Annotated in this window: 57 protein-coding genes and 1 riboswitch (1 of these 58 only partly in view); of the genes, 48 read left to right on the plus strand and 9 right to left on the minus strand. The window is 70.7% G+C overall.

Going from position 1 to position 56,739, the window contains the following annotated elements:
- The 8 genes from CCL05_RS09290 to mutM form a co-directional block, all read left to right on the plus strand.
- Positions 1–1,220 (plus strand): ATP-dependent DNA helicase RecG (locus tag CCL05_RS09290; protein WP_279629927.1); only part of this gene is annotated, 1,220 nt, incomplete at its 5' end.
- A gap of 82 nt (positions 1,221–1,302) precedes the next feature.
- Positions 1,303–1,890 carry a 16S rRNA (guanine(966)-N(2))-methyltransferase RsmD gene (rsmD, locus tag CCL05_RS09295; RefSeq protein WP_086560031.1) on the plus strand — a complete coding sequence of 196 codons (588 nt, stop codon included), beginning with the start codon at positions 1,303–1,305 and terminating at the stop codon, positions 1,888–1,890.
- Between the two features lie 26 nt (positions 1,891–1,916).
- Positions 1,917–2,396, plus strand: coding sequence for a pantetheine-phosphate adenylyltransferase (coaD, locus tag CCL05_RS09300; RefSeq protein ID WP_086560032.1), 480 nt, complete (start codon positions 1,917–1,919; stop codon positions 2,394–2,396).
- A gap of 121 nt (positions 2,397–2,517) precedes the next feature.
- Positions 2,518–3,579 carry an ATP synthase F0 subunit B gene (locus CCL05_RS09305; protein ID WP_086560033.1) on the plus strand — a complete coding sequence of 354 codons (1,062 nt, stop codon included), beginning with the start codon at positions 2,518–2,520 and terminating at the stop codon, positions 3,577–3,579.
- Positions 3,580–3,708: 129 nt separating this feature from the next.
- Positions 3,709–4,353 carry a YceD family protein gene (locus tag CCL05_RS09310; protein WP_086560034.1) on the plus strand — a complete coding sequence of 215 codons (645 nt, stop codon included), beginning with the start codon at positions 3,709–3,711 and terminating at the stop codon, positions 4,351–4,353.
- Between the two features lie 2 nt (positions 4,354–4,355).
- Positions 4,356–4,529, plus strand: coding sequence for a 50S ribosomal protein L32 (gene rpmF, locus CCL05_RS09315; RefSeq protein WP_003951102.1), 174 nt, complete (start codon positions 4,356–4,358; stop codon positions 4,527–4,529).
- Positions 4,530–4,536: 7 nt separating this feature from the next.
- Complete coding sequence (rnc, locus tag CCL05_RS09320) at positions 4,537–5,388, plus strand: ribonuclease III (RefSeq protein WP_208641431.1); 852 nt, start codon at positions 4,537–4,539, stop codon at positions 5,386–5,388.
- A 110-nt stretch (positions 5,389–5,498) separates the two neighbouring features.
- Positions 5,499–6,359, plus strand: coding sequence for a bifunctional DNA-formamidopyrimidine glycosylase/DNA-(apurinic or apyrimidinic site) lyase (mutM, locus tag CCL05_RS09325; RefSeq protein ID WP_086560036.1), 861 nt, complete (start codon positions 5,499–5,501; stop codon positions 6,357–6,359).
- On the opposite strand, the gene CCL05_RS09330 is transcribed toward mutM, so the two are convergent.
- Entirely contained in the window at positions 6,349–6,747 is a 399-nt protein-coding gene (locus CCL05_RS09330) for a winged helix-turn-helix transcriptional regulator (RefSeq protein WP_086560037.1), read from the minus strand. The genes mutM and CCL05_RS09330 overlap by 11 nt on opposite strands.
- A 78-nt stretch (positions 6,748–6,825) precedes the next feature.
- A complete protein-coding gene (locus CCL05_RS09335; protein ID WP_086560038.1) occupies positions 6,826–7,953 on the minus strand; it encodes a CAP domain-containing protein in 1,128 nt (375 codons plus the stop codon).
- Between the two features lie 162 nt (positions 7,954–8,115).
- Between CCL05_RS09335 and CCL05_RS09340 the strand changes: the two genes are divergently transcribed.
- The 4 genes from CCL05_RS09340 to CCL05_RS09355 all read left to right on the plus strand — a co-directional run bounded on the left by CCL05_RS09340 (position 8,116) and on the right by CCL05_RS09355 (position 14,438).
- Positions 8,116–8,397 carry an acylphosphatase gene (locus tag CCL05_RS09340; RefSeq protein ID WP_010044525.1) on the plus strand — a complete coding sequence of 94 codons (282 nt, stop codon included), beginning with the start codon at positions 8,116–8,118 and terminating at the stop codon, positions 8,395–8,397.
- A gap of 381 nt (positions 8,398–8,778) precedes the next feature.
- A complete protein-coding gene (locus tag CCL05_RS09345) occupies positions 8,779–8,982 on the plus strand; it encodes a hypothetical protein (protein WP_003993245.1) in 204 nt (67 codons plus the stop codon).
- A 209-nt stretch (positions 8,983–9,191) separates the two neighbouring features.
- Positions 9,192–12,797, plus strand: coding sequence for a chromosome segregation protein SMC (gene smc, locus CCL05_RS09350; RefSeq protein ID WP_086560039.1), 3,606 nt, complete (start codon positions 9,192–9,194; stop codon positions 12,795–12,797).
- A 222-nt stretch (positions 12,798–13,019) separates the two neighbouring features.
- Positions 13,020–14,438 carry a sugar porter family MFS transporter gene (locus CCL05_RS09355; RefSeq protein WP_086560040.1) on the plus strand — a complete coding sequence of 473 codons (1,419 nt, stop codon included), beginning with the start codon at positions 13,020–13,022 and terminating at the stop codon, positions 14,436–14,438.
- 430 nt (positions 14,439–14,868) lie between these two features.
- Here CCL05_RS09355 and CCL05_RS09360 read toward each other — a convergent pair whose 3' ends face one another.
- Positions 14,869–15,840 carry an LLM class flavin-dependent oxidoreductase gene (locus CCL05_RS09360; RefSeq protein ID WP_086560041.1) on the minus strand — a complete coding sequence of 324 codons (972 nt, stop codon included), beginning with the start codon at positions 15,838–15,840 and terminating at the stop codon, positions 14,869–14,871.
- 150 nt (positions 15,841–15,990) lie between these two features.
- Here CCL05_RS09360 and ftsY point away from each other — a divergent pair, with 150 nt between their 5' ends.
- A complete protein-coding gene (gene ftsY, locus CCL05_RS09365) occupies positions 15,991–17,190 on the plus strand; it encodes a signal recognition particle-docking protein FtsY (RefSeq protein ID WP_086560042.1) in 1,200 nt (399 codons plus the stop codon).
- Positions 17,191–17,299: 109 nt separating this feature from the next.
- Here ftsY and CCL05_RS09370 read toward each other — a convergent pair whose 3' ends face one another.
- Complete coding sequence (locus CCL05_RS09370; RefSeq protein WP_086560043.1) at positions 17,300–17,965, minus strand: bifunctional DNA primase/polymerase; 666 nt, start codon at positions 17,963–17,965, stop codon at positions 17,300–17,302.
- A gap of 444 nt (positions 17,966–18,409) precedes the next feature.
- Here CCL05_RS09370 and nsdA point away from each other — a divergent pair, with 444 nt between their 5' ends.
- The 5 genes from nsdA to ffh all read left to right on the plus strand — a co-directional run bounded on the left by nsdA (position 18,410) and on the right by ffh (position 26,028).
- The gene (nsdA, locus tag CCL05_RS09375) at positions 18,410–19,900 is read left to right on the plus strand and encodes a transcriptional repressor NsdA (RefSeq protein WP_086560044.1); all 1,491 of its coding nucleotides are present in this window, start codon (positions 18,410–18,412) and stop codon (positions 19,898–19,900) included.
- Between the two features lie 339 nt (positions 19,901–20,239).
- Positions 20,240–21,583, plus strand: coding sequence for an ammonium transporter (locus CCL05_RS09380; RefSeq protein ID WP_086560045.1), 1,344 nt, complete (start codon positions 20,240–20,242; stop codon positions 21,581–21,583).
- The gene (locus tag CCL05_RS09385) at positions 21,580–21,918 is read left to right on the plus strand and encodes a P-II family nitrogen regulator (protein WP_086560046.1); all 339 of its coding nucleotides are present in this window, start codon (positions 21,580–21,582) and stop codon (positions 21,916–21,918) included. Before CCL05_RS09380 ends, CCL05_RS09385 begins: the two co-directional genes overlap by 4 nt.
- Before the next feature lie 28 nt (positions 21,919–21,946).
- The gene (locus CCL05_RS09390) at positions 21,947–24,394 is read left to right on the plus strand and encodes a [protein-PII] uridylyltransferase (protein WP_086560047.1); all 2,448 of its coding nucleotides are present in this window, start codon (positions 21,947–21,949) and stop codon (positions 24,392–24,394) included.
- 83 nt (positions 24,395–24,477) lie between these two features.
- Entirely contained in the window at positions 24,478–26,028 is a 1,551-nt protein-coding gene (gene ffh / locus CCL05_RS09395) for a signal recognition particle protein (RefSeq protein ID WP_086560048.1), read from the plus strand.
- Between the two features lie 58 nt (positions 26,029–26,086).
- On the opposite strand, the gene CCL05_RS09400 is transcribed toward ffh, so the two are convergent.
- A complete protein-coding gene (locus CCL05_RS09400) occupies positions 26,087–26,941 on the minus strand; it encodes a methyltransferase domain-containing protein (RefSeq protein WP_086560049.1) in 855 nt (284 codons plus the stop codon).
- Positions 26,942–27,140: 199 nt separating this feature from the next.
- Between CCL05_RS09400 and proS the strand changes: the two genes are divergently transcribed.
- From proS to CCL05_RS09490, 18 genes are all read left to right on the plus strand, one after another.
- Entirely contained in the window at positions 27,141–28,556 is a 1,416-nt protein-coding gene (gene proS, locus CCL05_RS09405) for a proline--tRNA ligase (protein WP_086560050.1), read from the plus strand.
- 272 nt (positions 28,557–28,828) lie between these two features.
- The gene (locus CCL05_RS09410; RefSeq protein ID WP_086560051.1) at positions 28,829–29,431 is read left to right on the plus strand and encodes a hypothetical protein; all 603 of its coding nucleotides are present in this window, start codon (positions 28,829–28,831) and stop codon (positions 29,429–29,431) included.
- 295 nt (positions 29,432–29,726) lie between these two features.
- Positions 29,727–30,146 (plus strand): 30S ribosomal protein S16, encoded by a 420-nt coding sequence (gene rpsP, locus CCL05_RS09415; protein WP_010044494.1) that lies wholly within the window; start codon positions 29,727–29,729, stop codon positions 30,144–30,146.
- Positions 30,147–30,148: 2 nt separating this feature from the next.
- Positions 30,149–30,388: an RNA-binding protein gene (locus CCL05_RS09420; protein ID WP_003973401.1), complete on the plus strand. Its 240-nt coding sequence runs from the start codon at positions 30,149–30,151 to the stop codon at positions 30,386–30,388.
- 81 nt (positions 30,389–30,469) lie between these two features.
- A complete protein-coding gene (gene rimM / locus CCL05_RS09425) occupies positions 30,470–31,048 on the plus strand; it encodes a ribosome maturation factor RimM (protein ID WP_086560052.1) in 579 nt (192 codons plus the stop codon).
- Entirely contained in the window at positions 31,048–31,881 is an 834-nt protein-coding gene (trmD, locus tag CCL05_RS09430; protein WP_086560053.1) for a tRNA (guanosine(37)-N1)-methyltransferase TrmD, read from the plus strand. The genes rimM and trmD overlap by 1 nt, the downstream gene beginning before the upstream one ends.
- 135 nt (positions 31,882–32,016) lie before the next feature.
- Entirely contained in the window at positions 32,017–32,367 is a 351-nt protein-coding gene (gene rplS / locus CCL05_RS09435; RefSeq protein ID WP_010044485.1) for a 50S ribosomal protein L19, read from the plus strand.
- A gap of 45 nt (positions 32,368–32,412) precedes the next feature.
- The gene (lepB, locus tag CCL05_RS09440) at positions 32,413–33,138 is read left to right on the plus strand and encodes a signal peptidase I (protein ID WP_086560054.1); all 726 of its coding nucleotides are present in this window, start codon (positions 32,413–32,415) and stop codon (positions 33,136–33,138) included.
- Complete coding sequence (gene lepB, locus CCL05_RS09445; protein WP_086560055.1) at positions 33,131–34,222, plus strand: signal peptidase I; 1,092 nt, start codon at positions 33,131–33,133, stop codon at positions 34,220–34,222. The genes lepB (CCL05_RS09440) and lepB (CCL05_RS09445) overlap by 8 nt, the downstream gene beginning before the upstream one ends.
- On the plus strand, positions 34,110–35,072 hold the full coding sequence (gene lepB / locus CCL05_RS09450; protein WP_086560056.1) for a signal peptidase I: 963 nt from the start codon (positions 34,110–34,112) through the stop codon (positions 35,070–35,072). The genes lepB (CCL05_RS09445) and lepB (CCL05_RS09450) overlap by 113 nt, the downstream gene beginning before the upstream one ends.
- Before the next feature lie 51 nt (positions 35,073–35,123).
- On the plus strand, positions 35,124–35,903 hold the full coding sequence (gene lepB / locus CCL05_RS09455; RefSeq protein WP_086560057.1) for a signal peptidase I: 780 nt from the start codon (positions 35,124–35,126) through the stop codon (positions 35,901–35,903).
- Positions 35,893–36,417 (plus strand): NUDIX hydrolase, encoded by a 525-nt coding sequence (locus tag CCL05_RS09460; protein WP_086560058.1) that lies wholly within the window; start codon positions 35,893–35,895, stop codon positions 36,415–36,417. The genes lepB (CCL05_RS09455) and CCL05_RS09460 overlap by 11 nt, the downstream gene beginning before the upstream one ends.
- A gap of 56 nt (positions 36,418–36,473) precedes the next feature.
- On the plus strand, positions 36,474–36,782 hold the full coding sequence (locus CCL05_RS09465; RefSeq protein ID WP_003993268.1) for a DUF2469 domain-containing protein: 309 nt from the start codon (positions 36,474–36,476) through the stop codon (positions 36,780–36,782).
- Between the two features lie 96 nt (positions 36,783–36,878).
- The gene (locus tag CCL05_RS09470) at positions 36,879–37,271 is read left to right on the plus strand and encodes a YraN family protein (RefSeq protein ID WP_086560059.1); all 393 of its coding nucleotides are present in this window, start codon (positions 36,879–36,881) and stop codon (positions 37,269–37,271) included.
- Positions 37,271–38,896, plus strand: a complete 1,626-nt coding sequence (locus CCL05_RS09475; RefSeq protein WP_086560060.1) for a YifB family Mg chelatase-like AAA ATPase — start codon at positions 37,271–37,273, stop codon at positions 38,894–38,896. Before CCL05_RS09470 ends, CCL05_RS09475 begins: the two co-directional genes overlap by 1 nt.
- Complete coding sequence (gene dprA / locus CCL05_RS09480; protein WP_086560061.1) at positions 38,893–40,050, plus strand: DNA-processing protein DprA; 1,158 nt, start codon at positions 38,893–38,895, stop codon at positions 40,048–40,050. The genes CCL05_RS09475 and dprA overlap by 4 nt, the downstream gene beginning before the upstream one ends.
- A gap of 275 nt (positions 40,051–40,325) precedes the next feature.
- A complete protein-coding gene (gene whiG / locus CCL05_RS09485) occupies positions 40,326–41,168 on the plus strand; it encodes an RNA polymerase sigma factor WhiG (RefSeq protein ID WP_086560062.1) in 843 nt (280 codons plus the stop codon).
- Between the two features lie 94 nt (positions 41,169–41,262).
- Entirely contained in the window at positions 41,263–41,820 is a 558-nt protein-coding gene (locus CCL05_RS09490; protein ID WP_086560063.1) for a TetR/AcrR family transcriptional regulator, read from the plus strand.
- 175 nt (positions 41,821–41,995) lie between these two features.
- On the opposite strand, the gene CCL05_RS45545 is transcribed toward CCL05_RS09490, so the two are convergent.
- Positions 41,996–42,319 (minus strand): hypothetical protein, encoded by a 324-nt coding sequence (locus CCL05_RS45545; protein WP_208641434.1) that lies wholly within the window; start codon positions 42,317–42,319, stop codon positions 41,996–41,998.
- Positions 42,320–42,565: 246 nt separating this feature from the next.
- Here CCL05_RS45545 and CCL05_RS09500 point away from each other — a divergent pair, with 246 nt between their 5' ends.
- Positions 42,566–43,168 carry a TetR/AcrR family transcriptional regulator gene (locus tag CCL05_RS09500; protein WP_086560077.1) on the plus strand — a complete coding sequence of 201 codons (603 nt, stop codon included), beginning with the start codon at positions 42,566–42,568 and terminating at the stop codon, positions 43,166–43,168.
- A gap of 28 nt (positions 43,169–43,196) precedes the next feature.
- Here the strand turns inward: CCL05_RS09500 and CCL05_RS09505 are convergent, their stop codons facing one another.
- A complete protein-coding gene (locus CCL05_RS09505) occupies positions 43,197–43,781 on the minus strand; it encodes a M23 family metallopeptidase (protein WP_086560064.1) in 585 nt (194 codons plus the stop codon).
- A 274-nt stretch (positions 43,782–44,055) separates the two neighbouring features.
- Here CCL05_RS09505 and rpsB point away from each other — a divergent pair, with 274 nt between their 5' ends.
- The 11 genes from rpsB (at position 44,056) to CCL05_RS09560 (ending at position 55,320) form a co-directional block, all read left to right on the plus strand.
- Positions 44,056–44,961: a 30S ribosomal protein S2 gene (rpsB, locus tag CCL05_RS09510; protein WP_086560065.1), complete on the plus strand. Its 906-nt coding sequence runs from the start codon at positions 44,056–44,058 to the stop codon at positions 44,959–44,961.
- A gap of 175 nt (positions 44,962–45,136) precedes the next feature.
- Positions 45,137–45,973, plus strand: coding sequence for a translation elongation factor Ts (tsf, locus tag CCL05_RS09515; protein ID WP_086560066.1), 837 nt, complete (start codon positions 45,137–45,139; stop codon positions 45,971–45,973).
- Positions 45,974–46,157: 184 nt separating this feature from the next.
- Complete coding sequence (gene pyrH, locus CCL05_RS09520; RefSeq protein ID WP_010044452.1) at positions 46,158–46,916, plus strand: UMP kinase; 759 nt, start codon at positions 46,158–46,160, stop codon at positions 46,914–46,916.
- A gap of 165 nt (positions 46,917–47,081) precedes the next feature.
- Positions 47,082–47,639: a ribosome recycling factor gene (frr, locus tag CCL05_RS09525; protein WP_086560067.1), complete on the plus strand. Its 558-nt coding sequence runs from the start codon at positions 47,082–47,084 to the stop codon at positions 47,637–47,639.
- Complete coding sequence (locus CCL05_RS09530) at positions 47,639–48,766, plus strand: phosphatidate cytidylyltransferase (RefSeq protein ID WP_086560068.1); 1,128 nt, start codon at positions 47,639–47,641, stop codon at positions 48,764–48,766. Before frr ends, CCL05_RS09530 begins: the two co-directional genes overlap by 1 nt.
- Positions 48,767–48,900: 134 nt before the next feature.
- Positions 48,901–49,350, plus strand: coding sequence for an SRPBCC family protein (locus CCL05_RS09535; RefSeq protein WP_086560078.1), 450 nt, complete (start codon positions 48,901–48,903; stop codon positions 49,348–49,350).
- A 57-nt stretch (positions 49,351–49,407) separates the two neighbouring features.
- Positions 49,408–50,514, plus strand: a complete 1,107-nt coding sequence (gene rlmN, locus CCL05_RS09540; RefSeq protein WP_086560069.1) for a dual-specificity RNA methyltransferase RlmN — start codon at positions 49,408–49,410, stop codon at positions 50,512–50,514.
- A gap of 40 nt (positions 50,515–50,554) precedes the next feature.
- Positions 50,555–50,661: riboswitch (TPP riboswitch) on the plus strand.
- Positions 50,662–50,785: 124 nt separating this feature from the next.
- Positions 50,786–51,823, plus strand: a complete 1,038-nt coding sequence (locus tag CCL05_RS09545; RefSeq protein ID WP_244204220.1) for a thiamine ABC transporter substrate-binding protein — start codon at positions 50,786–50,788, stop codon at positions 51,821–51,823.
- Complete coding sequence (locus CCL05_RS09550; RefSeq protein WP_086560071.1) at positions 51,799–53,478, plus strand: ABC transporter permease; 1,680 nt, start codon at positions 51,799–51,801, stop codon at positions 53,476–53,478. The genes CCL05_RS09545 and CCL05_RS09550 overlap by 25 nt, the downstream gene beginning before the upstream one ends.
- The gene (locus tag CCL05_RS09555; RefSeq protein ID WP_086560072.1) at positions 53,478–54,497 is read left to right on the plus strand and encodes an ABC transporter ATP-binding protein; all 1,020 of its coding nucleotides are present in this window, start codon (positions 53,478–53,480) and stop codon (positions 54,495–54,497) included. Before CCL05_RS09550 ends, CCL05_RS09555 begins: the two co-directional genes overlap by 1 nt.
- A 25-nt stretch (positions 54,498–54,522) precedes the next feature.
- Positions 54,523–55,320 (plus strand): maleylpyruvate isomerase family mycothiol-dependent enzyme, encoded by a 798-nt coding sequence (locus CCL05_RS09560; protein WP_086560073.1) that lies wholly within the window; start codon positions 54,523–54,525, stop codon positions 55,318–55,320.
- A 68-nt stretch (positions 55,321–55,388) separates the two neighbouring features.
- On the opposite strand, the gene CCL05_RS09565 is transcribed toward CCL05_RS09560, so the two are convergent.
- Together CCL05_RS09565 and CCL05_RS09570 are read right to left on the minus strand one after the other, a co-directional pair.
- Positions 55,389–56,045 (minus strand): LAETG motif-containing sortase-dependent surface protein, encoded by a 657-nt coding sequence (locus CCL05_RS09565; RefSeq protein ID WP_244204219.1) that lies wholly within the window; start codon positions 56,043–56,045, stop codon positions 55,389–55,391.
- A gap of 204 nt (positions 56,046–56,249) precedes the next feature.
- On the minus strand, positions 56,250–56,739 hold the 3' end of the coding sequence (locus tag CCL05_RS09570; protein WP_086560075.1) for an LOG family protein. It continues 632 nt past the right edge of the window; only the last 490 of its 1,122 coding nucleotides appear in the window; its start codon lies off the right edge, out of view — the gene reads right to left on this strand; the stop codon is at positions 56,250–56,252.

Below are 56,739 nucleotides of genomic sequence, written 5' to 3' on the forward strand. Positions count from 1 at the left end.
AGCAGCACCACCGGTCGATCGTCGAGATGATGGGCGAGCTGGCCGAGGGCGGCATGCTGGGCGGGGCTGACCAGGCCACCAAGGTGGTGCTGCTCACCGGCTCCATGGGCGCGGCCGCCCGCCGACGGGCGCTGCTCGACCTCACCACTGGCGAGGCCGGCATCGTCATCGGCACGCATGCGCTGATCGAGGACAAGGTGCAGTTCCACGACCTGGGCCTGGTCGTGGTCGACGAACAGCACCGCTTCGGCGTCGAGCAGCGCGACGCCCTGCGCGGCAAGGGCAAACAGCCCCCGCACCTCCTGGTCATGACGGCCACGCCGATTCCGCGCACGGTCGCGATGACGGTCTTCGGCGACCTGGAGACCTCCGTCCTGGACCAGCTCCCGGCCGGCCGCTCGCCGATCGCCAGCCATGTCGTCCCGGCCGCCGACAAGCCCCACTTCCTGTCCCGCGCCTGGGAACGGGTCCGCGAGGAGGTGGGCAACGGCCATCAGGCGTACGTGGTCTGCCCCCGCATCGGCGACGAGGAGGACGACCCGAAGAAGGCCGGCAAGAAGAAGTCCTCCGGAGCCCCCGGGCCCCCCGAGGACGCCGCGGAGAAGCGCCCGCCCCTCGCGGTCCTCGACGTCGCCGACCAGCTCTCCAAGGGCCCCCTCCAGGGCCTCCGGGTCGAGGTGCTGCACGGCCGTATGCAGCCCGACGACAAGGACGCGGTCATGCGCCGCTTCGCCGCCGGGGAGACGGACGTGCTGGTCGCCACGACGGTCATCGAGGTCGGCGTCAACGTCCCCAACGCCACGGTCATGGTGATCATGGACGCCGACCGCTTCGGCGTCTCCCAGCTCCACCAGCTTCGCGGTCGCGTGGGCCGTGGCTCGGCCCCCGGCCTGTGCCTCCTGGTCAGCGAGATGCCCGAGGCGAGCCCGGCCCGCCAGCGCCTGAACGCCGTCGCCGCGACCCTCGACGGCTTCGAACTCTCCCGCATCGACCTGGAACAACGCCGCGAGGGCGACGTCCTCGGCCAGGCCCAGTCGGGCGCCCGCACCAGCCTGCGGATGCTCGCGGTCATCGAGGACGAGGAGATCATCGCGGAGGCGAGAGAAGAGGCAGTGGCGGTCGTGGCCGCCGACCCGGAGCTGACCCACCTCCCGGCCCTGCGGACGGCATTGGACGCCCTCCTGGACGAGGAGCGGGAACAGTACCTGGAAAAGGGGTGACGGGTATTGCCCCCAAGGGGCGCGGGGAACTGCGCGACCAGCCACACTGATACCTGAAGCCGCCCACACCCAAGGACCACAGATGACCCGCGTGATCGCCGGCACAGCCGGCGGACGTCGCCTGGCAGTACCCCCAGGCACCGGCACCCGCCCGACCTCGGACCGCGCACGCGAAGGTCTCTTCTCCACCTGGCAATCCCTCCTCGGCGGCCCCCTGGAAGGCGAACGCGTCCTCGACCTCTACGCCGGCTCCGGCGCAGTAGGCCTGGAAGCCCTCTCCCGAGGCGCAGGCCACGCCCTCCTGGTCGAGGCCGACTCGAAGGCCGTCCGGACGGTTCGCGGCAACGTGAAGTCCCTCGGCCTCCCCGGGGCCGAGGTCAGATCAGGCAAAGCCGAACAGATCATCCGCACACCACCCCCCGGCGAGCCCTACGACCTCGTCTTCCTCGACCCGCCGTACGCGGTCACGGACGACGATCTTCGCGAGATCCTGCTCACACTCCGCACGGAAGGCTGGCTCACCGGAGAAGCCCTCGTCACCGTGGAGCGCAGCACCAGAGGCGGTGAATTCCGGTGGCCCGAGGGTTTCGAAGCCCTCCGGGCCCGTCGCTACGGCGAGGGAACGTTTTGGTACGGTCGCGCCGCCTCTACGTGCGAAGACGCACGATGACCGGACCGGAGAGCGAGGGATCACAAGTGCGCCGCGCCGTATGTCCCGGGTCGTTCGACCCGATCACCAACGGACACCTCGACATCATCTCCCGCGCCTCCAGGCTGTACGACGAGGTCTACGTCGCGGTGATGATCAACCAGTCGAAGAAGGGCCTGTTCGAGATCGACGAGCGGATCGACCTGATCCGCCGGGTCACCGCCGAGTACGGCAACGTCCGCGTCGAGGCCTTCCACGGCCTGCTCGTCGACTTCTGCAAGCAGCGCGACATCCCCGCCATCGTCAAGGGTCTGCGCGCGGTCAGCGACTTCGACTACGAGCTCCAGATGGCCCAGATGAACAACGGCCTCTCGGGCGTGGAGACCCTCTTCATCCCCACCAACCCCACCTACAGCTTCCTGTCATCCTCCCTGGTCAAGGAGGTCGCGACCTGGGGCGGCGACGTATCGCACCTGGTTCCGGCGGAGGTCCTCCAGGCCCTCACCGAGCGCCTGCGGCAGGACTGAACCCGCCCCGGGCGCCCCACCGGACCCTGACAGGCCGTCACCCGGTGTTCCACGGCATCCCCCTGGCCGTACAGTCGTCCCGTCCGTCTCCAACGCATCTGTAGAGAGTGGCGAGCACACGGTGGACGTGCAGAAGAAGCTCGACGAGATCGTCGCCGCGGTCTCCGGCGCCCGGTCCATGCCCATGTCGGCCTCGTGCGTGGTCAACCGCGCCGAACTGCTCTCCATGCTGGAAGAGCTGCGCGCGGAGCTGCCCGGCTCCCTCGCCCAGGCCCAGGAGCTGATCGGCGACCGCGAGCAGATGGTCGAGCAGGCCCGCCAGGAGGCCGAGCGGATCATCCAGGCCGCGCACGCCGAGCGCGGATCGCTGATCTCCGACACCGAGGTGGCCCGCCGTTCCCAGGCCGAGGCCGACCGGATCCTCGCCGAGGCCCGCCAGGAGGCCGAGGAGATCCGCGCCGAGGCCGACGAGTACGTCGACTCCAAGCTCGCCAACTTCGAGGTCGTCCTCACCAAGACTCTCGGGTCCGTCGGCCGCGGCCGCGAGAAACTCCTCGGCACCGGCCCCGGCACCGACGAGCATGGCTACGAGGACGAGGACGCCCCCGAGCGCAGCCACGACCCGGAGACCCAGCGCCGCAGCGCCGACGAGTACGTCGACGTCAAGCTCGGCGCCTTCGAGGCGGTCCTCGCCAAGACCCTGGACGCCGTCGGCCGCGGCCGGCAGAAGCTGCACGGCCGGATCGCCACCGACGACCTCGGCTCACTCGCCGACGACACCAGCACCGTCCAGCACTCCAGCGACGCCGACTACCTCGCCGACCTGGCCGCCCTCTCGGACCAGAAGCCCCCGGCCGAGCAGCCCGCCCAGCAGCAGGACTACGGCCGGCCGCAGCCGGCCTACGCCTATCAGCAGCAGCCCGACCCCTACGGCGGTTATCCGCAGCAGCCGTACGCCGCTCAGCAGGACCAGTACGGCTACCAGGCCGATCCCTACGCCTACCAGGGCTACGACCCTCAGCAGGCCGCCTACGACCCGCACCAGGCCCAGCAGGCGCAGCAGCCACAGCAGGGGCAGCAGAGCCACCAGCCGTACGCCCTGGACGAGACCAGCCTCTTCGACACCGGCATGATCAGCGCCGAGCAGCTCCGGGCCTACGAGCAGGGCCGCGGCAACGGCTGAGCACCGGATTGGGCCGACAGGCAAAGGTCCAGTATCCTGGCTCTTCGGTCGCGCGTACGTCCGCGATCAACGCTGCCCGGGAACACCGAAGGGCGGCGTCGCCCTCAGCTCAGCAGACCGAAAGCAGGAATGGCCCTGAACGCCCGCCTCGACCACCGCAACCCCCTCGTGTTCGACACGCACGAGCTGGGCCGGCGGCCCGGTGCGCTCCAGCGCCTGACCCGCACGGTCGACGCTCCCAAGGACCTCGGTATCAAGGGAGTCATCGGAGTGCCGGAAGGCGCCCCGGTGGAGCTCGAACTCCGCCTGGAGTCGGTCATGGAAGGGGTGCTCGTCACAGGCACCGCCCGTGCCGCCGCCGAGGGGGAGTGCGTAAGGTGTCTGGAGCCGCTTCAGCTCGACGTCGAAGCGGAGTTCCAGGAGATGTTCTCGTACCCTGACGCCGACGACCGGGGCCGCGTGATCGCGGAACCGGGCGACGACGCCGAGGACGACGAGGACAGGCTCTTCCTCGAGGACGGCCTGTTCGACCTCGAGCCCGTGCTGCGTGATGCGGTGGTGCTCGCACTGCCGATGCAGCCGGTGTGCCAGGAAGACTGCCCTGGTCTGTGTGCCGAGTGCGGCGCACGGCTGGCGGACGACCCGGACCACCACCACGACGCCGTCGACATCCGTTGGGCGGCATTGCAGGGACTCGCCGGCACCATGAAGGACGGCGAGAAGGACGAGATGAGCGGCGCCGAACCTGGCGTCGACGAGAAGCAGGAGAAGTAGCCGTGGCTGTTCCGAAGCGGAAGATGTCGCGCAGCAACACGCGCCACCGCCGGTCGCAGTGGAAGGCTGCGGTCCCCACCCTGGTTGCGTGCGAGCGCTGCCACGAGCCCAAGCAGCAGCACATCGCGTGCCCCTCTTGCGGCACTTACAACAAGCGCCAGGTCCTCGAGGTCTGAGCGGCTGGTGAGAGGCACTGTGTCCACGCCTAAGAACAAGTCTTCCCGCGTGAGCGGAAGCGCAACGGCGGACAACCAGGCCTCGTCCCACACGCTTCTGGAAGGGCGGCTCGGCTACAAGGTCGAGTCCGCCCTTCTGGTGCGAGCACTGACCCACCGGTCGTACGCATACGAGAACGGCGGTCTGCCGACCAACGAGCGTCTGGAGTTCCTCGGGGACTCCGTGCTCGGCCTGGTCGTCACGGACACGCTGTACCGCACCCACCCCGACCTGCCCGAAGGCCAGCTGGCCAAGCTGCGGGCCGCGGTGGTGAACTCGCGTGCGCTCGCCGAGGTGGGCCGCGGGCTCGACCTGGGCTCCTTCATCCGGCTCGGCCGGGGTGAAGAGGGCACGGGCGGCCGGGACAAGGCGTCCATCCTCGCCGACACCCTCGAAGCGGTGATCGGCGCGGTCTATCTCGACCAGGGCCTGGACTCGGCGGCGGAGCTGGTGCACCGCCTGTTCGACCCCCTGATCGAGAAGTCCTCGAACCTCGGAGCCGGCCTGGACTGGAAGACCAGCCTCCAGGAGCTCACCGCGACCGAAGGGCTCGGCGTACCCGAGTACCTGGTCACGGAGACCGGCCCCGACCACGAGAAGACCTTCACTGCTGCCGCCCGCGTCGGAGGCGTCTCGTACGGCACCGGCACCGGCCGCAGCAAGAAGGAGGCGGAGCAGCAGGCCGCCGAGTCCGCGTGGCGGTCCATCCGGGCCGCGGCGGACGAGCGCGCCAAGGCGGCGAAGGACGCCGAGGCGACGCAGACGGCGGCGGCTCAGGCCGCCCAGACGGTCGTCGACGGCAGCAGCGTCGACGGCTGACGAGCCGGCCGCCCTCACCCGGCGGCCGGCACAGCACAGCGCACCCGAGCGCCCGCCCCTGCCCGGGGCGGGCGCTCGGGTCATCCGCAGGTTTGTGACGGGGGACCCCCATGCCCGAGTTGCCCGAGGTCGAGGTCGTCCGGCGCGGTCTGGAGCGGTGGGTCGCCAACCGGACCGTCGCCGAGGCCGAGGTGCTGCACCCGCGCGCGGTGCGCCGCCACCTCGCGGGCGCCGACGACTTCGCGCACCGTCTGAAGGGCCACCGCATCGGCATCCCGAGCCGCCGCGGCAAGTACCTGTGGCTGCCCCTGGAGGACACGGACCAGTCGATCCTGGCCCACCTCGGCATGAGCGGCCAGCTGCTGGTCCAGCCGCAGACGGCGCCGGACGAGAAGCACCTGCGCATCCGCGTCCGCTTCACCGACGCCCTGGACACCGAGCTCCGCTTCGTCGACCAGCGCACCTTCGGCGGCCTGTCGCTGCACGACAACACCCCCGACGGCCTGCCCGACGTCATCGCCCACATCGCCCGCGACCCGCTCGATCCGCTCTTCGACGACGAGGCCTTCCACCGGGCGCTGCGCCGCAAGCGGTCCACGATCAAGCGCGCCCTGCTCGACCAGTCGCTGATCAGCGGCGTCGGCAACATCTACGCGGACGAGGCCCTGTGGCGCGCCCGCATCCACTACGAGCGCCCGACCGCGACCTTCACCCGCCCGCGCAGCCTGCTGCTCCTGGGCCATGTGCGGGACGTGATGAACGCGGCCCTCGCCGTGGGCGGCACCAGCTTCGACAGCCTGTACGTCAACGTCAACGGCGAGTCGGGCTACTTCGACCGGTCCCTCGACGCGTACGGCCGCGCGGGCCTGCCCTGCCGGCGCTGCGCCACCCCGATACGCCGGCGGCCCTGGATGAACCGGTCGAGCTACTACTGCCCCAGGTGCCAGCGACCGCCGCGGATCACGCCCTAGCGGAGTCGTACCGCTCGCGCGCGGCCAGGACGCCGTCCATGCTGCCCTCCACGAAGTGGATCAGGGCGAGCAGCCGCTCGGCCACGCCGCGTCCCAGCGGCGTCAGCTCGTAGTCCACGCGGGGCGGGTTGGTCGGCTGCGCCTCGCGGTGCACCAGGCCGTCGCGCTCCAGCGCGTGCAGCGTCTGGGAGAGCATCTTCTCGCTGACGCCGTCGACGCGGCGACGCAGCTCGTTGAAGCGGAGCGAACCCTCGTACAGGGCGCCCAGCGTCAGTGCGCCCCAGCGGCCCGTCACGTGCTCCAGCGTGCCGCGCGAGGGACAGGCCTTGGCGAACACGTTGTACGGGAGCTCGTCCAGGCCCGCGCTGGGCTCCTGGGTGGTGGTCATATGCCCAGCGTACGCCAGCGCAGCGCTATCCAAAAGGTTGCGCTAACTATTGGTTAGCGCAGTGTTCGGGCGGAGGCGTCAGTATCCGAAGTCCTGAGTCCACCACGGCCCGCCCGACCCGAACTCGACACCGACGCCCAGCGTCTTGAAGTCGCAGTTCAGGATGTTGGCGCGGTGGCCGGGGCTGTTCATCCAGGCATCCATCACGGCCGCGGCGTCGGCCTGGCCGCGGGCTATGTTCTCCCCGCCGAGGTTGGATATCCCGGCCTTCCCGGCCCGGTCCCACGGCGTCCTGCCGTCCGGGTCGGTGTGGTCGAAGAAGCCCCGCGCGGCCATGTCCTCGCTGTAGCTCTGCGCCAGCTCGGTCAGTGCGCTGTTCGCGGCGACCGCGCTGCACCCCACCTTGGCCCGCTCCTCGTTCACGAGCTTGAGCACCTGGGCCGCGGTGGCGGACTCCTCGGAGAGGGCGGCGGGCGCGCTGGGCTCCACCGGCGCCTTCGTGGCCGTACGGGAGGGGGTGCTGTCCGGCTTCTCGCGGGGAGTGGCCGCCGGTGCCTTCTTCTCCGGCGTCTTCTCCGGCTTCTCGGTCTTCTCCGGTGTCTTCGTCGGTGCGGCCGACGACTTCGAGGCGGACGGCGACGGCGACAGGGAGCGCCCGGCGTCCCGGCTCGTGGGCGCGCCGTCCCGGTCGTCGGCACTGCCGGTGGTGCCGCCTTGCTCGATCGGGCTGTTCGTCGGCGTGTCCCCGGCCTGCACCTTGTCGGCGCCGCCGCCACCACCGAGCTCGAAGTTCTCGAGGCCGGGCACCGCGCCCGTGGCGACCGCGACCGTGCCGAGGGCGACCGCCGCGGACACGCCGAGCAGCCCGGTGCGCATCGGCCGGGCGGCCTTCTTCCGGCGGCGGTGCGAGCCGGAGCGCCGGGCGCCGCCGTCGGGCGTGAAGCCGTCGCTCGCGAAGGCGGCCGTGTCGGCGCTCCGGGCGTCGTAGCCGTCACCCGGCTCGGAGGCGCCCGTGTCGAACAGGTAGGCCTCGCTCTTCGCGTAGGCGCCGGCGTACGCCTCGGGGTTCAGGTAGGGCGCGATGCCCATCGCCGCGCCGTCTCCCCCGTGGGAGCGCCGGCCTGCCACGGAGCCGTCGGCCTGCGTGATCCCCGTGGCGCGGCCCGCGGCGGCGCGGCCGGCGGCGGAGCGTCGGTGGCGTCCCATGTCCTGGCCTTCCTCGTCCTGGCGGTCGACTCGTCCTCGAGATCAACACCAAACTCACTCGATCGTGTGAGTTTCATATGAGATTCGTTGGGTGGGGACGGTACCGCATGGCGCAAGTGGAGGAAGTGACCCGGAGAGAGATCGGGCGGTTAGGTTGCAGTCATGAGTGAGGATGTGCGACTGGTCGCCTGGGTGCGTGGACGCGTCCAAGGTGTGGGTTTCCGCTGGTTCACGCGGGCCAAGGCCCTGGAGATCGGCGGCCTGAGTGGTTTTGCTCTCAATTTGGGCGACGGACGCGTCCAAGTGGTCGCGGAAGGCGCGAGAGAGGGCTGCGAAGGCCTGCTGGAGTGGCTCCAGAGTGACGACACGCCCGGCCGCGTGGACGGCGTCACCGAGATCTGGGACACACCTCGCGGGGGCTACGAGGGCTTCGCCATCCGCTGACCCCACACCGCCGGGCGGCCCCAGGGGTCGCCCGCGGGCCGGTCGCCGAGGGCCTCCCAGAACGGAAACTTGCTGGTGATTGCCGAGAATCACTTGCCTTGGCAGGCCGCACCCGCAAGGATGATCGCCACGCCCCGAAGGCCCCGCAGAAGCGCCGACACCGCCGTTCCAGGCCGTGCGCGCCCGGGTCGCCGCCAATACGGGGCGTGATCGTGTTGACCGTCAAACTTTTTGGTGAGACGCTGAAAGCACCCCGCGCACCTAGCTGTTTGGCATGGCTGAACGGCAGCACAACTCCAGGCCCTGCCAAGACTGCGGGTGCGGAATCCCTCACGACCCACACCGCATCGGTCGGTCACTCATTGTGGAGGACCATCCATCATGGCAAAGGCGCTTCTCGGTTACGTCGGCGGCTCCGACCCTCGACTCCTCGCCGAGATGCGACGGCTCCAGCAGCGTGTCCAGGACCTGGAATCCGAGCTCGTACGGATCCAGGCCGAGAACGAAGCGCTGACGGCTGCCGCTTCTCACGACAGGATCATGGAGAGCGTTGACGCACACCAGGCGGAGCCTGCGCTCACCTGATCACTGCACCGCTCCACAACAGCACCGCAGTGGTTGGGCCGCCCGTCACAACCGCTGAGTCAGAAGTGCAAGGGACGCCGCTGGCGTCCCTTCTTTCTTTCCCCCGCGCATCCTTTCACTGTCTTTAACGTCTGATGTGCCCTGCGCGTTCAGCGGCGAAACCGTGGGTTCATGGAGTGAGACGAACCCGGGCGGTAGAGTCCAGCGGCGTGCACCTCAAGGCCCTGACCCTCCGCGGGTTCAAGTCGTTCGCATCGGCGACCACACTCCGGTTCGAGCCGGGCATCACGTGCGTCGTCGGACCGAACGGTTCGGGCAAGTCCAACGTCGTCGACGCGCTCAGCTGGGTCATGGGCGAGCAGGGCGCCAAGTCGCTGCGCGGCGGCAAGATGGAGGACGTCATCTTCGCCGGCACCACCGGCCGCCCCCCACTGGGCCGGGCCGAGGTGTCCCTGACCATCGACAACTCCGACGGGGCCCTGCCCATCGAGTACGCCGAGGTCACCATCACGCGGATCATGTTCCGCAACGGCGGCAGCGAGTACCAGATCAACGGCGACACCTGCCGCCTCCTCGACATCCAGGAGCTCCTCTCCGACTCCGGCATCGGCCGCGAGATGCACGTCATCGTCGGACAGGGCCAGCTCGACTCCGTGCTGCACGCCGACCCCATGGGCCGCCGCGCCTTCATCGAGGAGGCCGCCGGCGTCCTCAAGCACCGCAAGCGCAAGGAGAAGGCCCTGCGCAAGCTGGACGCGATGCAGGCCAACCTCGCGCGCGTGCAGGACCTCACCGACGAACTGAGACGGCAGCTCAAGCCCCTCGGCCGCCAGGCCGCCGTCGCGCGCCGGGCCGCCGTCATCCAGGCCGACCTGCGCGACGCCCGGCTGCGTCTGCTGGCCGACGACCTCGTACGGCTCCGGGACGCCCTCAAGGCCGAGGTCGCCGACGAGGCCGCCCTGAAGGAGCGCAAGGAGGCCGCCGAGCAGGAGCTGCGCAAGGCGCTCCAGCGCGAGGCGCTCCTGGAGGACGAGGTACGGCAGCTCACGCCCCGCCTCCAGCGCGCCCAGCAGACCTGGTACGAGCTCTCCCAGCTCGCCGAGCGGGTGCGCGGCACGATCTCGCTGGCCGACGCCCGCGTGAAGAGCGCCACCTCCGCGCCCCCCGAGGAACGGCGCGGCCGGGACCCGGAGGACATGGAGCGCGAGGCCGCCCGTATCCGCGAGCAGGAGGCCGAGCTGGAAGCGGCCCTGGAGGCGGCCGAACGCGCCCTGGAGGACACGGTCGCCCACCGCGCCGAGCTGGAGCGCGCCCTGGCCGAGGAGGAACGGCGCCTGAGGGACGCCGCCCGCGCCATCGCCGACCGGCGCGAGGGCCTCGCCCGGCTCAGCGGCCAGGTCAACGCGGCCCGCTCCCGCGCCGCGTCCGCCCAGGCCGAGATCGAACGCCTGGCCGCGGCTCGCGACGAAGCGCAGGAACGTGCCGTCGCCGCCCAGGAGGAGTACGAGGCCCTCAAGGCCGAGGTCGACGGCCTCGACGCAGGCGACGCGGAACTCGCCGAGCAGCACGAGGCGGCGAAGCAGCAGCTCGCCGAGGCCGAGGCCGCCCTCACAGCCGCCCGCGAGGCGACCACGGCGGCGGAACGCAAGCGCGCCGCGACCCAGGCCCGCCACGAGGCCCTGGCGCTCGGCCTGCGCCGCAAGGACGGCACCGGGATACTGCTCGCGGCGAAGGACCGTCTCTCCGGCCTCCTCGGTCCGGCGGCGGAACTCCTGACGGTGACCCCGGGCCACGAGGTCGCTGTCGCCGCTGCTTTCGGGGCGGCGGCGGACGCGATCGCGGTCGCGACACCGGCCTCGGCAGCAGACGCGATCAGACTCCTCCGCAAACAGGACGGAGGCCGGGCAACTCTGCTCTTGGCAGGAGCTTCCGACCCCAGGGGCGCGGGGCTGCATCAGACGTGCGGCTGCCGCCGCGTGGGCGCGAACGACCACGACGCACCCGCAGACGCACGACACACCTACGCCGCCGACCTGGTCCGCGGCCCCTCCGACCTCATGCCGGCCGTCCGCCGGATGCTCCACGGCATCGTCGTCGTCAACACCCTCGAAGACGCCGAGGACCTCGTCTACGCCCACCCCGACCTCACCGCCGTGACGGCCGAAGGCGACCTCCTCGGCGCCCACTTCGCCCACGGCGGCTCCGCCGGCGCCCCCAGCCTCCTCGAAGTACAGGCCTCCGTCGACGAGGCAGCCGCAGAGCTCAAAGAGCTGGACGTCCGCTGCGAGGAGCTGAGCGAGGCCCAGCAGGCGGCGGTGGAACGCCGCAAGGAGTGCGCCGCCCTGGTCGAGGAGCTGGGGGAGCGGCGCCGGGCCGCCGACCGGGAGAAGTCGGCCGTCGCCCAGCAGCTCGGCCGGCTCGCCGGGCAGGCGCGGGGCGCGGCCGGGGAGGCCGAGCGCTCCACCGCCGCCGCGGCCCGTGCCCAGGAGGCTCTCGACAAGGCGCTCCAAGAGGTCGAGGAACTCGCCGAGCGGCTCGCCGTCGCCGAGGAAATGCCGATCGAGGAGGAGCCCGACACCTCCGTACGGGACCGGCTCGCCGCCGACGGCGCCAACGCGCGCCAGACGGAGATGGAGGCCCGCCTCCAGGTTCGTACGCACGAGGAACGGGTCAAGGGCCTGGCCGGACGAGCCGACTCCCTGGACCGGGCCGCCCGTGCGGAGCGCGAGGCACGCGCGCGTGCCGAGCAGCGGCGGGCCCGCCTGCGGCACGAGGCGGCCGTCGCCGAGGCCGTCGGCTCGGGCGCCCGGCAGCTGCTCGCGCACGTCGAGGTCTCCCTCGCCCGCGCCGACGAGGAGCGCACCGCCGCCGAGGCCGCCAAGGCCCGCCGTGAACAGGAACTCGCCCGCGCCCGCACCGAGGGACGCGATCTCAAGGCCGAACTCGACAAGTTGACGGATTCGGTCCACCGCGGCGAGGTACTCGGCGCCGAGAAGCGGCTGCGGATCGAGCAGCTGGAGACCAAGGCGCTGGAGGAGCTGGGTGTCGAACCGGCGGGGCTGGTGGCGGAGTACGGACCGCATCAGCTCGTGCCGCCCTCGCCCCCCGCCGAGGGCGAGGAGCTGCCGGAGGACCCGGAGCACCCGCGCAACCGGCCGAAGCCATATCTCCGGTCCGAGCAGGAGAAGCGCCTGAAGGCCGCCGAGCGCGCCTACCAGCAGCTCGGCAAGGTGAACCCGCTCGCCCTGGAGGAGTTCGCGGCTCTGGAGGAACGCCACCAGTTCCTCAGCGAGCAGTTGGAGGACCTCAAGAAGACGCGGGCGGATCTCCTCCAGGTGGTGAAGGAGGTCGACGAGCGTGTCGAGCAGGTCTTCACCGAGGCCTACCGGGACACGGCCCGGGAGTTCGAGGGCGTCTTCAGCCGGCTGTTCCCGGGCGGTGAGGGGCGGCTGGTGCTGACCGACCCGGACAACATGCTCACCACGGGCGTGGACGTCGAGGCCCGTCCGCCGGGCAAGAAGGTCAAGCGGCTGTCGCTGCTCTCGGGCGGGGAGCGATCGCTGACCGCGGTGGCGATGCTCGTGTCGATCTTCAAGGCACGGCCCAGCCCGTTCTACGTCATGGACGAGGTCGAGGCCGCCCTCGACGACACCAACCTCCAGCGGCTCATCCGGATCATGCAGGAGCTCCAGGAAGCCTCCCAGCTGATCGTGATCACCCACCAGAAGCGCACGATGGAGGTCGCCGACGCGCTGTACGGCGTCTCCATGCAGGGCGACGGTGTGTCGAAGGTCATCAGCCAGCGCCTCCGCTAGATGAGTGTGCTCTACACCTGTCTCACCTGCGGCTCTCAATGACTTCAATACTTGAACACATCACTGACACACTTCTGCCTCAGATTCAGAGCAAGTGACCTATTGACTTCGAAACTTGAAGGCATAGTCTCGGCAACGTTCCTTTTACCTTCAGGTACCTTCAGGTGGCACCTCGAAGGCTGATTCGCTCCGGCAGCGTTGCCGGTGGCCCGAGGAGTACACGTGACCAGCACAGCGCAGGCACCCAAGTCCGGAGCCAGGGCGGCTCATCCCGAGCATCTCGGGCATGTCATCTTCATCGCGGCGGCGGCCGCGATGGGCGGTTTCCTCTTCGGCTACGACAGTTCCGTGATCAACGGCGCCGTCGAGGCCATCCGGGACCGCTACGACGTCGGCTCCGCAGCCCTCGCCCAGGTCATCGCCATCGCCCTCATCGGCTGCGCCATCGGCGCCGCGACCGCCGGCCGCATAGCCGACCGCATCGGCCGCATCCGCTGCATGCAGATCGCCGCGGTCCTCTTCACGATCAGCGCCGTCGGCTCGGCCCTGCCCTTCGCCCTGTACGACCTCGCCTTCTGGCGCGTCGTCGGCGGCTTCGCCATCGGCATGGCCTCGGTGATCGGCCCGGCCTACATCGCCGAGGTGGCCCCGCCCGCCTACCGCGGCCGGCTCGGCTCCTTCCAGCAGGCCGCGATCGTCATCGGCATCGCCGTGTCGCAGCTGGTCAACTGGGGTGTGCTGAACGCCGCCGACGGCGACCAGCGCGGCAAGCTGATGGGCCTGGAGGCCTGGCAGGTCATGCTCGGCGTCATGGTCGTCCCGGCCGTCCTCTACGGGCTGCTCTCCTTCGTCATCCCGGAGTCCCCGCGCTTCCTGGTCTCCGTCGGCAAGCACGAGCGCGCCCGGGAGATCCTCACCGAGGTCGAGGGCAAGGACGTCGACCTGGACGCCCGTGTCACTGAGATCGAGCACGCCATGAAGAGCGAGCACAAGTCCAGCTTCAAGGACCTGCTCGGCGGCGGCTTCCTCTTCAAGCCGATCGTCTGGGTCGGCATCGGCCTGTCGGTCTTCCAGCAGTTCGTCGGCATCAACGTCGCGTTCTACTACTCCTCGACGCTGTGGCAGTCGGTCGGCGTCGACCCGACGGACTCGTTCTTCTACTCCTTCACCACGTCGATCATCAACATCGTCGGCACCGTCATCGCGATGATCTTCGTCGACCGCATCGGCCGCCGGCCGCTCGCGATCATCGGCTCGGTCGGCATGGTCGTCGGCCTGGCGCTGGAGGCCTGGGCGTTCTCGTACCACCTGGTCGACGGCAAGCTGCCCGCCACGCAGGGCTGGATCGCCCTGATCGCCGCGCACATCTTCGTCCTCTTCTTCGCCCTGTCCTGGGGTGTGGTCGTCTGGGTCTTCCTCGGCGAGATGTTCCCCAACAAGCTCCGTGCCGCCGCCCTGGGCGTGGCCGCGGCCGCGCAGTGGATCGCCAACTGGGCGATCACCGCGAGCTTCCCGTCGCTGGCCGACTGGAACCTCTCCGCGACCTACGTGATCTACACGGTGTTCGCCGCGCTCTCCATCCCGTTCGTCCTGAAGTTCGTCAAGGAGACCAAGGGCAAGGCCCTGGAGGAGATGGGCTGAGCCCGTCCCGCACACTCGGGGAGAAGGGCCAAAGTCCCCGCTGCCCCTCTCCCCGTAACCCGCCGCCGCCCCGGTTCGGCCACTGCCCGAGCCGGGGCGGCGGTCCGTCGTTCACCAGATCAGGACGCCGGCACCGCTCTCCAGGGCGCGCAGCGCGGTCGCCTCGATGTTCCGCAGCCGAGACTCGAGCTGGTACCGGCGCTCCGCGATCCCGCGGGGCCGGCGGCGATCGGATCGAGGGCGCCCGCAGCAGTGCCGCCCCCTCAGGAACCCGGGCACCTCGCCGGCCTCGGCGAACAGGCTGTCCTCGGCAGGACGGAAGGTGCCGGGCGGCTGGCGAGCGCACCGCCTGAGAATCCCGCCCCGTCCGGCGCCGGGCCTCGAAGCCGGCTGAGTCGCAGCACCCCTCCGGGAGCGGATATCGGCGGCGTCAGCCCGCCAGCGAAGGCAGCACCTGCTCGCAGAACAGGTGCAGGCTCCGCCACCCCTCGTCCACCGGCATCCCGCCCGCCAGCGGATGCAGCACGTAGGAGTCCAGACCCAGCGCCACGCACGCGTCCGGCGTGAGGATCCGGTACACGCCCTCGGCGCGCAGCTCCTGCACCGTCGCCGCGGCCGACTTCACCGCGGACCGCACCCCGCCCGACTGCCAGGAGGCGTACGTCCGCGCCTCGTGCAGGAAGTGCTCCCCGTACTGAGCCCAGGCCCGGTCCGGATCCTCGGCCACATGCAGCAGCGGTGTCTCGGCGGCGGGCATCATCACCCAGCCCTCCGTTCCGTACTCGACGAGCCGCTCCTTGTAGTACGCCTCCAGCTCCGGCAGATGCGCGCTGGGGAAGAACGGCAGGCCGAGCCGGGCGGCCCGGCGGGCGGCTGCCCTGGAGGAGCCGCCGACCAGGAGCAGGGGGTGCGGTTCGGTGAACGGACGCGGGGTGACGCGGACCGTGCGGCCCCGGAAGGGGAAGGGCTCGCCCGTCCACGCCTTCAGCAGCGTCTCCAGCAGCTCGTCCTGGAGCGGCCCGCGCCGGGCGAAGTCCACCCCGAACAGCTCGTACTCCTCGGGCCGGTACCCGATCCCGGCGACCGTCACCAGCCGGCCGCCGCTCAGCAGGTCCAGCACGGCGATCTCCTCGGCGAGCCGCAGCGGGTCGTGCAGCGGGCCGATGACCGCCGAGACCGTGACCGCGACACGCCGGGTCGCGCCGAAGACGGCCCCCGCGAAGGCGAACGGCGACGGCAGCCAGTTGTTGCCGGCCCCGTGGTGCTCCTCGGTCTGCACGGTGGTCACGCCCCGGTCGTCGGCGTACGACGCCATCTCCAGGGCCGCCCGGTAGCGGGCGCCGAGCTCGGCGGGGGCGGCCCCGGGAGCGACGAGGTTGAAGCGTACGACCGAGACGGGCATGGGACGTCCCCCTTCGCCGGGCGGGTGTCCGGAGGACGTTAGCTGACGGGGCGTCAGACATCCAGGGGTGTGGAGATCCGGCGGCCCTGGTGCCGGGAGGGCGGCACAAGCCGCGTGACCCGGGGCCCCATGACTGATACTGGAGCCGTTATGGAAATCGTCATCCTTGCTGTAGTCATCGCCGTGGTCGTGCTCGGCGCGCTCGGCGGGCTCATCGTCGGCAGCCGGCGCAAGAAGCAGCTGCCCCCGCCCCCGCCCGCAGCGCCCGACATCACCGCCCCACCGGCCGAGCCGCACGTCGGCGACGAGGCCGAGACGCCGCGGGAGGAACCGCGGCGCACGATAGAGGAGGTGGATCTCCCGGACGGCTCGGCTCCGGTCGTCGTCGAGGAGCCGCCCGCCGAGGCTCCCGAGATCGAGATCCCGGAGCCCACCGCGGGCCGTCTGGTCCGGCTGCGGGCCCGGCTCTCCCGCTCGCAGAACGCTCTCGGCAAGGGCCTGCTGACCCTGCTGTCGCGCGAGCACCTCGACGAGGACACCTGGGAGGAGATCGAGGACACGCTGCTCACCGCCGACGTCGGCGTGCAGCCCACCCAGGAACTGGTCGAGCGCCTGCGCGAGCGCGTGAAGGTGCTCGGCACCCGCACCACCGACGAACTGCGCACCCTGCTGCGCGAGGAACTGATCACGCTGGTCGGCCCGGACATGGACCGCGCGGTCAAGACAGAGCCGGAGGACCGCAAGCCGGGCATCGTGATGGTCGTCGGCGTCAACGGCACCGGCAAGACCACCACCACCGGCAAGCTCGCCCGGGTCCTGGTGGCCGACGGCCAGACCGTCGTGCTCGGCGCCGCCGACACCTTCCGGGCCGCCGCCGCCGACCAGCTCCAGACCTGGGGCGAGCGCGTCGGCGCCCACACCGTGCGCGGACCGGAGGGCGGCGACCCGGCCTCCGTCGCCTTCGACGCGGTCAAGGAGGGCAAGGAGATCGGCGCGAACGTCGTGCTCATCGACACCGCCGGCCGTCTGCACACCAAGACCGGCCTCATGGACGAGCTCGGCAAGGTCAAGCGGGTCGTGGAGAAGCAGGCCCCGGTGGACGAGGTGCTGCTCGTGCTCGACGCCACCACCGGTCAGAACGGCCTGGTCCAGGCCCGGGTCTTCGCCGAGGTCGTCGACATCACCGGCATCGTCCTCACCAAGCTGGACGGCACGGCCAAGGGCGGCATCGTGGTCGCGGTCCAGCGGGAGCTGGGCGTTCCGGTCAAGCTGGTCGGGCTCGGCGAGGGCGCGGACGACCTGGCGCCGTTCGAGCCGGAGGCGTTCGTTGACGCCCTTATCGGAGAGTGAGCTGCGGCACCTGCCCAGCGGCCGCAGCCGGCCTTTCGTATGCGGCGACGAAGCGCCCGCCCCGATACACCGTCGGGTCGGGCGCTTCGCCGTGTTGTCCGTACGGCGGCTAAGCCCGTGAGCGATGTGCCACGTACGCCAGCGTGCCCAGCACCAGGCGGGCCTCCGGTGGCCGGGACGCCGAGTCCAGGGCGGGGGAGCGCAGCCAGCGCACCGGGCCGAGGCCGCCGCGGTCGGAGGGCGGTGCCGTGATGTGCGCGCCGGGGCCGAGGCCGCGCAGGTCGAGGGCGGCGGGGTCGTCCCAGCCCATGCGGTAGAGCAGGCCGGGCAGGTCGGCCGCGGCGCCGGGGGCGACGAAGAAGTGGGCGCGGCCGTCCGGCGTCGCCGCCACCGGGCCGACGGGCAGGCCCATGCGTTCCAGCCGGGCGAGGGCGCGGCAGCCGGCGGGCTCGGCCACCTCGATGACGTCGAAGGCCCGGCCGACCGGCAGCATCACCGAGGAGCCGGGGAACTCGCCCCAGGTCTCCGTCACGTCGTCCAGCGTCGCCCCGGCGGGGATCACCGGCGCGAAGTCCAGCGGATGCGCGCCGGGCGCCGGGCAGTCACGGCGGCCGCAGGAGCAGGCACCCGCCGCGGCTCGGGCGCCGGGCACCACGTCCCAGCCCCACAGGCCGGTGTACTCGGCCACGGCCGTGCCGTCCGACGTGCGGCTGCGGCGGCGGGAGCCGGTCCGGATGTCGCGCATGCCGCGGCTGATGCCGATCGTGAAGCCCATGCCCCCTCCAACGGGTCCGACGCACCGGTAGTTACGCTGCGGACGCAATGCGTGACTCTCTGTTTCCGCCTTCCCGGCGGCGACCGGTTCACGCCGCGCACGGAAGTGCCCAGGGTGGTGTGCCCGGCGACACGCGCCCCTGAGTGCGTCGCTGCACCCGCTCCTGGTCGTCCTGTGTCAAGTGAATCGTGGTGGCGTGGACCTGGGTTCATTCGATGGGGTGGCGAATGGTGGCGTTTCCGTGTGAGCCGTGGCTGGACGGGTGATCGTAGGATTACTTTGTGTGCACGAGTCCTGGGGGCACATGCACTCGTGGGTATGCCGGAGGCAAGTCGGTATTCCGTTCGAAGGGTGACAAGGACCGGACGGACGGCCGTACGAACCGGCATGCTGATAGGGCTTGGCGCACTCGGCGACAAGTGGTCTCAGGGATGGGGGCGTTCAGTGAGCGGCAACGGCGGAAGCGGGACGAACGCTGCACACGCTGACAAGCGCCCGAACGAGCTGCTCACCTCCTGGTTCGTGCGCAGCGGCTGGTCCAAGGGCGAGCTCGCCCGCCAGGTCAACCGCCGGGCCCGCCAGCTGGGCGCCAACCACATCTCCACGGACACCTCGCGGGTGCGCCGCTGGCTCGACGGCGAGAACCCGCGCGAGCCGATCCCCAGGATCCTCTCCGAGCTGTTCTCGGAGCGCTTCGGCGTCGTCGTCTCCGTCGAGGACCTGGGGCTGCGCACGGCACGCCAGTCACCCTCCGCGACCGGCGTCGACCTGCCGTGGACGGGCCCGCAGACCGTGGCCCTGCTCAGCGAGTTCTCGCGCAGCGACCTGATGCTGGCGCGGCGCGGCTTCCTCGGGAGCTCGCTGGTCCTGTCTGCGGGCCCGGCCCTCATCGAGCCCATGCAGCGTTGGCTCGTCCCCTCGCCCCCGGCCCCGCGGTCGGAGCCGGAGCCCGCGGCGGGCGCCTCCGGGCGGGCCCGCGGCCGGCTCTCCAAGCCGGAGCTGGACCTCCTGGAGTCCACGACCGTGATGTTCCGGCAGTGGGACGCCCAGTGCGGCGGCGGTCTGCGCCGCAAGGCGGTCGTCGGCCAGCTCCACGAGGTGACGGACCTGCTCCAGGAGTCCCAGCCCGAGGCCACCACCCGGCGCCTGTTCAAGGTCGCCGCCGAGCTCGCCGAGCTGGCCGGCTGGATGTCGTACGACATCGGGCTCCAGCCGACCGCCCAGAAGTACTTCGTCCTCGCGCTGCACGCCGCGAAGGAGGCCGGTGACCGGCCGCTCGGTTCGTATGTGCTGTCCAGCATGAGCCGGCAGATGATCCACCTCGGCCGGCCCGACGACGCGCTGGAGCTGATCCACCTCGCGCAGTACGGCAGCCGGGACTGCGCGAGCCCGCGCACCCAGTCCATGCTGTATGCGATGGAGGCCCGCGCCTACGCCAACATGGGCCAGCCCGGCAAGTGCAAGCGGGCGGTCCGGATGGCCGAGGACACCTTCGCCGAGGCCGACGAGTGGGACGAGCCGGACCCCGACTGGATCCGCTTCTTCTCCGAGGCCGAGTTGTACGGCGAGAACTCGCACTCGTACCGCGACCTGGCCTATGTCGCCGGCCGCAGCCCGACGTACGCCTCGCTGGCCGAGCCCTTGATGAAGCGGGCCGTGGACCTCTTCGCCGAGGACGACGAGCACCAGCGGTCGTACGCGCTGAACCTGATCGGCATGGCCACGGTGAACCTCCTCCAGCGCGAGCCCGAGCAGTGCACGGTCTACGCCTCCCAGGCCATGCAGGTCGCCAAGAAGGTCCGCTCCGAGCGGGTCAACACTCGTATTCGAAAGACGGTCGACACGGCCGCACGCGACTTCGGTGACCTAGGCGAGGTCGTCGACCTCACCGAGCGGCTCGCAGTCGAGCTGCCCGAGACGGCCGAGGCGGTCTGAGCTGCGATCCTCCGAAAACCGGTCCCACCCCTGAACCCCGGCCGCGGCCGGCCCTCCCGAACTGCCCGACTCGGCTCCCCCATGCCAGGTCATCGGAAGGCCGACCGCGGCCGGACCTGCTTCCTCGCGGAAGATTGCGCCACGATAACGATCGACGCGCCCGCGATCCGGCAGTTCATCGAGGCGTAACACACAGAGCGCCTTCGTCACGGCGGCGAAACAACGAGGGGCTTCCACCGAAACCGCGCTACGCCAATCTCGTGGCGCATAACCGGCCCACCCCTCATTCCGCTCGAGGCTTCGCCCGCACGGGGCCGTACCAATGACGAGGAGACGCCGATGGCACCAGCCATCACCCTTGCCGCAGAAGCACCCAAGCTGTCTGCCGCCAACACAGGGTTCATGCTCATCTGTTCCGCCCTGGTGATGCTCATGACTCCGGGCCTGGCCTTCTTCTACGGAGGCATGGTCCGCGTCAAGAGCACCCTGAACATGCTGATGATGAGCTTCATCAGCCTCGGGATCGTCACCATCCTGTGGGTGCTGTACGGCTTCTCCATGGCGTTCGGCACCGACTCCGGCAGCCTCATCGGCTGGAACTCCGACTGGCTCGGCCTCAGCAACATCGGCCTGACCCAGCTGTGGGACGGCTACACCATCCCGATCTTCGTGTTCATGGTCTTCCAGCTGATGTTCGCGATCATCACGCCCGCCCTGATCAGCGGCGCCCTCGCCGACCGCGTGAAGTTCAGCGCGTGGGCGCTGTTCATCACCCTGTGGGCCACGGTCGTCTACTTCCCGGTCGCGCACTGGGTCTGGGGCGCCGGCGGCTGGGCCTTCGAGCTGGGCGTCATCGACTTCGCCGGTGGTACGGCGGTCCACATCAACGCCGGTGCCGCCGCGCTCGGCGTGATCCTGGTCATCGGCAAGCGCCTCGGCTTCAAGCGGGACCCGATGCGTCCGCACAGCCTGCCGCTGGTCATGCTCGGTTCCGGTCTGCTGTGGTTCGGCTGGTTCGGCTTCAACGCCGGCTCGTGGCTCGGCAACGACGACGGCGTCGGCGCGCTGATGTTCGTCAACACGCAGGTCGCCACCGCCGCCGCCATGCTGGCCTGGCTCGCCTACGAGAAGATCCGCCACGGCGCGTTCACCACGCTGGGCGCCGCCTCCGGCGCGGTCGCCGGTCTGGTCGCCATCACCCCGTCCGGCGGTGCCGTCAGCCCGCTCGGCGCGATCGCCGTCGGCGTCATCGCCGGTGTGCTGTGCGCCATGGCCGTCGGCCTGAAGTACAAGTTCGGCTACGACGACTCGCTCGACGTCGTCGGCGTCCACCTGGTCGGCGGTGTCGTCGGCTCCCTGCTGATCGGCTTCTTCGCCAGCGGCCACGGCCAGTCCGACGTCGAGGGCCTCTTCTACGGCGGCGGCCTGACCCAGTTCTGGAAGCAGTGCGCCGGTGTCTTCGCGGTGCTCGCCTACTCGCTGATCGTCTCCGCGATCCTCGCCTTCATCCTCGACAAGACCATCGGTATGCGGGTCCCCGAGGACGACGAGATCGCCGGCATCGACCAGGCCGAGCACGCCGAGACCGCATACGACTTCAGCGGCGCCGGTGGCGGTGCCGCCAAGACCGCCGCCGTCGCGGCCGCCGTGGCCGGAGCCGAGAGCAAGAAGGTGGACGCATGAAGCTCATCACCGCCGTCGTGAAGCCGCACCGGCTCGACGAGATCAAGGAAGCCCTCCAGAGCTTCGGAGTGCACGGCCTGACGGTCACCGAGGCCAGCGGCTACGGTCGTCAGAGGGGCCACACCGAGGTCTACCGCGGTGCCGAGTACACGGTCGACCTGGTCCCCAAGATCCGCATCGAGGTCCTGGTCGAGGACGACGACGCCGAGCAGCTGATCGATGTCGTGGTCAAGGCGGCCCGAACCGGCAAGATCGGTGACGGCAAGGTCTGGTCCATCCCGGTCGACACGGCCGTACGGGTCCGGACGGGCGAGCGCGGCCCCGACGCGCTCTGAGGCAGGCAAACAGAACAGGAGTCGCTGGGTGACGGGTACGGACGTGCAGAAGGAAGCAGAGGACTCGGGACCCAGCGGCTACGCGGCGGCCCGGCTGCGTCTCCTCACCGAGGAGGCGCGGTCCGGGCCGCCGCGCCGTGCGGCCCTGGCCGACCTGACGGACGACTGGCTCACCGGCCTGTTCGCCGCGGGCGCGGAAGGGCTGCGCGGGGCCTCCCTGGTCGCCGTCGGCGGCTACGGACGCGGCGAGCTCTCCCCGCGCAGCGACCTCGACCTGCTCCTGCTGCACGACGGCAGCGACGCCAAGGCGGTCGCCGCCCTCGCCGACCGGCTCTGGTACCCGGTGTGGGACCTGGGCCTGGCCCTCGACCACTCCGTCCGCACGCCCGCCGAGGCCCGCAAGACCGCGGGGGAGGACCTCAAGGTCCAGCTCGGCCTGCTGGACGCCCGGCACATCGCCGGCGACCTCGGCCTCACGGCCGGGCTGCGTACGGCCGTGCTGGCCGACTGGCGCAACCAGGCGCCCAAGCGCCTCCCTGAACTCCAGGAACTGTGCGCCGAGCGCGCCGAGCGCCAGGGCGAGCTGCAGTACCTCCTGGAACCCGACCTGAAGGAGGCCCGCGGCGGGCTGCGCGACGCCACCGCGCTGCGCGCCGTCGCCGCGTCCTGGCTGGCCGACGCCCCGCGCGAGGGGCTCACCGACGCCCGGCGCCGGCTCCTCGACGTACGGGACGCCCTGCATCTGGTCACCGGGCGGGCCACCGACCGGCTGGCCCTCCAGGAGCAGGACCAGGTGGCCGCCGAGCTCGGCCTGCTCGACGCGGACACGCTGCTGCGGCAGGTGTACGAGGCGGCGCGGCTCATCTCGTACGCCAGTGACGTCACTTGGCGCGAGGTGGGGCGCGTACTGCGGTCCCGCGCCGTGCGGCCCCGGCTGCGCGCCATGCTGGGCGGCGGAAAGCCGACAGCCGAGCGGTCTCCGCTGGCCGAAGGTGTGGTGGAGCAGGACGGCGAGGTGGTGCTCGCCCGCGCCGCACGCCCCGAGCGCGACCCCGTGCTGCCGCTGCGCGCCGCGGCCGCCGCCGCCCAGGCCGGACTCCCGCTCTCCCTGCACGCCGTACGGCGCATGGCGGCCACCGTGCGCCCGGTGCCCACGCCCTGGCCCGCCGAGGCCCGCGAGCAGCTCGTCACCCTGCTCGGCTCCGGCCGCCCGACCATCGAGGTCTGGGAGGCGCTGGAGGCCGAGGGGCTGATCACCCGGCTGCTGCCCGACTGGGAGCGGGTGCGCTGCCGCCCGCAGCGCAACGCCGTGCACCTGTGGACCGTCGACCGGCATCTCATCGAGACCGCCGTGCGCGCCTCCGAGTTCACCCGCCGGGTCAGCCGCCCCGACCTGCTGCTGGTCGCCGCGCTGCTGCACGACATCGGCAAGGGCTGGCCCGGCGACCACTCGGTGGCCGGCGAGATCATCGCCAAGGACGTGGCCGCCCGCATCGGGTTCGACCGCCACGACGTGACGGTCGTCGCCACCCTCGTCCGGCACCACCTGCTGCTCGTCGAGACGGCCACCCGGCGCGACCTGGAGGACCCGGCCACCGTGCGCTCGGTCGCCGAGGCCGTCGGCTCCCAGAGCACCCTGGAACTGCTGCACGCGCTCACCGAGGCCGACGCCCTGGCCACCGGTCCGGCCGCCTGGTCGTCCTGGCGCGGTTCGCTCGTCGCCGACCTGGTCGAGCGGGTCTCCGCGGTACTCGCCGGGGACGTCCCGGACGACCCCGATGACGCCGCGCCGACCGCCGAGCAGGAGCGGCTCGCCATCGAGGCGGTCGCGACGGGCAGCCCGGTCCTCTCCCTGCGGGCCCAGACCGAACCGCCCGCCGGACAGGAACCCTCCGGCGACCCCGAGCCGCTCGGTGTGGAACTGCTCATCGCCGTCCCCGACCAGCCGGGTGTGCTGCCCGCGGTGGCCGGTGTCCTCGCCATGCACCGGCTGACCGTGCGCACGGCGGAACTGCGGTCCCTGACCCTGCCGGACGGCGTCGACGGCTCCGTCCTGCTGCTGGACTGGCGGGTCGCCGCCGAGTACGGCTCCCTGCCGCAGGCCGCCCGCCTGCGCGCCGACCTCGTGCGGGCGCTGGACGGCTCCCTGGACATCGCCGGCCGCCTCGCCGAACGGGACGCGGCCTATCCGCGCCGCCGGGGCGTGGTGGCCCCGCCGCCCCGGGTGTCGGTCCACCCGGCCGCCTCCCGGCTGGCCACCGTCATCGAGGTGCGTTCCCAGGACGCCCCGGGCCTGCTGTTCCGCATCGGCCGCGCCTTGGAGGACGCCGGCGTGCTGGTGCGCAGCGCGCACGTCTCGACGCTCGGCGCCAACGCCGTCGACGCCTTCTACGTGACCGGTCCGCAGGGCGCGCCGCTGCCCGGCGACGAGGCCGAGTCGGTGGCGCGGAAGCTGGAGGAGACACTGCGTGGGTGAGGGCGACCCGGCGACTTGTCACGCCGGGATACCCTGGAGGGCGATTCCCCAGTCTGTCTCCGACCCCGAGGACCGCGAGCGCCGTGTTCGATACTCTTTCCGATCGCCTCTCAGCGACCTTCAAGAACCTGCGCGGCAAGGGACGGCTCTCCGAGGCGGACATCGACGCCACGGCGCGCGAGATCCGGATCGCGCTCCTCGAGGCGGATGTGGCGCTGCCGGTCGTCCGTACGTTCATCAAGAACGTCAAGGAGCGCGCGCTCGGCGCCGAGGTCTCGCGGGCGCTGAACCCCGCCCAGCAGGTGCTCAAGATCGTCAACGACGAACTGGTCACCATCCTCGGCGGCGAGACCCGGCGTCTGCGCTTCGCCAAGCAGCCGCCCACCGTGATCATGCTGGCGGGTCTGCAGGGTGCCGGTAAGACCACCCTCGCGGGCAAGCTCGGCCGCTGGCTGAAGGAGCAGGGCCACTCGCCGCTGCTGGTCGCCTGTGACCTCCAGCGCCCGAACGCCGTGAACCAGCTCAGTGTCGTCGCCGAGCGCGCGGGCGTCAGCGTCTACGCGCCGGAGCCGGGCAACGGCGTCGGTGACCCGGTCAAGGTCGCCAAGGACTCCATCGAGTTCGCCAAGTCCAAGGTCCACGACATCGTGATCGTGGACACCGCCGGCCGCCTGGGCATCGACCAGGAGATGATGCAGCAGGCCGCGGACATCCGGGACGCGGTCAGCCCCGACGAGATCCTGTTCGTCGTCGACGCGATGATCGGTCAGGACGCCGTCAACACCGCCGAGGCCTTCCGCGACGGCGTCGGCTTCGACGGCGTGGTGCTCTCCAAGCTCGACGGTGACGCCCGCGGTGGTGCGGCCCTGTCGATCCGGCAGATCACCGGCAAGCCGATCATGTTCGCGTCGAACGGCGAGAAGCTCGACGACTTCGACGCCTTCCACCCGGACCGGATGGCCTCCCGCATCCTCGACATGGGTGACCTGCTCACCCTGATCGAGCAGGCGGAGAAGACCTTCGACCAGGCCGAAGCCCAGAAGATGGCCGAGAAGCTGGCCTCCAAGAAGGGCCAGGACTTCACCCTCGACGACTTCCTGGCCCAGATGGAGCAGGTCAGGAAGATGGGCTCCATCTCCAAGCTGCTCGGCATGCTCCCGGGCATGGGCCAGATGAAGGACCAGATCAACAACCTGGACGAGCGGGACGTCGACCGCACGGCCGCCATCATCAAGTCGATGACCCCGGCCGAGCGCCAGGAGCCGACGATCATCAACGGCTCGCGCCGCGCCCGTATCGCACGGGGTTCCGGTGTCGAGGTCAGCGCGGTGAAGAACCTGGTCGAGCGGTTCTTCGAGGCCCGCAAGATGATGTCCCGCATGGCCCAGGGCGGCGGTATGCCGGGGATGCCCGGGATGCCGGGCATGGGCGGCGGTCCCGGCCGGGCGAAGAAGAAGCAGAAGCAGGCCAAGGGCAAGCAGCGCTCTGGCAACCCGATGAAGCGCAAGCAGCAGGAGCAGGAGGCCGCCGCCCGGCGCGCGGCCGCCGCCGAGGGCGGAGGCGCCTTCGGGCTGCCGCAGCAGGGCGGCAAGGACTTCGAACTCCCGGACGAGTTCAAGAAGTTCATGGGCTGACGGCCCGTACCGCACGACGCCGAGGGCGCCCCTTCTCGTAAGAGGGCGCCCTCAGTGGTCAGGGTGTCCGGGCGATCAGATACCGGAACACGTTCGGCATCCACACCGTTCCGTCCGGCCGCTGGTGCGGATGCAGCGCCTCGGTCAGCTCCTTGTCCACCTGCACCTGGTCCGTCGCCGTGATCGCCGCGTCGAACAGCCCCGTCGACTTGAGCCCGCGTACCGCGCTGTCCACATCGGCGTATCCGAAGGGGCACGCCACCCGCCCCGACCCGTCCGGCCTGAGACCGGCCCGCTGGGCGACGTCCTCCAGGTCGTCACGGAGGGCCGGGCGCCAGCTGCCCGTGCTGCGCAGCGGCTCCGCCAGCTTGGTGGCGACCCGCAGCACGGACGTCGTGGCGCACCGCTCCGGCGGACCCCAGCCGACCAGCACCACGGCCGCTCCGCGCCCCGCCAGCGGCGTCGCCTCCGCGAGCAGCCCGCCCAGCCCCTCCGAGTCGCCCGCCAGGCACCCGATCGGCTCGAAGGCGGTCACCAGGGTGTACGCCTTGGTGCCCGGCTCGGCCGTGTCCCGGGGTGAGCCGTCGACCAGCCGGTTGCCCGCACGCGCGTGCGTGGCCCCGCCCTCGGGCAGCAGTCGCTCCCGTGCGAGGGCCATTCTTTCGGGGGAAGCGTCGACACCGGTGACCGTCGCTCCCCGCGCGGCGGCCATCAGCAGGGCGAGTCCGGAACCGCAGCCGAGGCCGAGCAGCCGCGTCGCAGGACCCACGTCCAGTCGCTCGTAGACGGCCTCGTAGAGCGGTACGAGCATCCGCTCCTGGATTTCGGACCAGTCACGCGCGCGTGCACGCAGGTCCACGCGGGGTGCGGACCCCGCGTGAGGCAGGTGCTGCCGCACGAGCGTAGGTGTCATAAGTAAGCGCCCCAATCCGCCGAGAGTTGCCTCTTGCCCGATTCCATGGCCCCCGTGACAGTGCGCTCGCACTACCCCCGTATGCCAGGAAACTCCCCCCTCGACCTGTCGTCCAGTGGAATGCGGCCCGGCATATGAGTTGTCATGTGCCTATGGCGAGATTTCACATTCCGGCAACGTGGGCCCGTACGATCTCGCTATGGCCAAGACACCCGTTCTCACCCCCCAGGCGGACGATTTCCCGCGCTGGTACCAGGACTTGATCACCAAGGCGGAGCTCGCCGACAACGGTCCGGTGCGCGGCACCATGGTCATCCGACCGTACGGATACGGGCTGTGGGAGCGGATGCAGGCCGAGATGGACGCCCGCATCAAGGAGACGGGAACCCAGAACGCGTACTTCCCGCTCCTGATCCCGCAGTCGTACCTCACGCGCGAGGCGGACCACGTCGAGGGCTTCGCACCCGAGCTGGCCGTGGTCACGCACGGCGGCGGCAAGGAACTCGAAGAGCCCGCCGTGGTCCGGCCCACCTCCGAGATGATCATCAACGACTACTTCTCGAAGTGGGTGCAGAGCTACCGCGACCTGCCGCTGCTCATCAACCAGTGGGCGAACGTCGTGCGCTGGGAGCTGCGGCCCCGCCTGTTCCTGCGCACCACCGAGTTCCTCTGGCAGGAGGGCCACACCGCGCACGCCACGTACGAGGAGGCGCGCGACTTCGCCGCGCACATCCACCGGAAGGTCTACGAGGACTTCATGGTGAACGTCCTCGCGATGGACGTCGTCCCCGGCCGCAAGACCGTCAAGGAGCGGTTCGCCGGCGCCGTCAACACCCTCACGCTCGAAGGCATGATGGGCGACGGCAAGGCCCTCCAGATGGCCACCAGCCACGAACTGGGCCAGAACTTCGCCAAGGCCTTCAGCACGCAGTACCTGTCCAAGGACGGCAAGCAGGAGCTGGTCTGGCAGACCTCCTGGGGCTCCACCACCCGCATGATCGGCGCCCTGGTGATGATGCACGGCGACGACAACGGCCTGCGCGTCCCGCCGCGGCTGGCACAGACCCAGGCCGTGGTGCTCGCGATCAAGGGCGACGAGGCGGTTCTGGCCAAGGTCCGCGAGGTCGGCGACCGGCTGAAGGCGGCCGGGATCCGCGTCCACGTCGACGACCGCACCGACACCCCCTTCGGCCGCCGCGCCGTCGACTGGGAGCTCAAGGGCGTGCCGGTCCGGATCGAGATCGGCCCGCGCGACCTGGAGAACGGCACCGCGATGCTGGCCCGCCGTATCCCGGGGGGCAAGGAGCCGGTCTCCCTGGACGCCCTGGTGTCGCTGCTGCCGCAGGTCCTCGAGGAAGACCAGGCGCTGTTGCTCAAGCAGTCCCGGGAGCGCCGCGAGTCCCGTACGAGCGAGGTCTCGACGATCGACGAGGCGGTCGAGGTCACGGGCGCCGGCGGCTGGGCGCGCATCCCGTGGGCGGTGCTCGGCGAGGAGGGCGAGGCGAAGCTGGCCGACCACGCGGTGACCGTACGGTGTCTGGTCGCCGAGGACGGGTCGGTGCCGGACGCCGACGACGCACCCGGTAACGTCGCGATCGTCGCGCGCGCTTACTGAGTGAGCCGCACGCGCTCACCGAGTGGGGCGCAAGGCGACCGAAACGCCTCTTGCGTAACCGCGGACCACTGTTCCCCCGGCGCGCGCACATGCTCTACGCGCCGGGGCGTACGCGGGACTACGCACCACCTTGTGGTGAGCTGTGAGGCTTCTCCACAGATCAGCGCACCCGCCCTCGTCGGGACGCATCAGAGGCAACTGACGGGTACGTGCAAATTATTTGGGATGCCCCGGAATCGGAACACTGGGGCACCCCGGCTCGTTGTCATTACGTGAGCACGACACAGACACCACCTGTTCTCGCCGCAGAGCTGGCACAGGCGTGGGCCGACATTCAGCGGTACCACCCCGAGCTGCCCGACCTTGCCGCGCCAGAGTCCCTGATCGGGGAGTCGTCGTCCGCGTGCGGGCACGAGCTCTCCTTCGAGCGACTGCTCCATGAGGCAGTCCATGGCATCGCCGCCTCCCGCGGCGTCCGCGACACCTCCCGTGCCGGCCGCTACCACAACCGCAGATTCCTCGCGATCGCCGAGGAGCTGGGCCTGGACCACCCCGAGGAACCGCACCCCAGCAGCGGCTTCTCCCTGGTCACGCTCACCCCCGAGGCGAAGCGCCGCTACCGCCCGACCATGGAGCGCCTCCAGCGCGCCCTCAAGGCCCACACGGCCGCGACCTCCTCCGACACCTCCCGCACCTTCCGTGGCCCGGCCGCCCGGCACGGCTCCTCCGGCGGCGGCGTCCGCGTCAAGGCGGTCTGCGACTGCGGCCGCAACGTACGCGTCGTGCCGTCGGTCCTCGCCCAGGCGCCCATCGTCTGCGGCGGCTGCGGCAAGCCGTTCCGCATCCCGGACGTGGTGGGAGCGGTGGCCGGCTGACGTCCACCACCGGCATCTCGTGGCTGCCGGTCGGGACAGCACCCGCCACTGCCGGGCAGGGCACCCGACGTACTTCAACTCCACGCCGGGTGCCCCCTCACCCTGCCCGCACGGTGGCGAACCCCGCGGTCAAAGCCGCCCGGCAGGGTGTGGCACAATGGCTAGCTGTACTCGACAGCCGCACAGGAACCCTCTCGCCTCCGGCTGACGCGTCCATCGGGCACTCGGGTACCGCAACCCCACGCGGCTTCTCTCGCCGTGCCCAACCACGTCAAAACCAGGAGAACCCACTCCCGTGGCAGTCAAGATCAAGCTGAAGCGTCTGGGCAAGATCCGTTCGCCTCACTACCGCATCGTCGTCGCCGACTCCCGTACCCGTCGTGACGGTCGTGCGATCGAGGAGATCGGCAAGTACCACCCGACGTACAACCCGTCGGTGATCGAGGTCGACGCCGAGCGTGTGGCGTACTGGCTCGGTGTCGGCGCCCAGCCGACCGAGCCCGTGATGGCCATCCTCAAGAAGACCGGCGACTGGCAGAAGTTCAAGGGCGAGCCCGCCCCGGCTCCGCTGCTGACGCAGCCCGAGAAGGCCGCGCGCCCGTCGTTCGAGGCCATCGGCGGCGACGACGAGGGCAAGGGTGAGGCGATCACCCAGAAGAAGAAGGCTGAGAAGAAGGACGAGGCCGCCGCTGAGTCCGCTTCGACCGAGGCCTGAGCATGCTCGAGGAGGCTCTCGAGCACCTCGTGAAGGGCATCGTCGACAACCCTGACGATGTGCAGGTCGCCTCGCGCAACCTGCGCCGCGGGCGAGTGCTCGAGGTCCGGGTCCACCCGGACGACCTCGGCAAGGTGATCGGCCGCAACGGCCGCACCGCACGCGCCCTGCGTACCGTCGTGGGCGCTATCGGCGGTCGCGGTGTCCGCGTCGACCTCGTCGACGTGGACCACGTCCGCTGACGCTTCAATGCAACCGGCTCGGGCCGGGGATGGCCTGAGGGCCGTCCCCGGCCCGCAGTCGTATGACAGGAGACTGGACACGTGCAGTTGGTAGTCGCACGGATCGGCCGCGCCCATGGCATCAAGGGCGAGGTCACCGTCGAGGTACGGACGGACGAGCCTGAGCTCAGGCTCGCCCCCGGCGCCGTCCTCGCCACCGATCCCGCCGCCGCGGGACCCCTCACCATCGAGACGGGCCGCGTCCACAGCGGCCGGCTCCTGCTGCGCTTCGAGGGCGTCAGCGACCGCACCGGCGCCGAGGCGCTGCGCAACACCCTCCTGATCGCCGAGATCGACCCGGAGGAACTGCCCGAGGGCGACGACGAGTACTACGACCACCAGCTGATCGACCTCGACGTGGTCACCGCGGACGGCACGGAGGTCGGCCGGATCACGGAGATCTCGCACCTGCCCACCCAGGACCTGTTCATCGTGGAGCGCCCCGACGGCAGCGAGGTGATGATCCCCTTCGTCGAGGAGATCGTCGCCGAGATCGACCTGGAGGAGCAGAAGGCCGTCATCACCCCGCCGCCGGGCCTGATCGACGACCGAGCGGAGATCGCGTCCAGCCGGGAAGAGACCGCCGACGGGGACGAGACCGCCCGCCGGGAAGAGTCGTAATGCGCCTCGACGTCGTCACGATCTTCCCCGAGTACCTGGAACCGCTGAACGTCTCCCTCGTCGGCAAGGCACGCGCGCGTGGACAGCTGAACGTGCACGTCCACGATCTGCGTTCGTGGACCTACGACCGCCACAACACCGTCGACGACACGCCCTACGGCGGCGGCCCCGGCATGGTCATGAAGACCGAGCCCTGGGGAGAGGCGCTGGACTCCGTCCTGGCCGACGGCTACGAGACCGGCTCCCACACGCCCGCCCTCATCGTGCCCACGCCCAGCGGCCGCCCCTTCACCCAGGAGCTCGCCGTCCACCTGTCCGAGCGCCCCTGGCTGATCTTCACGCCGGCCCGCTACGAGGGCATCGACCGGCGCGTCGTCGAGGAGTACGCGACGCGGATGCCGGTGTACGAGGTGTCCATCGGCGACTACGTCCTGGCCGGCGGCGAGGCGGCCGTCCTCGTCGTCACGGAAGCCGTGGCGCGGCTGCTGCCCGGCGTCCTGGGCAACGCCGAGTCCCACCGGGACGACTCCTTCGCGCCCGGCGCCATGGCGAGCCTGCTGGAGGGGCCCGTCTACACCAAGCCGCCCGAGTGGCGCGGCCGGGACATCCCCGACGTGCTGCTCAGCGGCCATCACGGGAAGATCGCCCGCTGGCGGCGGGATGAGGCCCTGAAGCGCACGACGGCCCACCGGCCCGACCTCATCGAGCGGTGCGACCCCAAGGCCTTCGACAAGAAGGACCGGGAGATGCTGTCCATCCTGGGCTGGGCGCCCGACCCCGCGGGGGAGCCGTACGGCCGATTTTGGCGCAGGACCGAGGGCGTGGAAGAATAGCCAGCTGTTGTGCGTCCGTCCGGCGCGCGCCCCTGCCACAGGGGGAGACGACGCCCGCTCCGACCCGCACGACCCTGATCCAGAACACCTAGTTTCCGTTGATGACCTGTGGCATCAGCGAGGAAAGCAGACGAAATGTCTCACCTGCTCGACACCGTCGACTCCGCGTCGCTGCGCAGCGACGTCCCCGCCTTCCGCCCGGGCGACACGGTCAACGTGCACGTCCGCGTCATCGAGGGCAACCGCTCCCGTGTGCAGCAGTTCAAGGGTGTGGTGATCCGCCGCCAGGGTGCCGGCGTCCGCGAGACCTTCACGGTCCGCAAGGTCTCCTTCTCCGTCGGCGTCGAGCGCACCTTCCCGGTGCACACCCCGATCGTGGAGAAGATCGAGCTCGTCACCAAGGGCGACGTCCGCCGCGCCAAGCTGTACTACCTGCGCGAGCTGCGCGGCAAGGCCGCGAAGATCAAGGAGAAGCGCGAGAACTGAGCGCTCTCCGGAGTTCACATCGGGGCCGGATAGCATCTGGCTCCGATGGACACCGAAGCTCAGCAGACGGAGCGCGACCGCTCCTCCCGCCCTTCCGACTCCGAGGACACCTCGGATCCCGGAGGGCCGGAGGACCGGTCGCGTTTCGCGTTGTCGCGTGTCACCGAGTGGGTCCCGGGAGGCCGGATCACTCTGACGCTGCTGGCCTGCCTGCTCTTCCTGCTGGTGCTCAGCACGTTCGTGCTGCGGCCGTTCCAGATCCCCAGCGGATCCATGGAACAGGGATTGAGGATCGGGGACCGGGTTCTCGTAAATAAGTTGGCGTACCGTTTCGGAGCCGAGCCGCGGCGGGGAGACATCGTCGTGTTCGACGGGACCGGGTACTTCGGGCACGCGGACTACATCAAACGCGTTGTCGGCGTGGGGGGAGACCACGTCGTCTGCTGCGACAGGGAGGGGAGGATCCAGGTGAACGGCCGGCCGGTCGACGAGTCGGGCTTCCTGTATCCCGGCGACAGCCCCTCCACCGTGCCCTTCGACGTCGTCGTGCCCGGCGCCACCCTGTTCCTCCTAGGCGACCACCGCGGCGACTCCAGCGACTCCCGTGACCACCTCGGCTCGCCCGGCGGCGGCATGGTCCCGGTCGGTGAGGTGATCGGCCGCGCCGACTGGATCGTCTGGCCCTTCGGCCACGCCACCCGGCTGCACCGCCCCGACGCCTACGCGCGTGTGCCCGCTGCCGCCGCCGGAAGGGCGGGCGCCCATGGGTAACCGCGGCAAGCCGCGCGGCGCCCCCGCCAGCCCCGCCGACAACCTGCTGCCGACCGGCGCCCGGCGCGCCTCCGGCCCGTCCGGCGGCCGTACGCGCGCCGAGCGGCGCAAGCTCCAGAAGAAGGTCAAGCGGCGCCGCAGGCGCGGTGCCGTCAAGGAGATCCCCCTCCTCGTCGGCGTCGCCGTCCTCATCGCGCTCGTGCTGAAGACGTTCCTCGTCCAGGCCTTCGTCATCCCGTCCGGCTCCATGGAGCAGACGATCCAGATCGGCGACCGCGTCCTGGTCGACAAGCTCACCCCGTGGTTCGGCTCCAAGCCGCAGCGCGGGGACGTCGTCGTCTTCAAGGACCCCGGCGGCTGGCTCCAGGACGAGCAGACCACCCTTCCGAAGGACGACCCCATCGTCGTCAAGCAGGTCAAGGAAGGGCTCACCTTCATCGGCCTGCTGCCGTCCGACGACGAGAAGGACCTCATCAAGCGGGTCGTGGGCGTCGGCGGAGACCGCGTCAAGTGCTGCGACACCCAGGGGCGCGTGACCGTCAACGGCATCCCGCTGAACGAGGACTACCTGTACCCCGGCGCCGCCCCGTCCGACACGCCGTTCGACATCACCGTCCCTCCGGGCCGGCTGTGGGTGATGGGCGACCACCGGAACAACTCCGCGGACTCCCGCGCCCACCAGGACACCGACTACGGCGGCACGGTCTCCGAGGAGGAGGTCGTCGGCCGGGCCATGGTTATCGCCTGGCCGTTCGGGCACTGGACCACCCTGGAGGAACCGAACACATACGCCTCCGTGTCCGACTCGGCCCCAGGGTCGACCGCTGCTGCCGAACTGTCGCATAGGGTTGCCTCCGACGATTCGAACGGAACGATCCAGCTCCCGACCCCTGCGGAACTCCCGCTCGTTATGGGAGTGGTGGGCCTGCGTCGTGTGCGGGGCAGGCAGCGGCACAGAGTGAGGAGTTGGCGTGGGGGATGTGGCGGTTGGCGCACGGTCCGGACACGACGGCGAGGAGCACCGCGGACGCCCCGCGCAATCCGCCGTCCCGGCCGCGGACAGCGCCGTGACCTCCGGGAATGACTCCGGAGCAGCCGAGGGCGACAGGGTGACAAGCGAGTACAGCACAGCCGAGGGCGAGGGGCCGGGGGGCCCGGCCAGGACGCCGAAGAAGCAACGCTCCTTCTGGAAGGAGCTGCCCATTCTGATCGGCATCGCGCTGGTGCTCGCGCTGCTGATCAAGACGTTCCTGGTGCAGGCGTTCTCCATCCCCTCCGACTCGATGCAGAACACCCTTCAGCAGGGCGACCGCGTCCTGGTCGACAAGCTGACCCCCTGGTTCGGCTCCGAGCCCGAGCGCGGCGAGGTCGTCGTCTTCCACGACCCGGACAACTGGCTGGCGGGCGAGCCGACGGCGGATCCGAACGCCTTGCAGACGTTCCTCAGCTGGATCGGCCTCATGCCGTCCGCGGAGGAGAAGGACCTCATCAAGCGCGTCGTCGGCGTCGGCGGCGACACGGTCGAGTGCAAGGGCACGGGCCCGCTGAAGGTCAACGGCAAGGCGCTGGACGAGCGGTCGTACGTCTACGCGGGCAACACTCCGTGCAGCGTCGACGACCAGGGCGGTCAATTCAAGGTAAAGGTTCCCAAGGGGTACATCTGGGTCATGGGCGACCACCGGCAGAACTCCCGGGACTCCCGCTACAACCAGTCGGACGAGCACCAGGGCATGGTCCCGGTGAAGGACGTCGTCGGCCGGGCCGTCGTCATCGCCTGGCCGATCAACCGCTGGGACAACCTGCCGGAGCCGGACACCTTCGACCAGGCCGGTCTGAACGCCCAGCCGGCCGCGGCCGGTCCGGCGGTGGCGCCGCAGGGGGCGGCGCTGCTGGGTGTGGTGCCGGTGGTGCTGTGGCGCCGCAGGAAGCAGTGATCCCGACGGTGGGCTGACCCCGGTCGGTACCCCCGGGTAGGGTGCGGACCCATGGGTGGCGAGAGCATGACGCACACGGCCCCGCGCGGCGGTGCCACAGGCCCGGGCCCGGTGGGCAGCCGGACCGGACAGCGGTTGTCCGGGCTGGCCGTCGCACTGGGCCTCGTGCTGTTCCTCGGGGGTTTCGCCTGGGGGGCGGTGGTCTACCGGCCGTACACGGTGCCCACCAGTTCGATGACCCCGACGATCGACGCGGGCGACCGGATCCTGGCGCAGCGCGTCGACGGCGGCGAGGTGCGCCGCGGTGACGTCGTCGTCTTCAAGGACGCGACCTGGGCCAACGCCCCGATGGTCAAGCGCGTCGTCGCCGTCGGCGGCGACACGGTCGCCTGCTGCCAGGACGGCAAGCTCAAGGTCAACGGCAAGGAGATCGACGAGACGTACCTGCCCAAGGGCACACCGGCCGAGATGAGCAACTTCCCGACCGTGACCGTCCCCAAGGGCCGTCTCTTCCTGCTCGGTGACGAGCGGGGCAACTCCGTCGACTCCACCGCCCACCTCACCGACGCCGCCAGCGGCACGGTGGCCCGCTCCGCCGTGGACGCCCGCGTCGACTCCGTGGTCTGGCCCATGAAGGGCATGCTGGAGCGCCCCACCGGCTTCGAGCCGCTCGGCACCCTGTCCTCGCCCGGACCGCTGCGGACGATCATCGCCCTGGTGATCCCCGGTGCCGTGCTCGTGCTGGGCGGGGGTGCCTACGGTCCCGTCGCCAAGCGTACGGGCGCGTCCCGGGCCCGGCGGGCGAGCGCGGAGCCCGCCGGTGTCCGCTGAGGCCGTGGGGGCGGGCCAGGACACCTACGAGGGCGGGCTGCGCAAGGTAGCCCGGGTCGTGCTGCTCGACCCGCGGGACCGCATCCTGCTGCTGCACGGGCACGAGCCGGACGATCCGGCCGACGACTGGTGGTTCACCCCCGGCGGCGGCGTGGAGGGCGAGGAGACCCGTGAGGAGGCCGCCCTGCGGGAACTCGCCGAGGAGACGGGCATCACCGAGGTCGAACTGGGCCCGGTGCTGTGGCGGCGGATGTGCTCCTTCCCGTTCGCGGGCCGTCGCTGGGACCAGGACGAGTGGTACTTCCTGGCTCGAACGGACCGTACGGCGGTCGAAGCCGCGGGGCTGACCGAGCTGGAGCGGTGCAGTGTCGCCGGAGCGCGCTGGTGGACGTGTCCGGAACTTTCCCGGGCACATGAGACGGTGTATCCGACCAGACTCGCCGGGCTGCTGCGCACGCTGCTCGACGAAGGTCCCCCGGCCAGGCCCGTGATCCTTGACCCGGAAATCGTCTAGGGGCACGCGGGACTGGCGCACAATGGTGGGATCGCACGGCTGAAGGGGAACATGCCATGAGCGCCGAGGACCTCGAGAAGTACGAGACCGAGATGGAGCTGAAGCTCTACCGGGAGTACCGCGATGTCGTCGGTCTGTTCAAATACGTGATCGAGACCGAGCGGCGCTTCTACCTGACCAACGACTACGAGATGCAGGTGCACTCGGTCCAGGGTGAGGTGTTCTTCGAGGTGTCCATGGCGGACGCCTGGGTGTGGGACATGTACCGGCCGGCGCGGTTCGTGAAGCAGGTCCGGGTCCTCACGTTCAAGGACGTGAACATCGAGGAGCTGAACAAGAGCGATCTCGAACTGCCGAGTGGATGACGTTCCCTCAGGAGGGTGACGTTCACCCGGAAGGGTGACGGAGTTTTCCACAGCCGCTGAGCTGTCCACCAAGATCCACTTCGTGGGGACGGGTGCGTGATCGTTGGCGCCGGAGGTGGTGCCGACATGAACGCACGCAGTGCGATGGGCAGGTACGGAGAGACGCTGGCCGCCCGGCGGCTCGCGGAGAGCGGACTGACGGTCCTGGTGCGCAACTGGCGCTCGGGCCGGGCCGGAGAGATCGACATCGTGGCCAGGGACGGGGACGTCCTGGTCGTCTGCGAGGTGAAGACCCGCAGGGAAGGTCCCTTCGAGCATCCGATGGCCGCCGTGACCCCACAGAAGGCGGAGCGGCTGCGGGACCTCGCCGAGCGGTGGATCCAGACGCACGGGGGCGCACCGCCCGGCGGAGTCCGCATCGACGTGGTCGGGGTGCTGCTGCCGGCCCGCGGGGCGGCCGTGGTCGAGCATGTGCGGGGGGTGGCCTGATGGGATTCGCCCGTACGTGTTCGGTGGCGCTGGTCGGAGTCGAGGGCGTGGTCGTCGAGGTCCAGGCCGACCTGGAGCCGGGCGTCGCGGCCTTCACGCTGGTCGGGCTGCCCGACAAGAGCCTGACGGAGAGCCGGGACCGGGTGCGGGCCGCGGTCGTCAACTCGGGCGCGGCCTGGCCCCAGAAGAAACTCACGGTCGGCCTGAGCCCGGCCTCCGTCCCCAAGTCCGGCAGCGGCTTCGACCTGGCCGTCGCGGCAGCGGTTCTCGGCGCGGCGGAGCGCATCGACCCACGGGTCCTCTCCGACATCGTGATGATCGGCGAACTGGGGCTGGACGGGCGGGTGCGGCCGGTGCGGGGTGTCCTGCCGGCGGTGCTGGCGGCGGCTGATGCGGGGTATGAGCAGGTGGTCGTGCCCGAGTGCGCCGCGGCCGAGGCGTCCCTCGTGCCCGGGATCTCCGTCCTGGGCGTGCGGAGCCTGCGCCAGCTGATCGCCGTCCTGGCCGACGAACCCGTGCCCGACGAGGATCCCGACGAGCAGGGCCGCCCGGACCCGCTCCTCGCCGGCCTGCGCATGCCGGGCACGGGCGCCGCCACGGGCATGCACAGCGTCGGCGCGGCCCAGCACGAACCCGGCCACGACCTGGCGGACGTCGTCGGGCAGATCTCGGCGCGCACAGCGGTGGAGGTCGCCGCCGCGGGCGGACACCACCTGTTCCTGGAAGGGCCTCCCGGCGCCGGCAAGACGATGCTCGCGGAGCGGCTGCCCGCCATCCTGCCCCGGCTCGGCCGGCAGGAGTCACTGGAGGTCACCGCGGTCCACTCGGTGGCGGGCCTGCTGCCTCCGGGCAAACCCCTGATCGACGTCGCCCCCTACTGCGCCCCGCACCACTCGGCCACCATGCAGGCGCTCGTCGGCGGCGGCCCGGGCATCGCACGGCCCGGCGCGGTGTCGCTGTCCCACCGGGGAGTCCTCTTCCTGGACGAGACGCCCGAGTTCAGCGGCCAGGCCCTGGACGCCCTGCGCCAGCCGCTGGAGGCGGGGCATGTCGTCATCGCGCGCAGTGCGGGAGTGGTGCGCTTCCCGGCGAAGTTCCTGATGGTGCTCGCGGCCAACCCCTGCCCGTGCGGCCGGTTCTCGCAGCGGGACGACCTGTGCGAGTGCCCGCCCTCGGCGATCCGCCGCTACCAGGCCAGGCTCTCCGGCCCGCTGCTCGACCGGGTCGACCTGCGCGTGGAGGTCGACCGTGTCACCCGCACCGAGCTGACCTCCTCCGGCGCGCGCGGCGAGTCCACCGCGACGGTCGCCGACCGGGTGCGAGCGGCGCGGGAGCGGGCCACGGCGCGCCTCGCCGGCACTCCGTGGCGCACGAACAGCGAGGTACCCGGACGTGACCTGCGCAGCCGCTGGTACGCCGTGTCCGGGGCGATGGACGAGGCCGAGCGGAACCTGGAGCGGGGCGTCTTGACCGCCCGCGGTCTCGACCGCGTCCTGCGCGTGGCCTGGACCATCGCCGATCTCGTCGGCCACGACCGGCCCGACGCGACGGACGTCGCCCTCGCGCTCCAGTTGCGCACCGGTGTCCCGAGGGGAGTCCCCATGGCCATCGGAGCGCTGACGTGAGCGTCGCCGGTGAACCGGACAGCGAGCTGCTCGCCCGGGTGTTTCTCACCCGTGTCATCGAGCCCGGTGACGAGATCGGCGGGCGCTGGGTGCGGGAGTCCGGCGTGCGGGAGGTGGCGCGGCGGCTGTCGGAGGGCGGGCGGCCCCTGGCCGGAGTGAGCGGGAAGCGGTGGAAGGGCCTGCTGGCCCGGGCCGAGGTGGCCCGGCCGCGCGCGGACCTCGCCGTCGCCCGGGAGGCCGGGGTGCGGTTCGTCGCCCCGGGGGACGCGGAGTGGCCGGGGCAGCTCGATGATCTCGGGGATGCCCGGCCGCTCGGGCTGTGGGTGCGCGGGCGGGCCAGCCTGCGGATGTGGGCGCTGAGGTCGGTGGCCGTCGTCGGCGCCCGCGCCTGCACCGAGTACGGGGCGCACATGGCGGCCGCCCTCGCCGCCGGCCTCGCCGAGCAGGGCTGGGTCGTGGTGTCCGGCGGCGCCTACGGAGTCGACGGCGCCGCTCACCGCGGGGCCCTCGGCGCGGGCGGTGCCACGGTCGCCGTCCTCGCCTGCGGCGTCGACCGCCCCTACCCGCGCGGACACACCCAGCTGATCAGCAGAATCGCCGAACAGGGACTGGTCATCGGCGAGTTGCCGCCCGGTGATCACCCGACACCCAGCCGGTTCATCCTGCGCAACCGGGTGATCGCGGCACTCACCCGCGGCACCGTGGTCGTCGAGGCCGCCCACCGCAGCGGCTCGCTGGTCACGGCACGGGCGGCACAGCGCCTCGGCCGGTACACCATGGGCGTACCGGGCCCGGCCACCAGCGGGCTGTCCGCCGGGGTGCACGAGCTGCTGCGCGGCGAGGCGGCCCTGGTCACCGACGCCGCGGACGTCATCGAGCTGGTCGGCGACATCGGAGAGCTGGCCCCCGACCGGCGCGGTCCCGTCCTGCCCCGGGACCTGCTGGCACCGGCCACTCGGCAGGTGCTCGCCGCGCTCCCGGGCGGCCGGGCGGCCCGCCCGGACGAGATCGCGCGCCGCGCACAGACCGCACAGGACGACGCGATCGCGAGACTGTACGAACTCCGGGCACTCGGTTACGTCGAACGACACGGCGACGGCTGGAAGTTGACACGCCAGGCGCTGATGTCGGTCCGCGGCGGTCCGGGGCCATGACGGCCGCGCCTGTTCGGCCGTCCGGGGGAACCCCGACATCCCTTGGAAATTCCCCCAGTTGGGGTCCTCCGGTGATCACACCGAGCGAGCTCGCCGACCCGGTCGGACGCCCTGAGGAACGTATCTGCGCACTTTTGGACCTCCGTCCTTCGCGCACCGCGACACCTCAGTCACGCTACGCTCACGAGGATCACGGCACGGACAGGCAACTCGACATCGGACAGACAGCCCACCCCAGCAGCACCACTCCGCAGCAGAACGGCACAAGGCGACGAATGCCCCAGCACACCTCCGGGTCCGACCGGGCGGCGATCCCCCCAGCCGCCCGTGACGGTGGCAGCGTGCGGCCGCCCGCTCCCTCGACGCTCGACGAGCTGTGGCGGTCGTACAAGGCGACGGGTGACGAGCGGCTGCGGGAGCAGCTGATCCTGCACTACTCGCCACTCGTGAAGTACGTCGCCGGCCGGGTCAGCGTGGGCCTGCCGTCCAATGTCGAGCAGGCGGACTTCGTCTCGTCCGGGGTGTTCGGGCTGATCGACGCGATCGAGAAGTTCGACATCGACCGCGAGATCAAGTTCGAGACGTACGCGATCACCCGGATCCGGGGCGCGATGATCGACGAGCTGCGGGCCCTGGACTGGATCCCCCGGTCGGTGCGGCAGAAGGCGCGCAACGTGGAGCGCGCGTACGCCACGCTGGAGGCGCGGCTGCGGCGGACGCCGACCGAGGGCGAGGTGGCTGCCGAGATGGGCATCGCGGTGGAGGAACTGCACGCGGTGTTCAGCCAGTTGTCCCTGGCCAACGTGGTGGCCCTGGAGGAACTGCTGCACGGCGGGGCCGAGGGCGGCGATGGCCTGAGCGTCATGGACACGCTGGAGGACACCGCCGCCGACAACCCCGTGGAGGTCGCCGAGGACCGGGAGCTCCGCAGGTTCCTCGCACGGGCGATCAACACGCTGCCCGAGCGGGAGAAGACCGTGGTCACGCTGTACTACTACGAGGGGCTCACCCTGGCCGAGATCGGGAACGTGCTGGGGGTGACCGAGAGCCGGGTCAGCCAGATCCACACCAAGTCGGTGCTCCAGCTGAGAGCGAAACTGGCGAGCTTCGGCCGCTGACCTGGCCGGATGGCGACGGGGCGGCGGAGGCCACTCCCGCCGGGCCGGGCGCGTCCGTACAGTGGTTGACGTGCCAAGGATTCGAGCGGCCTCCGTGGCCGAGCACCGGTCGATGCAGCGAGCCGCCCTGCTGGACGCGGCTCGCGCCTTGTTGTCCGAGGGCGGTACGGAGGCGCTGACCTTCCCGGCCCTTGCCGAGCGGACGGGGCTCGCGCGGTCGTCCGTCTACGAGTACTTCCGGTCACGGGCGGCCGTGGTCGAGGAGCTGTGCGAGGTCGACTTTCCCGTCTGGGCGGCGGACGTGTCGGCGGCGATGCAACGGGCGGGGACGGCCGAGGCCAAGGTCGAGGCGTATGTGCGGCAGCAGCTGGAACTGGTGGGGGACCGGCGGCATCGGGCCGTGGTGGCGATCTCGGCGAGTGAGCTGGACCCCGGGGCCCGGGAGAAGATCCGGGCGGCGCACGGCGGGCTGGTCGCGATGATCGTCGAGGCGCTGGACGAGATGGGGCACGAGCAGCCCCGGCTGGCGGCGATGCTGGTGCAGGGGGTTGTGGACGCGGCGGTGCGGCGGATCGAGCTGGGGGCCGCGGAGGAGCCGGGCGTCATCGCGGACGCGGCGGTGAGTATGGCCCTGCGGGGTGTGCGGGGCTGAGCCGCGTCGGTGCGGGCGCCGGGTGGGTGCGCATCCCGGCGTCGCGGGGTGCCCCTGCGCCCCATGGGGGTGGGCCTCCGTCGTCAGGGGCAAGGTGTCCCGGCCTGGGAGTGTGCACCTGTGGCAGCAGTGACCGCCGAGCAGGAGCACGTCGGCGCAGTTGCTGCTCAGGTGGCTAATGGCCCAACCATCGGCGCAGGCGGCGCCTGCGTGGGCGGCGGGACCGCCGCGTCCGGGCCGCGCTCGTGCCCGCTGCGGTGCGGCCGGTCCACCGTGGGTCGTCGGAGACGACCGGTGTCTGGCGGTCGGCCTGGGCGCGGATCTCGATGTGGGACTCGTGGGAGGTGATGCGCATGGCCTCCTCGTAGGAGGCCAGCGCGCCACCTAGGGCGGACCCGGCCAGTCCGCGGCGGAGCACCAGGCGCTTCAGCCAGGTGAAGAGCCCCATCACCGCGATCAGACAGCCGGACACCACCAGGTAGGGGACGACTTCACTCATGCGTCGCCGCCTCGCCCTTCATGTCATCTCGGATCCGCACCGGCTCGAGCGCCTTCCCCGCCGGGGAACCCTCCAGCATCAGATCCACCCCCATGGCTTTCAGCCCTCTGCTCTTTCGCCAGTACCGGTGGCCACTGTCTCGATCATTACCGAGCCGACTCCTGCCTTGTCCGAAGCGCCGAGCGATACCACTAGAGTAACGTAGCGTTTCTGGAAACGCACTGTTACTGAATGGGGGTGAGTCGGGTGGGCAGGTTGACACGGGCCGAGCAGCAGCAGGTCACCCACGAGCGGCTGCTGGAGGCGGGCCGCTCGGTGCTCCAGCGCCGGGGGTTCCTGGCGGCCACGGTCGACGAGATCGCCGAGGAGGCCGGCTACACGCGAGGCGCCGTGTACAAGCACTTCGGAGGCAAGGAGGGCTTGTGGCTGGCCGTCGTCGATGCCCACACCGAGGCGCACCTGCAGCTGCTCGGCGAAACCCTGGACCGGGTGTCCAGTCGGCAGGAGCTGATCGCCGCACTGATCCCGAGCGCCTTCGCCGACGGCCAGGATGCGGCGAGGTGGAGCACCGCCGCCATGGAGTTCATGGCCGCAGTGACGCGTCACCCCGATGCCGCGGCCGTCTCGGTAGCTGCTCAGCGCCGCCATGAGGAGCAGATCGTCGCCTTGCTGGAGGGCGCTTGCCGACGTCTGCACATCCAGCCGGCCATACCGCTGGAGCAGGTTGTGGTGGTACTGGGCGCGCTGGGCGGCAGCCTCGGTCTGCGGGCGGCGGTCGACCCTGCGACAGATGTGGCGGCCCTCGCCGCCGGCGTCATGACGGTCATGTTCCCCGAGCCGAAGGAGTGAGCTCCTGCTCGTCATACTGGGGGCCGTCCTAGGAGGTCCCGTAGACCGGCAGGAGTCTCGACGGGCCTGTGTGCAGGAGCCATGGGGGCAGGAGCGACAGCGGGTTCAGGTAGGTGTCACCTCTGCGCAGGCCCCAGTGCACGCACGGCGTCGTGCAGTGGGAGCCCCTCGCGTCCACCGTGCCGATCACCTCGCCCGGTTCGACCTCCTCGTCCTGCTCCACCGTGGCCGTCACCGGCTCGTAGGTCGTGCGCAGGGGTGGGTCGCCCGTTCCCGGGAGATCCAGCGAGATCACTCCCTTTCCGGCCACCCGGCCCGCGAAAGTCACCCGGCCCGCCGCCACCGCCCGTACCGGCGTCCCCGGGGGTGCCGCCAGGTCCACGCCCCGATGGCCCGGGCCGTAGGCCGACGCCGGGGGCTCCCAGCCGCGCAGGACCCGGGGGTGTGACCCCACGGGCCACGCATGTCCCACCGCCGGGACGGTGGCGTCCGGGACGGGCGGGGCGGCACCGGCCGCGAACAGGGGCAAAGGCGGGGCCAGCAGGGCCGTCACCGTCACGACCAGCAGCAGGACCACCCGCGCCCACACACGCACACATCGCTTCGCTCGCATGCCGAAAGCGTCCCGGACTGCCGCCCGTCACCGACCGCGGCTGTGGACCACCGCCCGGTTGTGGACAACGGCGTCACCCGGTGCCCCGCGGGTCCCGTACACTTCTGGTGGCGATCCGGGTCACCGGGTCGACTTCGCACGCCCCGATACGCACCCCGGCAACGGGCCGTATCAGCGCCCCTCGGTCCCTCGTGGCACGGCGCGCAAGCGGGCGTCAGGCGCGGAGGTCATCCGGCATCCGCGGCACAACCGAGAAGCACAAGGAGATACGGCCATGGCCGTCGTCACGATGCGGGAGCTGCTGGAGAGCGGCGTCCACTTCGGTCACCAGACCCGTCGTTGGAACCCGAAGATGAAGCGCTTCATCTTCACGGAGCGCAACGGCATCTACATCATCGACCTGCTCCAGTCGCTGTCGTACATCGACCGCGCCTACGAGTTCGTCAAGGAGACCGTCGCCCACGGCGGCACGGTCATGTTCGTCGGCACGAAGAAGCAGGCGCAGGAGGCCATCGCCGAGCAGGCCACCCGCGTCGGCATGCCCTACGTCAACCAGCGCTGGCTGGGCGGCATGCTCACCAACTTCTCGACCGTCTACAAGCGTCTGCAGCGCCTCAAGGAGCTCGAGCAGATCGACTTCGAGGACGTCGCCGCGTCCGGTCTGACCAAGAAGGAGCTTCTCGTGCTCTCGCGCGAGAAGGCCAAGCTGGAGAAGACCCTCGGCGGTATCCGCGAGATGCAGAAGGTGCCCAGCGCCGTCTGGATCGTGGACACCAAGAAGGAGCACATCGCCGTTGGTGAGGCCCGGAAGCTGAACATCCCGGTCGTCGCGATCCTCGACACCAACTGCGACCCCGACGAGGTCGACTACAAGATCCCGGGCAACGACGACGCGATCCGCTCCGTCACCCTGCTCACCCGCGTCATCGCCGACGCCGTCGCCGAGGGCCTCATCGCCCGCAGCGGTGTCGCCACCGAGGGCAAGGGCGAGAAGGCCGCGGGCGAGCCGCTGGCCGAGTGGGAGCGCGACCTGCTCGAGGGCGAGAAGAAGGCCGACGAGGCTGCCCCCGCCGCTGAGGCCGCTCCGGCCGCCGAGGCTGCTCCGGCCGCCGAGGCCCCCGCCGCCGAGGCCGAGAAGCCGGCCGAGGGCGAGAAGGCCGCCGAGGCCGAGCAGGCCTGACCCGTCAGTCCGAGGTGACGGCGGGAGCGGTACGGCATCACCAGCGCCTTCGCGCGGTGTGAAGTCCGCTCCCGCCGTTCACCCGTAGGTCAGCGGCAGGACAGTGCGCTCCGGCTCCATGGAGCGCATCCGCAGATCTTCGATCTTCCAGACTTCGAGAGAGATTCACAGACTCATGGCGAACTACACCGCCGCCGACGTCAAGAAGCTCCGTGAGCTCACGGGCGCCGGCATGATGGACTGCAAGAAGGCGCTGGACGAGGCCGAGGGCAACGTCGAGAAGGCCGTCGAGGCGCTCCGCATCAAGGGCCAGAAGGGCGTCGCCAAGCGCGAGGGCCGTTCCGCCGAGAACGGTGCCGTCGTCTCGATCATCGCCGACGACAACTCCTCCGGTGTCATCGTCGAGCTGAAGTGCGAGACGGACTTCGTCGCCAAGGGCGAGAAGTTCCAGGCCGTGGCCACGGCCATCGCCGAGCACGTCGCCAAGACCTCCCCGGCCGACCTCGAGGCCCTGCTCGCCTCCGAGATCGAGGCCGGCAAGACCGTCCAGGCGTTCGTGGACGAGGCCAACGCGAACCTGGGCGAGAAGATCGTCCTGGACCGCTTCGCGCAGTTCGCCGACGGCTACGTCACCGCGTACATGCACCGCACGATGCCCGACCTGCCCCCGCAGATCGGTGTCCTCGTCGAGCTGGACAAGCCGAACGCGGAGATCGCCAAGGGCGTCGCCCAGCACATCGCCGCCTTCGCGCCGAAGTACCTCTCCAAGGACGACGTCCCGGCCGAGGTCGTCGAGTCCGAGCGTCGCGTCGCCGAGGAGACCACCCGCGCCGAGGGCAAGCCCGAGGCCGCCCTGCCGAAGATCGTCGAGGGTCGCCTCAACGGCTTCTTCAAGGACGCCACGCTGCTCGGCCAGCCCTACGCGCTCGACAACAAGAAGTCCGTCCAGAAGGTCCTGGACGAGGCCGGTGTCACCCTGAAGCGCTTCTCGCGCATCAAGGTCGGCATCTGAGTCCGTACCGCGATCGACGCCCGGTCCCGATAGGGTCGGCAGCAGTCGTCCCGGTACGCCGTCACAGGGGTGGCGGACGACAGCAGATCTGACGAGGAGGCCATTGCCGTATGGGATGCGAACCACGCCCCACCGGCAATGGCCTTCTTCGTATGTGCAACACGTGAAAGAGGCGGGATCCCCCATGACCACCAAGGCCCAGAAGAGCGACGACGGCAAAGTGCGCGGCCGGTTTCTGCTGAAGCTGTCCGGAGAGGCCTTCTCCGGCGGTGGGGGCCTGGGCGTCGACCCCGACGTGGTGCACAAGATCGCCCGTGAGATCGCGGCCGTCGTGCGCGACGGTGCGCAGATCGCGGTCGTCATCGGCGGCGGCAACTTCTTCCGCGGTGCCGAGCTCCAGCAGCGCGGCATGGACCGGGCCCGCTCCGACTACATGGGCATGCTCGGCACGGTCATGAACTGCCTGGCCCTCCAGGACTTCCTGGAGAAGGTGGGGGTGGACTGCCGGGTGCAGACCGCCATCACCATGGGACAGGTCGCCGAGCCGTACATCCCGCTGCGCGCCGTGCGGCACCTGGAGAAGGGCCGTGTGGTCATCTTCGGTGCCGGTATGGGCATGCCGTACTTCTCCACCGACACCACCGCCGCCCAGCGCGCCCTGGAGATCGACGCGGAGGCGCTGCTGATGGGCAAGAACGGCGTGGACGGGGTCTACGACTCCGACCCGAAGACCAACCCGGACGCGGTGAAGTTCGACCACCTCGGCTACGGCGAGGTCATCACGCGCGATCTGAAGGTCGCCGACGCCACGGCCGTGACACTGTGCCGCGACAACAAGCTCCCGATCGTGGTCTTCGAGCTGCTGGCGGAGGGCAACATCGGGCGTGCCGTCAAGGGTGAGAAGATCGGCACGCTGGTGGGGGACCCCGGCAGCCGGGACTGACACCCGGGAACAACCCCGTCCGGGGGACGGACGGGACGGAGCCGGGCCGGGGGATGGACAATGGTCCGCCGGTCGGGAACCGTGCAGGAAGAAGACGCGACGCAGCCGGCCGCCGCCCCACATGGAACCGCAGCCGGGCCTACTCAAGACACGCAGGAGCAAGTGGTGATCGAAGAGACCCTCCTCGAGGCCGAGGAGAAGATGGAGAAGGCCGTCGTGGTCGCCAAGGAGGACTTCGCCGCGATCCGCACCGGCCGTGCGCACCCGGCGATGTTCAACAAGATCGTGGCCGACTACTACGGTGCGCCGACCCCGATCAACCAGCTGGCCTCGTTCTCGGTGCCCGAGCCGCGCATGGCCGTGGTGACCCCGTTCGACAAGAGCGCGCTGCGCAACATCGAGCAGGCCATCCGCGACTCCGACCTGGGCGTCAACCCGAGCAACGACGGCAACATCATCCGGGTGGTGTTCCCCGAGCTGACCGAGGAGCGCCGCCGGGAGTACATCAAGGTAGCCAAGAGCAAGGGTGAGGACGCCAAGGTCTCCATCCGCTCCGTGCGCCGCAAGGCCAAGGACGCCATCGACAAGCTGATCAAGGACGGCGAGGTCGGCGAGGACGAGGGCCGCCGTGCGGAGAAGGAGCTCGACGACACGACGTCGAAGTACGTCGCGCAGGTGGACGAGCTCCTGAAGCACAAGGAAGCGGAGCTGCTCGAGGTCTGATGAACGACTCTTCCTGGGGGGCGCCGTCACAGGCCGGGTACTGGGGGCCCACCGACCAAGGGCATGGCCAAGGGCACGCACACAGCCCTGGCCATGGGCACGTCCAGGGAGCCGCTCCGGCGGGTCCCGCATACGATGCGCATGAAGCGCCTCAGACTCGCCCCATGCCCACCGTGCCCGACGTAGCCGATTACGGCGGAAACCAGGATGACGACCGGGGGGCCGCTCCGCTGAGCGGCTCCCCGGTCCGAAACGAGACGAATCCGGAGCCCATGCCCGACGCCGCAGAGCCGGCACCCAAGCCGCAGAAGAAGAGCGCGGGTCGCGACCTGAGTGCCGCGATAGGGGTCGGGGTCGGACTCGGCGCGGTGATCGTCGCGTCGCTGTTCGTCGTCAAGGCCGTGTTCGTCGGCGTGATCGCGGTCGCCGTCGTGGTGGGCCTGTGGGAGCTGACCAAGCGGCTGGAGGAGCGCAAGGGCATCCGGGCGCCCGTCGTGCCGCTCGCGCTCGGCGGTGCCGCGATGGTCGTCGCCGGGTACGTCCGGGGCGCCGAGGGCGCGTGGGTCGCCATGGCGCTCACGGCACTGGCGGTGCTGGTGTGGCGCATGACGGAACCGCCAGAGAACTACCTCAGGGACGTCACGGCGGGCGTCTTCGCCGCGTTCTACGTGCCGTTCCTGGCGACGTTCGTCGCGATGATGCTGACGGCGGACGACGGGGCGCAGCGCGTGCTCATGTTCCTGCTGCTCACGGTCGTCAGCGACACCGGTGCCTACGCGGTCGGCTGGCGCTTCGGCCGGCACAAGCTCGCTCCGCGCATCAGCCCCGGCAAGACCCGCGAGGGCCTGCTCGGTGCGGTCTCCTTCGCGATGGTCGTGGGCGCGTTGTGCATGCAGTTCCTCATCGACGACGGTGCCTGGTGGCAGGGTCTGGTGCTCGGCCTGGCGGTCGCGGTCAGCGCCACGCTGGGCGACCTCGGTGAGTCCATGATCAAGCGGGACCTCGGCATCAAGGACATGGGCACACTGCTGCCGGGGCACGGCGGCATCATGGACCGGCTGGACTCGCTGCTGCCCACGGCTCCGGTGGTGTGGCTGTTGCTCGTGCTGTTCGTCGGGTCCGGTTGAGCAAGGCGGCTTTCGCGGTCTTTTGTGCGGCGAGCTCCCGTCCGATGTCGGCGGGAGCTCGCCGTCGTTGCGCGGGGGTGCCTGCGGCGTCTCCAAGTGGGACCATTCAGGTGTACGTCGCAAAGGGGGACATCATGTCCAGCATTCGACAGACCATCGATGTCGACCGGCGTCCCGAGGACGTCTACGACTACGTCACGGACGCCCAGCGGCTGCCGGAGTGGCAGTTGAGTGCCGTGTCCGCGGAACGCCTCGACGAGGGGCCGGTCGGAGTCGGCTCCCGGATGCGGGTCACCCGGCACGTCGGCCGCCGGGTCATGCCGATGACCATGGAGGTCACGGAGTTCGACCCGCCGCACAGCTGGGGCATGCGAGGCGTAGACGGCCCGGTGCGGGCACGGGTGCACGGCGAGGTCGAGCCGTTCGACGAGGGGCAGCGCTCCCACGTGACGATCGAGGTCGACTTCGAGGGCCACGGCGTAGGCAAGGTCCTCGTCCCGCTCGTCGTACGCCCCCAGGTCCGCAAGGAACTGCCGCGCAACGAGCAGCTCCTCAAGGACCAGCTGGAGCACACGGGGCAGTAACGGGCGAAGGGCGACGGTCGCAGGTCACCTGAATCGATCTGCGACACTGGTACAGCCATGCCTAAGCCCGGAGAACTCACTTTCGTCGCCCCCCGCGGAGCCAAGAAGCCGCCGCGGCATCTCGCCGACCTCACTCCTGCCGAGCGCAAGGAAGCCGTTGCGGCTGTCGGGGAGAAGCCGTTTCGTGCCAAGCAGCTCTCGCAGCACTACTTCGCGCGGTACGCGCACGATCCGGAGCAGTGGACCGATATTCCGGCCGGCTCCCGCGGCCGGCTCCAGGAGGCCCTGCTTCCCGAGCTGATGTCCGTCGTGCGGCATCTGTCGACCGACCAGGGCACCACGCGCAAGACGCTGTGGCGGCTGTTCGACGGGACGCTCGTCGAGTCCGTGCTGATGCGCTACCCGGACCGGGTCACCATGTGCATCAGCTCGCAGGCCGGGTGCGGGATGAACTGCCCGTTCTGCGCGACCGGGCAGGCGGGGCTCGACCGGAACCTGTCCACCGCCGAGATCGTGCACCAGATCGTGGACGGCATGCGGGCGCTGCGGGACGGGGAGGTCCCCGGCGGGCCGGCGCGGCTCAGCAACATCGTCTTCATGGGCATGGGTGAGCCGCTCGCCAACTACAATCGGGTCGCCGGCGCCATCCGGCGGCTCACCGACCCCGAGCCCGACGGGGTGGGCCTCTCGCAGCGTGGCATCACCGTCTCGACGGTCGGGCTCGTCCCGGCCATCCACCGGTTCTCCGACGAGGGCTTCAAGTGCCGCCTCGCCATCTCGCTGCACGCCCCCGACGACGAGCTGCGCGACACCCTCGTCCCCGTGAACACGCGGTGGAAGGTCCGGGAGGTGCTGGACGCCGGCTTCGAGTACAGCGCCAAGTCCGGGCGCCGGCTGTCCATCGAGTACGCGCTGATCCGTGACATCAACGATCAGGCCTGGCGCGGTGACCGGCTCGGGCGGATGCTCAAGGGCAGGCCCGTGCACGTGAACCTGATCCCGCTCAACCCGACGCCGGGGTCGAAGTGGACGGCCTCGCGGCCCGAGGACGAGAAGGCGTTCGTGGAGGCGATCGCGGCCCATGGTGTGCCGGTGACGATCCGGGACACCCGTGGTCAGGAGATCGACGGGGCGTGTGGTCAGCTCGCCGCCACCGAACGGTAGTCTGACCGGCGTAAGCACAACCGTATTTTCCGACACCTTCATATTCCGACAGGGGAGCGCCACAGCGCTGAGAGTGCGGCACACGGCCGCAGACCCTCCGAACCTGGCCCAGGTCATTCTGGGTAGGGAGATCGGTCATCACTCGAGCTGTTGCGCCCTGCCCGGGACTCCCAGAGATCCCGGGCAGGGCCGCGTCTTCTCCTGGTCCTCCAGGAGGAATCCAGTGGGCAACACCATCAAGCGGCTGACGGCGGTGGCCGTCGGGCTCGGCATGGCCGGCACGCTCGCCGCGTGCGGGTCGTCCGACGGCGGCCAGGGGTCCGGTGACTCCAAGACCGTGACCCTCGTCAGCCACGACTCGTGGGCCGCCTCGAAGGACGTCATCGCGGCCTTCGAGAAGCAGTCCGGCTACAAGGTGAACGTCCTCAAGGACGGTGACGCCGGGCAGGCCGTGAACAAGGCCATCCTGACCAAGGACAACCCGCAGGGCGACGTCTTCTTCGGCGTCGACAACACGCTGCTGTCCCGCGCCCTCGACAACGGCCTCTTCCAGCCGTACCAGCCGAAGGGCTCGGACCGGATCGCGCCGGAGTACCGGGCCGACCAGGACAAGCACCGGGTCACGCCCATCGACACCGGCGACATCTGCGTCAACTACGACAAGAAGTACTTCGCCGACCACAAGCTCGATCCGCCGCGCAGCTTCGACGACCTGGTCAAGCCCCAGTACAAGAACCTGCTGGTGACCGAGAACGCCTCCGCCTCCTCGCCCGGCCTCGGCTTCCTGCTCGGTACCGCCGCGAAGTACGGCGACGGGGGCTGGGAGGGGTACTGGAAGAAGCTCAAGGCCAACGGCGTGAAGGTCGTCGACGGCTGGGAGCAGGCCTACAACGAGGAGTTCTCCGGCTCGGCCGGCGGCAAGAAGGCCAAGGGCGACCGGCCGCTCGTCGTGTCGTACGCCTCCTCGCCGCCCGCCGAGGTCGTCTTCGCCGACCCGAAGCCGAGCACCGCCCCGACCGGCGTCGCCGAGGGCACCTGTTTCCGGCAGGTCGAGTACGCCGGGCTGCTGAGCAACGCGAAGAACACCAAGGGCGGCAAGGCGCTCCTCGACTTCCTGGTCAGCGAGCGGTTCCAGGAGGACATGCCGCTCAACATGTACGTGTACCCGGTGCGTCAGGGCGCCCAAGTGCCGCCGGAGTTCGTGAAGTACGGGCCGCAGGCCAAGGACCCGGAGACCATGGACCCGGCGAAGATCGCCGACAACCGTGATCAGTGGGTCAAGTCGTGGACCTCGCTCGTACTGAAGTAACCGAAGCAGCCGTCCGCAAGGACCGGCGCGGGAGCGCGGCGCGGCTCGGGCTCATCGCCGTGCCCGTCGCGTTCTTCGCGGTCTTCTTCGCCTACCCCGTCGCCGCGATCGTCGCGCGCGGTCTGAAGGTCGACGGGGTCTGGCGGTTCGGGCGGGTCGTGGAGGTGCTGGCGCAGTCCGACGTACGGCACGTCCTGTGGTTCACCACCTGGCAGGCGGTCGTCTCCACCGCGCTCACGCTGCTGGTCGCGCTCCCCGGCGCGTATGTCTTCGCGCGCTTCGACTTCCCGGGCAAGCAGGTCCTGCGGGCGGTCGTGACCGTGCCGTTCGTGCTGCCGACGGTGGTCGTCGGTACGGCGTTCCTGGCGCTGGTCGGGCGCGGCGGGCTGCTCGACGAGCTGTGGGGCGTGCGGCTGGACACCACCGTGTGGGCGATCCTGCTCGCGCACGTCTTCTTCAACTACGCGGTCGTCGTACGGACCGTCGGCGGGCTCTGGGCGCAGCTCGACCCGCGGCAGGAGGAGGCCGCGCGGATGCTCGGGGCGTCGCCGCTGCGGGCCTGGCGGCAGGTGACGCTGCCGGCGCTGGCGCCCGCCGTGGCCGCCGCCGCGCTGATGGTCTTCCTGTTCACCTTCACCTCCTTCGGTGTCGTCCAGATCCTCGGCGGCCCCACCTTCTCGACGCTGGAGGTGGAGATCTACCGGCAGACGTCGGAGATCTTCGACCTGTCCACGGCCGCCGTGCTGACGCTGATCCAGTTCGTCGCGGTGGGCGCGATCCTCGCCCTGCACGCCTGGACCGTACGGCGGCGGGAGACCGCGCTGCGGCTGGTGGACCCGGCCGGTACCGCGCGCCGGCCGCGCGGCGCCGGGCAGTGGGCGCTGCTGGGCGGGGTGCTCGGCACCGTCGTCGTGCTGCTCCTGCTGCCGCTCGCCGTGCTGGTGCAGCGGTCTGTGGGCGCGTCCGGCTTCGGCTACTACCGGGCCCTGACCAGGGACGACGGCGGGGTGTTCCTGGTGGCGCCGATCGAGGCGATCGGCAACTCCCTGTCGTACGCCGTCGCCGCCACTCTCATCGCGGTGGTGATCGGCGGTCTCGCCGCCGTCGCGCTCACCCGCCGGGACGCCGGGCGGTTCGTGCGCGGCTTCGACGCGCTGCTGATGCTGCCGCTCGGGGTGTCCGCGGTGACCGTCGGCTTCGGCTTTCTGATCGCGTTGGACGAGCCGCCGCTGGATCTGAGGTCCTCGTGGCTCCTGGTGCCGCTCGCACAGGCGCTGGTCGGGGTGCCGTTCGTCGTGCGGACGATGCTGCCCGTGCTGCGGGCGGTGGACGTGCGGCTGCGGGAGGCCGCCTCGGTGCTGGGGGCCTCGCCCTGGCGGGTGTGGCGTGAGGTGGATCTGCCGATGGTGCGGCGGGCGCTGCTCATCGCGGCCGGGTTCGCCTTCGCGGTGTCGCTCGGGGAGTTCGGGGCGACGGTGTTCATCGCGCGGCCGGACAACCCGACGCTGCCGGTCGCCGTGGCGCGGCTTCTGGGACGGCCCGGGGAGCTGAACTATGGCCAGGCGATGGCCCTTTCGACGATTCTGATGGTGGTCTGCGCTGTGGCCCTGCTGGTGCTGGAGAGGCTTCGCACGGACCGGAGCGGGGAGTTCTGATGCTGCTGGCCCTGGAGAGCGCGACGGTCCGTTTCGGCGGGCGTGCCGTGCTGGACGCCGTCGATCTGGAGGTCGCCGAGCACGAGATCGTGTGTGTGCTCGGGCCCAGCGGCAGCGGCAAGTCGACGCTGCTGCGGGTCGTGGCGGGGCTTCAGCCGCTCGACTCCGGGCGGGTGGTGCTGGACGGGCGCGACCAGGCGGGCGTGCCCGCGCACCGGCGCGGCGTCGGGCTGATGTTCCAGGACCACCAGCTGTTCCCGCAGCGGGACGTGGGCGGCAACGTCTCCTTCGGACTGCGTATGCGCGGGACGTCGAAGCGGCAACAGGCCGACCGGGTACAGGAGTTGCTGGACCTGGTCGGCCTGCCAGGCGCATCCCGCCGGGCCGTCGCGGCGCTGTCCGGCGGGGAGCAGCAGCGGGTGGCGCTGGCCCGGGCCCTCGCGCCGAGTCCCCGGCTGCTGATGCTGGACGAGCCGCTGGGGCAGCTCGACCGGTCGCTGAGGGAGCGGCTGGTCGTCGAACTGAAGGAGCTGTTCGGCCGGTTGGGCACGACCGTGCTCGCCGTGACGCACGACCAGGGGGAGGCCTTCGCGCTGGCCGACCGGGTCGTGGTGATGCGGGACGGGCGGATCGCCCAGTCCGGTACGCCGCTTGAGGTGTGGCAGCGGCCGGCCGACGCGTTCGTGGCCCGTTTCCTCGGCTTCGAGAACGTCGTCGAGGCGACGGTCGGGGCGGAGGCGGCGAACACGCCGTGGGGCAAGGTGCCGGTGCCGGAGGGCGCCCCGCAGGGCACGCGCACGCTGCTCGTGCGGCCCGCCGGTGTGCGTCTGGTCCCCGCCGGCACGGGCCTGCGCTGCACGGTGACCGCGCGCACCTTCAAGGGCACCCATGTCGCCGTCCACCTCCAGCCGGACGACGCCCCGCGCCTGGAGGCGGCCTGCGCGCTGCGGACGGCACCGGAGCCCGGGGACGAGGTCGGGGTGGAGTTCGACGCGGCCGAAATCGTGGTGCTCGACTGATCGGCTAGGTCCTAGGGTGCGGGGCATGACGTTACTCGCGCACGAGCGCTACTGCGGCGAAATCGCCCACCAGGTAGCCCTGTTGAGGTCCGTGGTCACGTCCGGCGCCGATCTGTCCGGCACCGTGCCGACCTGCCCGGACTGGTCGCTGGAGGACCTGGTCCGGCACCTGGGCGGCGCCCTGCGCTGGGTGGAGTTCATCGTGCGGACCCGGGCCGGGGAGGAGGTGCCCGAGGAGCGGGTGCCGGGCCTCGCAGGCCCCGGAACCCGGGGTGACGCCGCCGTACTGGACGCATGGCTGGCGGAGGGCGGCGAGCAGGTCGTCGCAGCGCTGCGGGAGGCCGGGCCGGACACGAAGGTATGGAGCTGGGCGGGGATCCTCAACTCCGGGTTCTGGGCCCGCCGGATGACGCACGAGATCACCGTGCACCGCGCGGACGCCGCACTCGCCGCCGGACTGCCCTACGAGGTCGCGCCCGACGTGGCCGCCGACGCGATCGACGAGTGGCTCCAGATCGTGGAGTACGTGCAGCGGACGGCACCCGAGGACGCGGCGCGGGAACTGCGCGGCCCGGGCCGCAGCATCCATCTGCACGCCACCGACACCGGCGCCGACCTGAACGCCGAGTGGTTCATCGAACTCACTGAAGCCGGCATTACCTGGCGCCGGGGTCATGAGAAGGCCACCGTCGCCCTGCGCGGGCCGCTCACCGCCGTCCTGCTCGCCTTCTACCGTCGACTGCCGCTCGACGCGCCGGAGTTGGACGTGCTGGGGGAGCGGGACCTGCTGGAGTTCTGGCTGGAGCGGGCGACCTTCGGCTAGGCCGGGAACAGGCGATGGCCCGCCCCCACGAGAGGGACGGGCCACCACCGGGCGCTGATGTGCGGACGTCAGCTGTCGCTGCTGTTCGCCCCACGACGGCGCATGCCGAAGAACACCGCGCCGCCACCGACGACGACCAGGGCCGCCGCGATGCCGGCGATGATGCCGGTGTTGGAGTCGGCACCGGTCTCGGCGAGGTTGGAATCACCGGCCGGCGCGGGCGCGTTGCCCGCCGGCGCCGTGCTCTCGCTCTCCGACGGCGACGGGGCCGGGGTGTCGGTCTCCTCGGCCGGCTTCGACGGGGAGGCCGACGGGGTCGGCGTGGCCGGCGGGGTCGCCGGCGGCTTCTCCTCGTCCTTCTTGCAGGCCGTGGCCGGGGTGACGAGGCTCGGCTTGATGTCCTCGTCGACGTACTGAGCGGCCTTGACGTGGATGCGGTACTCCGCGTTCGGCTTCCAGTTCTCGGCGAAGGCGATGGTGGTGCCTTCGCGCGAGCCCTTGACCACCTGCTCGCCGACCTTCTTCACGTCGGCGCCGTTGTTCTCCAGGTACACGGTGATCGTCGCCGGGACACCGGTCGGATCCACGTCGGTGACGGTGATGACGCCCTTGTCGCCATCGCACTTCGCCTCGGCCGAGAACTCCGTGATGTTGCAGGCGAGCGCGTTGCCGGCGGCACCGAGCGCGAGCGCGGCCGAGGCGGAGACGACACCGAGGATCCGCACGGAACGTGCGACGGTACGGCGCGAAGCCGTACGGCGTGATACGGACAGAACTGCCACGTTTGTCCTTTACAGGATGCGCAAATGCGGGGGGTGGAGGCAGTGTTGACGGAACATCAGCACTACCAGGAGGCTCTCAGGTCTATAAGCGTCGCATAAGTAGTGTCAACGCATATGCAGGTTGCAAGCACTTGCTTTGCCAGCTTATTAACCGCCGAGGCGTTTCAACGCCTCCGGCGCCTCCTCGATCCGCTCCACGAGCGCGATCCGCGCCTCCATCGAACGGCCCCTGGCCAGCGACCGGAGCAGCGGCCACGTCGGCAGCTTCTCCGTCCAGTGCGCCCGGTCCACGAGCACCATCGGCGTCGGCTCGCCGCGCGACTCGTAGTAGTTGGGCGTCGCGTTGTCGAAGATCTCCTGTACGGTCCCGGCGGCGCCCGGCAGGAACACCACGCCCGCGGTGGACCGGGCCAGCAGGCCGTCCTCCCGGGTGGCGTTGGCGAAGTACTTGGCGATGTGCGACGCGAAGGCGTTCGGCGGCTCGTGGCCGTAGAACCAGGTCGGGATCCCCACGGAACGCCCGCCCTGCGGCCAGCGCGCGCGTATCTCGAAGGCGGCCGTCGCCCACTGCGTGATCGACGGCGTGAAGTGCGGTGCCTTGGCGAGCAGTTCGAGCGACTCGGTGAGCATCTCGTCG

This window comes from Streptomyces africanus, assembly GCF_002150735.1.
Taxonomy (GTDB): Bacteria; Actinomycetota; Actinomycetes; order Streptomycetales; family Streptomycetaceae; genus Streptomyces; species Streptomyces africanus.

Coding starts and splice junctions, on each gene's coding strand:
- rsmD (WP_086560031.1), top strand. CDS start 1,303: ATGACCCGCGTGATCGCCGGCACAGCCGGCGGACGTCGCCTGGCAGTA.
- CCL05_RS09310 (WP_086560034.1), top strand. CDS start 3,709: ATGGCCCTGAACGCCCGCCTCGACCACCGCAACCCCCTCGTGTTCGAC.
- mutM (WP_086560036.1), top strand. CDS start 5,499: ATGCCCGAGTTGCCCGAGGTCGAGGTCGTCCGGCGCGGTCTGGAGCGG.
- CCL05_RS09330 (WP_086560037.1), bottom strand. CDS start 6,747: ATGACCACCACCCAGGAGCCCAGCGCGGGCCTGGACGAGCTCCCGTAC.
- CCL05_RS09335 (WP_086560038.1), bottom strand. CDS start 7,953: ATGGGACGCCACCGACGCTCCGCCGCCGGCCGCGCCGCCGCGGGCCGC.
- CCL05_RS09340 (WP_010044525.1), top strand. CDS start 8,116: ATGAGTGAGGATGTGCGACTGGTCGCCTGGGTGCGTGGACGCGTCCAA.
- CCL05_RS09345 (WP_003993245.1), top strand. CDS start 8,779: ATGGCAAAGGCGCTTCTCGGTTACGTCGGCGGCTCCGACCCTCGACTC.
- CCL05_RS09360 (WP_086560041.1), bottom strand. CDS start 15,840: ATGCCCGTCTCGGTCGTACGCTTCAACCTCGTCGCTCCCGGGGCCGCC.
- ftsY (WP_086560042.1), top strand. CDS start 15,991: ATGGAAATCGTCATCCTTGCTGTAGTCATCGCCGTGGTCGTGCTCGGC.
- CCL05_RS09370 (WP_086560043.1), bottom strand. CDS start 17,965: ATGGGCTTCACGATCGGCATCAGCCGCGGCATGCGCGACATCCGGACC.
- CCL05_RS09380 (WP_086560045.1), top strand. CDS start 20,240: ATGGCACCAGCCATCACCCTTGCCGCAGAAGCACCCAAGCTGTCTGCC.
- CCL05_RS09385 (WP_086560046.1), top strand. CDS start 21,580: ATGAAGCTCATCACCGCCGTCGTGAAGCCGCACCGGCTCGACGAGATC.
- CCL05_RS09400 (WP_086560049.1), bottom strand. CDS start 26,941: ATGACACCTACGCTCGTGCGGCAGCACCTGCCTCACGCGGGGTCCGCA.
- proS (WP_086560050.1), top strand. CDS start 27,141: ATGGCCAAGACACCCGTTCTCACCCCCCAGGCGGACGATTTCCCGCGC.
- CCL05_RS09420 (WP_003973401.1), top strand. CDS start 30,149: ATGCTCGAGGAGGCTCTCGAGCACCTCGTGAAGGGCATCGTCGACAAC.
- trmD (WP_086560053.1), top strand. CDS start 31,048: ATGCGCCTCGACGTCGTCACGATCTTCCCCGAGTACCTGGAACCGCTG.
- rplS (WP_010044485.1), top strand. CDS start 32,017: ATGTCTCACCTGCTCGACACCGTCGACTCCGCGTCGCTGCGCAGCGAC.
- lepB (WP_086560054.1), top strand. CDS start 32,413: ATGGACACCGAAGCTCAGCAGACGGAGCGCGACCGCTCCTCCCGCCCT.
- lepB (WP_086560055.1), top strand. CDS start 33,131: ATGGGTAACCGCGGCAAGCCGCGCGGCGCCCCCGCCAGCCCCGCCGAC.
- lepB (WP_086560057.1), top strand. CDS start 35,124: ATGGGTGGCGAGAGCATGACGCACACGGCCCCGCGCGGCGGTGCCACA.
- CCL05_RS09465 (WP_003993268.1), top strand. CDS start 36,474: ATGAGCGCCGAGGACCTCGAGAAGTACGAGACCGAGATGGAGCTGAAG.
- CCL05_RS09475 (WP_086560060.1), top strand. CDS start 37,271: ATGGGATTCGCCCGTACGTGTTCGGTGGCGCTGGTCGGAGTCGAGGGC.
- whiG (WP_086560062.1), top strand. CDS start 40,326: ATGCCCCAGCACACCTCCGGGTCCGACCGGGCGGCGATCCCCCCAGCC.
- CCL05_RS45545 (WP_208641434.1), bottom strand. CDS start 42,319: ATGAGTGAAGTCGTCCCCTACCTGGTGGTGTCCGGCTGTCTGATCGCG.
- CCL05_RS09505 (WP_086560064.1), bottom strand. CDS start 43,781: ATGCGAGCGAAGCGATGTGTGCGTGTGTGGGCGCGGGTGGTCCTGCTG.
- rpsB (WP_086560065.1), top strand. CDS start 44,056: ATGGCCGTCGTCACGATGCGGGAGCTGCTGGAGAGCGGCGTCCACTTC.
- tsf (WP_086560066.1), top strand. CDS start 45,137: ATGGCGAACTACACCGCCGCCGACGTCAAGAAGCTCCGTGAGCTCACG.
- pyrH (WP_010044452.1), top strand. CDS start 46,158: ATGACCACCAAGGCCCAGAAGAGCGACGACGGCAAAGTGCGCGGCCGG.
- CCL05_RS09530 (WP_086560068.1), top strand. CDS start 47,639: ATGAACGACTCTTCCTGGGGGGCGCCGTCACAGGCCGGGTACTGGGGG.
- CCL05_RS09535 (WP_086560078.1), top strand. CDS start 48,901: ATGTCCAGCATTCGACAGACCATCGATGTCGACCGGCGTCCCGAGGAC.
- rlmN (WP_086560069.1), top strand. CDS start 49,408: ATGCCTAAGCCCGGAGAACTCACTTTCGTCGCCCCCCGCGGAGCCAAG.
- CCL05_RS09545 (WP_244204220.1), top strand. CDS start 50,786: ATGGCCGGCACGCTCGCCGCGTGCGGGTCGTCCGACGGCGGCCAGGGG.
- CCL05_RS09555 (WP_086560072.1), top strand. CDS start 53,478: ATGCTGCTGGCCCTGGAGAGCGCGACGGTCCGTTTCGGCGGGCGTGCC.
- CCL05_RS09560 (WP_086560073.1), top strand. CDS start 54,523: ATGACGTTACTCGCGCACGAGCGCTACTGCGGCGAAATCGCCCACCAG.